The sequence below is a fragment of the Nocardioides soli genome, from assembly GCF_014191495.1.
Classification (GTDB): Bacteria; Actinomycetota; Actinomycetes; order Propionibacteriales; family Nocardioidaceae; genus Nocardioides; species Nocardioides soli.
This window is the reverse complement of the sequence record NZ_JACHWR010000004.1, coordinates 113,890-170,269: the sequence shown is the minus strand read 5'-3', so window position 1 is coordinate 170,269 and position 56,380 is coordinate 113,890. Positions and strand designations below refer to the sequence as shown.

Below are 56,380 nucleotides of genomic sequence, written 5' to 3'. Positions count from 1 at the left end.
CTCACCGACGAGCTGCTCGACGGCGACGCGGCGCGGGTCGGCGGCTTCGGGGTGAAGTTCGCCGGGGTGGTCTTCCCGGGCGAGACGATCCGAGTCCGGGGCTGGCACGAGGACGGCCGGATCGTCGGCTCCGCGAGCGTCGCGGGCGGCGAGCGCGACGGCGCGCCGGTGCTGGGCGACGTCGTGCTGACGACCGCCTGACCGGCACCGTCGACTCGACCGGTCAGACCGGGCGGCGCGCCACGACGTACAGGCGGTCGGTCGTCTCGCCGCGGTGCTCGAGCGCGCCGCGGCGGTACCACTCGACCTCGACGAGCCCGGCCGCCTGCACCAGCGCCACGACGTCCTCGGGCTCGTGCAGGACGAAGTCGAGGTCGACGGGCACGTCGAACCAGCTGTCGTGGTGGCGCACCTCGGCACCGGCGTGCAGGCCGAGCACCAGCCAGCCGCCCGGAGCCAGCGGCCGCGTCAGCGCCTCGATCGCGCCGGGCAGCTCGGAGGCGGCGAGATGGATCAGCGAGTACCACGCGAGCACCGTCGCCCACCCCGGCGCGGTCGTGGGACGCATCAACCGGCGCAGGTCGCCGACCTCGTAGGTGCCGTCGGGGAACCGGCGGCGCGCCTGCTCGACCATGCCCGGCGAGAGGTCGATGCCGGTCGCGTCGGCGCCCGCCTCGGCGAGGTAGGCCGTCACGTGGCCGGGGCCGCAGCCGACCTCGACGACCGGCCCGCCGGCGGCGTACGCGGCGACCCGGTCGAGGAGCCAGGTCTCGAAGGGCAGGCCGGCCAGCTCGCTGAGCAGGCTGTCGGCGTACGCCTCCGCGACCGCGTCGTACGACGCGCGAACCCGCTCGTCCCGGGTCTCGGCTCCGGCCGCGAGCACGCTGTCGCGATCGACGGCGGGCGCGCCGGCCGGGGCCTCCTCGGCCGGTGGGCCGCCCAGCAGGTGCAACCAGCGGCTGTCGCGGTCGCCGCCGCGGCGCGGCAGCTGGCGGACCAGGCCGCGCTCGGCCATCCCCTGCAGCGTCCGCTCCACCTCGTCGCGGTCGGCGAAGGCGTGCAGCCGCTCGGTGCGGGTCCGCAGCTCGCCGGGTGCCTGGGGCCCGCGGAGCAGCAGCACGGTGACCAGGGCGCGCTCGTCGTCGGCGAGCCCGAGGGCCTCGTCGAGCGTCTGGTGGTACTTCAGCGTCCGCCGCCCGGTGTCGGACCAGACGATCCGCAGCAGCCCCTTCTCCTTGAGCCGGCGGCCGGTCTGCTCGACGGTCTGCTCGTCGTACTCGGTCACGGGCTCGCGGCTGTTGGACTGGTTGCAGGCGGTGCGCAGCGAGTTCAGCGTCAGCGGGTAGGACGCGGGCACGGTCACCTGCTTCTCCAGCAGGCTGCCGAGGACGCGCTGCTCCTCGGGGTCGAGCTCGGGGAGGTCGGTCACGACCCCGACCCTAGTGGTCGTCGCTATGGTGGCTCATGAGCAAGCCGAGGAAGCGTCTCGACGCGGACACCTACGAGGCCGAGCTGTTCCGGCTGCAGGCCGAGCTGGTCAAGGTGCAGGAGTGGGTGCGGGCCACCGGCGCACGCGTGGCGGTGATCTTCGAAGGCCGCGACGCCGCCGGCAAGGGCGGCGCGATCAAGCGGATCACGCACTACCTCAACCCGCGCGTCGCCCGCATCGTCGCGCTGCCGATGCCCAGTGAGCGGCAGAAGGGACAGTGGTACTTCCAGCGGTACGTCGAGCACCTGCCCAGCCGCGGCGAGATGGTGCTCTTCGACCGGTCCTGGTACAACCGCGCCGGCGTCGAGCGGGTGCTGGGCTTCTGCACCCCGGATGAGCACGTCCGATTCCTGCACCAGTGCCCGATCTTCGAGCGGCTGCTGGTGGAGGACGGGATCCTGCTGCGGAAGTACTGGTTCTCGGTGAGCGACGACGAGCAGCAGCGTCGCTTCAAGGACCGGATCGACGACCCGATGCGCCGCTGGAAGCTGTCCACGACCGACCTGCAGTCGATCACGCACTGGGAGGACTACTCCCGCGCGAAGGACGAGATGATGATGCACACCGACATCCCCGAGGCGCCCTGGTACGTCGTGGAGGGGGACGTCAAGAAGGAGGCGCGGCTGAACATGATGGCGCACCTCCTCTCCACGATCTCCTACCTCGAGATCGACCAGCCGCCGATCACGGTGCCCGACCGGCCGCCGTCCACCGGCTACGAACGGCCGCCCCGCGAGCTCACCCACTACGTGCCCGACCACGTCGCGACGCTCCTCGACTGACGACTGGTCTCGTCTGCCTCGGTTTCATCAAGGGATGAGGTCGAGGTCGCGCCTCCCCTGCCGAGCTCGCCCGGGGAGGCGCGGGTCGACCTTCATCCCTTGATGAAGCCACCGCCCCGCAGCACCGACGAGCTCTAGCCGAGATCGAACCCCTCGAAGGCGCCGCTGTCGAGCAGCGCCTTCCAGATCTCGTCGCGGTGCAGGTCCAGCGCCCGGGGGGTGTAGTGCTTGCGGTCCTTCCACACGGGGATGTCGCCGTCCATCGGGTCGCAGACCGGCGCCGCGGGGCACATGATCGGGTTGATGTTGACCGTGTGGACGCCGGGCATCGTGGCGGCCGCGGCGCGGTAGAACGCGTCGCTCGGCGGCGACTCGATCGGCACGGGCACCCGGCACTGCGCGAGCTCGGTCGCGCCGGCCAGGCAGTCCAGCGGCGCGGCGCTGTCGCGCGGCACGGTCAGCATGCTGTCGATGACCAGGGCGCGCGCACCGGCGTCGTGCACCCGGGTGAGGGTGTCGTCGATGGTGCGCACCAGCCGCTGCTCGAGGGTCTCGCCCGGCTTCGGGTCGGTGCTGAGCAGCTTGGTGCGCCAGGCTTCGGTGTCCCGCGGGATCTGCGACAGGATCACCAGGTCGACATCAGTGTTGGGGATGACGTCGTTGAACGTCTCGTCGCGGATGTCGGTGCACCGCTGCTGGGTCGCCCGGTCCTCGAAGGCGTTGTAGACACCGAGCTGCCACGGGCAGCTCTCCTGGAGGCTGACCGAGAGCTTGAACCCGTGCTCCCGCGCGAGCTTCGCGAGCGCCGGCGCGATCATCCGGGCGTGGGAGTCGCCGACCAGCATCACGTGCGGCCCGTCGCCGTCGACGATGACGCAGTTGTCGGCGTTCCTGAGCGTGCAGGTCGTGTCGTCGGTGCCGCGGTCCTCGACGTACCGCTCCCAGTCGACGCTCGGCACCGGGCCGTCCCGGTTGGCCTCCGAGCCGGTGACCGCCGACCCGGCCGCGGGCAGGGCCGGACGGCGGTCGGAGTGCAACAGGCCGGGCACCACCGTGAGCGCGACCAGCACGCTCAGCGCCACGCCGGCCACCGCGGTCGGCCATGCGAGCGGTTGGAGCACGCGCGACCGGCGGATCGGCATCTCGAGCACGGCGTACGACAGCGCCGCCAGCGCGGTCGCGAGCACGCCGGCCACCGCGACCATGGCGAGCGGGTCGAGGTCCATCAGCTCGCCGAAGAGGATGATCACCGGCCAGTGCCACAGGTAGGTGCCGTACGAGATCCGGCCGAGGTACGCCGGCGTCGGCCGGGCCAGCACCCGCGCGACCAGGCCCTGGTCGGCCCCCATCAGGCCCAGGATCAGCGAGACCGAGGCGGCGGTCGCCAGGATGCCCCGCCACGACGGCGTGACGTCGACCAGGCCGGACGCGACCAGCAGCAGGCAGGCGAGCGAGACCGCCGCCACCAGGCCGATGCCGCGCCCGCGGGGCCGGAACCGGGACCGGAAGAGCAGCGCGGCGAGCACGCCCGCGAGCAGCTGGTAGAGCCGGGCGCCGGTGCCGTAGTAGGCCTGGTTGGCGTCGATCGCCGCCCACACCAGCTGCGCGGTGAGCGACGCGACGAAGAGCACCGCGACGCCGACGAGCGTGGCGCGGCGCCACGACCGGTCGAGGCGCGCCAGCAGGAGCAGCACCAGCGGGAAGACGACGTAGAACTGCTCCTCGATCGCGAGCGACCAGAAGTGCAGGAACGGGCTCTGCCCGACCACGTCACCGGCGAAGTAGTCGTTGCTCTGCGAGATGAACCGCCAGTTCGCGACGTACAGGAGCGCGCTCTGGGCGTCGCCGACCAGCGGCAGCCGCCGCACGCTCGACAGCACGAGCACCGACGTCGCGCAGGTCGCCACCACGACGACGACCGCGGCCGGCAGCAGCCGCCGCACCCGGCGGGAGTAGAACCGGCCCAGCCGGATCGTGCCCGTCGTGCGGAGCTCCCGGAGGAGGATGCTCGAGACCAGGAAGCCCGAGAGCACGAAGAAGAGGTCGACGCCCACGAAGCCGCCCGCGAAGGCGCCGACCCCGCAGTGGAAGACCAGCACCAGGTAGACCGCGACGGTCCGCAGCCCGTCGAGGGAGGCGTAGTGACCCCAGCCGGTGGCGCTGTCCGCCGGCGCCGCGGGGGCAGGGGCAGGCGCGGGCGCGGCGGTCACAGACATCACCCAGCACCCTAGATGTGCGGCCTTCCGCGTCGGAACGCGACACGTGGGTGAGCCGCACTACACCGGCATGGACCGCCCTGCGCCCGCCCTACGCCGACAGCACGAGGCCGCTGGTCGGCACGCCGGTGCCGGCGGTGACGAGCACGTGCTGGACGTCGTCGACGGGGTTCACCGAGGTGCCGCGCACCTGGCGGACGCCCTCGGCGATGCCGTTCATGCCGTGGATGTAGGCCTCGCCCAGCTGGCCGCCGTGGGTGTTGACGGGCAGCTTGCCGTCGATCTCGATCGCGCCGTCGGCGATGAACCCCGGCGCCTCGCCGCGCCCGCAGAAGCCGAGCTCCTCGAGCTGCATCAGCACGTACGGCGTGAAGTGGTCGTAGAGGATCGCCATCTGCATGTCGTCGGGGCCGAGGCCCGACTGCCGCCAGAGCTCGCGACCGACCACGCCCATCTCGGGGATGCCGATGTCGTCGCGGTAGTAGGACGTCATCACGAACTGGTCGACGCCGCTCCCCTGCGCGGCCGCCGAGATGTACGCCGGGCGCTGCGCCAGGTCGCGGGCCCGCTCGGCCGAGACGATGACGAGGGCCACCGCGCCGTCGCTCTCCTGGCAGCAGTCGAGCAGGTGCAGCGGGTCGACGATCATCCGGGAGGCCTGGTGGTCCTCAAGGGTGATCGGCTTGCCGTAGAAGAACGCCGCCGGGTTGGTGGCCGCGTGCCGACGGTCGGCGACCGCGACCCGGCCGAAGTCCTCGGAGGTCGCGCCGTACTCGTGCATATAGCGCCGGGCCTGCATCGCGACGGTGGCGGCCGGCGTACCGAGCCCCATCGGGTAGGTCCAGGCGTTGTCGAGGCCGTTGGTGTTCACCTGGGTCGCGGCCGCGACGGAGAACTGCCCGAAGCGCGAGCCCGAGCGCTCGTTGAAGCCGCGGTAGGCGACCACGCAGTCGGCCACGCCGGTGGCGACCGCCATCGCGGCCTGCTGCACGGTCGCGCAGGCACCGCCGCCGCCGAAGTTGATCCGGCTGAAGAAGCGCAACTCCTGGCAGCCGAGCTCGCGGGCGACCGCGATCTCGGACGAGGTGTCCATCGTGAACGTCGTGAAGCCGTCGACGTCGGCGGGGGTCAGGCCGCAGTCGGCCAGGGCGTGCTGCACCGCCTCGACGGAGAGCTGGAGCTCGGAGCGGCCGGAGGCCTTCGAGAACTCGGTCGCGCCGATGCCGGCGATCGCGGCCTTGCGGTAGAGGCTGCTCACACCGCCACCTTGACGGTGCCGGTCACGTGGTCGCCGAGCGAGACGCGGCCCACCACGGAGATCGTGGCGATGCCGTCGTCGACCGACTCGACGGTGCCGGTGAAGGTCAGCGTGTCGTAGGGGTGGGCCGGCGCGCCGAGCCGGATGGCGATGCCCTTGAGCTCGGTGTCGGGGCCGGCCCAGTCGACGACGTACCGCTCCACGAGGCCGTTGCTGGTCAGGATGTTCATGAAGATGTCCTGCGAGCCCGCGGCCTGGGCGACGTCGCGGTCGTGGTGGACGTCCTGCCAGTCGCGGGTCGCGATCGCGGTGCTCACGATCGTGGTCGGCGTCAGCGGCAGGCTCCACTCCGGGAGCTGCTGCCCGGCGGTCAGGGTCGTCACTGCTTCCTCCAGATCGGCAGGGTGAGCTCGTCGTCGATGCGGTTGAAGTCCACCCGCAGTCGCATCCCGATCTCGATCTCGTCATCGGCGACGTCGACGACCTCGCCGACCATCCGGACGCCCTCGTCGAGGTCGATCAGCGCGATCACGATCGGCAGCTCCTTGCCGGGCACGGGCGGGTGCCGGTGCACGACGTAGGAGAAGACGGTGCCGGTGCCGGCGGCCACGACGTACCCCCGGTCGAGCGCGCCGCAGTCGGGGCAGGCGGGGCCGGGCGGGAAGCGCAGCGCCGCGCAGGCGTTACACCGCTGGATGCGCAGCTCGCCGGCCGCCGTACCGGCCCAGAAGAACTGCGAGTCCTGCCCGATCATCGGGCGGATCACGGCGGTGGTCACGGGCGCTCCTTCGGGATGAACTTCAGGACCCGGAAGAGCATCGTGGCCACCTTCTCGCTGCGCCCGTCGGGATGGACGACGTACCAGGTGTTGCGCGAGGTCACGAAGTAGCCCTCACCCATCGCGGTGCTCTTGGGACCGACGACCGAGTCGAGCGCGGTCGTCACCCGCAGCTGCTCGCCGACCCGCAGGTAGCGCTCGTAGGTCTGCTCGCAGTTGGTGCCGAGCACGGCGGTGTAGCCCTCGGCCGTGAGCAGCTCCATCATCCGGCTCAGCGGGTCGTCGTCGGGCCGCCGACGGCCGAGCCCGGGCATCGTCCACACCTGTGCCATCGACGGCGGCGCCTCGCCCTGCCGGAAGCGCTGGTTGTCGTAGCCCATCGCGTCGAGCCAGGCGCCGATGGTGGGCTGGTTGACGGGGTACGGCGCGCGCGACTCGGACGCCTCGCCGAGCGCCTTGATGCGCTCGGCCTCGGCCATGATCCTCTCGTGGGTCATCGCGGCACCCGGGGCAGTCCGAGCCCGAACATCGCGATCAGCTCGCGCTGCACCTCCTGCACCCCGCCGCCGAAGGTGAGCACGAGGTTCCGCTTGGCCTGTCCGTCGAGGTAGGTCATCAGCTGGTCGGTCTCCTGGTCCGCGGGGTCGCCGTAACGATGCACGATGTCGACCAGGTCGGCCGCGAGGTGCTGCACCTGGTCGGCGGCGAAGACCTTCGACGACGAGGCGTCGCCGACCGAGATCTCCCCCTCGGCCGCGGCCCGCGCGACCTCCCAGTTGAGCAGCTCGTTGACCCGGAACACCGTGGTGACCTGGCCCAGCACGCGGCGTACGTCGGGGCGGTCGACCACCCCCGCCTTCGTGGCCCATGCGGCGACCCGGTCGCGCAGGCCCTCCAGCCGCCCGGCGGGGCCGAGCATCACGCGCTCGTGGTTGAGCTGGGTGGTGATCAGCTTCCAGCCCTGGTTCTCCTCGCCGACCAGCATGTCCACGGGCACCCGGACGTCGTTGTAGTACGTCGCGTTGACGTGGTGCGCCCGGTCGGCGGTGATGATCGGCGTGAAGGAGTAGCCGGGGTCGGTGGTGTCGACGATCAGGATCGAGATGCCCTTGTGCTTGGGCGCGTCCGGATCGGTGCGGCAGGCCAGCCAGACGTAGTCGGCCTGGTGTCCGCCGGTGGTCCAGAGCTTCTGGCCGTTCACGACGTAGTGGTCGCCGTCGCGGCGCGCGGTGGTGCGCAGCGAGGCCAGGTCGGTGCCGGCGTCCGGCTCGCTGTAGCCGATGGCGAAGTGCACGTCGCCGGCGAGGATCCGCTTCAGGAACAGGTCCTTCTGGTGCTCGGTGCCGTAGCGGATCAGCGTCGGGCCCACGGTCTGCAGCGTGACGGCCGGCAGGTGCACGTCGGCGCGCTGGGCCTCGTTGGCGAAGATCGTCTGCTCGATCTCACCCAGCCCGCGCCCGCCGTACTCGCGCGGCCACCCGACGCCCATCCAGCCGTCGGCACCCATCCGGCGCACCACGCGCTGGTAGGTCTCGCCGTGCCGGTCGAGCGCCATGTCGCGGTGCTCGTTGTCGTCGGCGAGGCCCGTGAAGTAGTCGCGCAGCTCGACCTTGAGCGCCCGCTGCTCGGCGGTGAGCTCGAGGTTCTTGGCCGTCGGGTCCTCGATGCGCACGTCGTCGGCCTGTGCCCCGAGGGCGTGCGCGATGTCGGTGACCCACGAGAAGTAGCGATGCATCGGGTAGGTGATGTCCACGCCCATGCCGCCGTGCAGGTGGTGGCAGGTGCGCATCGCCTGCGGCGCCTCGCTGCAGGTCCAGTGCGCCGCGACCGCGAGGTCGTCGGCGGCGTCCAGGCCCGCGCCGATCCGCCAGGCGGCGTTGTCGGCGGCGAGGTCCAGGGTGCGCGAGGCGATGTAGACGTCGGCGATCTGCATCGCCACGGCCTGGAACTCCGCCAGCGCCCGCCCGAACTGGGTCCGGCCCTTGATGTACTCCGCGGTCAGATCACGGGCGCCCGCGACCACGCCGGACGCGGTGAGACAGAGGCCGGCGATCGCGACCTCGCGCAGCAGACGGGCCGCGTGCTCGCCGGGCAGCAGCTGCGCGGGGGCGCCGTCGAGCACCACGGTGTGCTGGGTGCTGCCGAACGACGAGTGCGACTCGAGCAGCCGGACGCCGGGGCCGTGCGGGTCGACGAGCGCGACCACCGCTCGATCGCCGTCGGACGCCGAGACCAGCAGGCGGGTCGCGCGGTCGGCGTACGTGACGCCGATCTTGCGACCGCTGACCGCGCCGTCGGCGTACGTCGTGGCCGGCCGGTCGGGGATGCCGGCGCCGACCTCGCGGAGCGCCGGCGTGAGGAGGGTGTCGCCGGTGGTCACGCCCTGCAGCAGCCCCTGCTGCTCCGGGGCGCCCGCCGCCGCGATCGTCAGGACGCCGCAGCACAGCGTCTCCCAGACCGGCAGCTGGACGGCGCGGTGTCCGGTCTCGCGGAGCAGCACCGCCACCTCGGCGAGTCCGAGGCCCTCACCGCCCTGCGCCTCGGGCACGGGCAGTGCCAGCAGTCCGGCCCCGGCCAGCGCGGCCCAGGTCTCGTGGGCGTCCTCGCCGGCCCGGTCGAGGGCGTCCCGCGCGACCGATCGGACCGCCTCGATCGCCTCCAGCTCTTGCGTCACGTGCATCTCCTGCCACCGTCTCGGCTACCTACCGACGCGGAAACTGTAACTTGTTCTACCCTAGCCGGACGCGGTCGTCGAGGGCGAGGATGCCCCGGCGCGGTGAGCGGGAGGTTCTACATTTGGCCGCCATGGGGTTCCTTCGTCGCCAGGTCGTCACCGCAGCCCTCACCGCCAACGCGCTGCGTCCCCTGCCCGGGCCGCGCGCCGCGATCCCGGCCTTCGCCGCCGGCTGGCTGACCAGCGAGCTCGCACCGCACCTGATGGCGGTGACCGCGGTCGACACCGCCGCGCACGTCGTACGCCGGGGACGGCGTCTCGGGCTGCTGCTCGCCGGCCTCAACCTCGCCGGCCAGGCGGTGCTCGTCGACCAGGCGCGGCGGGCGCGCACGAACGTCGAGGACGCGCTCGTCGAGGGCCTTGGCGTCGACTACGTCGAGCAGCTCGACGCGAAGCCGACCCCGGCCGAGCTCGCGACGCCGTGGCGCGCGCTGGTGAACCCGTTCAGGATGCGCAACGCCGGTGTCGTCGTCGACAGGGACGTCGCCTACGCGCCCGAGCACGGCAGGCGCGGACTGCTCGACGTCTACCGTCCCGCAGCGGGCACCGACGGGCGCGCGCCGGTGCTGCTCCAGGTGCACGGCGGCGCCTGGACGATCGGCACGAAGGACCAGCAGGGCATCCCGCTGATGCAGCACCTGGCCGCCAAGGGCTGGGTCTGCGTCGCGATCAACTACCGGCTCGCGCCGCGCGACCCCTTCCCCGCCCAGATCGTCGACGTGAAGCGCGCGATCGCGTGGATCCGCGAGCACATCGCGGAGTACGGCGGCGACCCCGCCTACCTCGCGATCACCGGCGGCTCGGCCGGTGGTCACCTCGCGGCGCTCGCCGCGGTCACCGCCGACGACCCCGGCTACCAGCCCGGATTCGAGGGCTCCGACACCAGCGTCGCCGTCGCGATCCCGCACTACGGCGTCTACGACTTCGCCGGCTCCACCGGCCTGCGCAGCGCGGAGCGGATGCGCGACGAATTCCTGGCGCCGCGGGTGGTCCGTCGTACCTGGGCCGAGGCCCCCGACGTCTTCGAGGCCGGCACTCCCCTGCTCCGCGTCGGCACGGACGCCCCCGACTTCTTCGTGATCCACGGTGCCCACGACTCGCTGGTCTCGGTCGACCAGGCGCGGCTGTTCGTGCAGCGGCTGCGCGAGACCTCCGGCGCCACGGTCGTGTACGCCGAGCTCCCCGGTACCCAGCACGCCTTCGACGTGTTCCCGTCGATCCGGTCCGCCCACGTCGTACGCGCGATCGACCGGTACCTGCACTGGCACTGGAACCGCTGGCGTCGCGAGCGCGCCCTCGCCTCCTGACCATGCCCCGCGTTCCCTTGCGCCGACCCCTGCGCCGTCCACAGCCGCGGTCGCGGCCGTTTCGCATCGTCGCCGGTCGGGGAATGATCGGCGACGTGAGCCGTACTCGGGCGGTCCTCGTCGCCCTCCTCCTGTCGACGGTCGGGCTGGCCGGGTGTACCGACGACGACCCCGAGCCCGCCCCACCGCTGCCGACCACCGAGGCGCCGACGTCGCCGAGTGCGACGACGGCTGCCCCTGAGGACCCGGAGGAGACCGTTCGGGCGTGGGTGGAGGCACGGAACGCCGCTCTCCAGGACGGAGACATGGCGGCAGTGCGCTCGCTAACGTCGCCGACCTGTCGGTCCTGTGCCGGGATCCTCGACCCAATCGAGACGGTCTACAAGAACGGCGGCCACTTCGAAACGGCGGGTTGGACAGTCCAGGCAGCAAATCTCAAGTCACAGACGGACAAGAGCGCGACGGTGTCGACCGGACTCGAGTTCGCTGAAGGACGCACGGTGCCAGAAGCAGGTGCGAAACCGGTGACTTACGAAGCCGAGAAGCACATCGTCGTCTTCAAGCTCCGGCTGACCAACGATGGCTGGCAAGTCAGGTTCATTGGGTTCGTCTCATGATCTGCCGATCTCTCCTCGCCACCGCCTGCGTCGTCCTGACAGTCCCCGTCGCAGCTGCGCCGGCGCACGCTGAGTGTCGCTACGTCCAGGAGGAGACGATGATCGACGGCGCGGTGCAGATCAGGACCGTGATGCACTGCTCAGGCTCCGAGGAGCCAGTCGCGGATCCAGCGGCCGTGCCACCTCGGGATTCCGACTGGGACGCAGTCTGCGTCCGAACCGCGCTTGATCTCGATCTCGACCCGCGCGAGTTCTGTGACATCCCCACCGACGCAGCTCAGCCCGAGGTGACGCCTGGGCTCGTGCTACGCGCATTTCAACGCATCCCGTTGCCCGAGGCGCAACTGATGATCCAGCCACCCAGGGGCCGGACCTTGGTGAACTTCGAGACGAACTTCTACACCGAACAGGGCGAGTTCACCCGCACCGTGCCGTTGCTGGGGCGTCAGGTCGAGCTGCGGATCTGGCCGGCGAGCTTCCGTTGGCGCTTCGGCGACGGCGACGTGCGCGAGACCTCGTCCCCGGGATCGGCGTACCCGGACCTGGAGATCACGCACTCCTACCGTCGGAGGGGCCGGGTCGCGCCGAGCGTGGACACGACATACGCCGCGGAGTTCCGCGTCGACGGCGGCCCGTGGCGGGAGGTCGCCGGCACCGTGACGATCCCCGGCAGCCCGCAGTCGCTGCGCGTCGTCACCGCTCGACCGGTCCTGGTCGGCGGCTGATCGCGACGGCGCCTGAGCCTCGAAACCACCGCCGCCGGGACACGATGGTTGAGGTGTGAGGGCCGCCAGGCCCGAGCCTCGAAACCACCGTCCACAAGCACCCCGCCGGGGTGTGGATCAGGTCGCTGGATCGTGATCTGTTCGTGACCCAGACCCCTGTGGAATAAGGGGATTCAAGGCCTTGAGTGTCGGTGGTGGGTGCTTGAGTAGTGGGCATGACAGCACAGGCCACGCCGCGACACCGGGTGTCGACGACGACCGCGCGGATGCGCGACCTCGTCGACGCGGTGGCCGATGCGTCGGTGTGGTCCATGGACCCCACCGAGACCGGCGCGACACTGGTCGAGCTGACCCGGCTGGCGGCGCAGGTCAGCGAACTGCAGGCCCGGGTCGCCGCGCACGCCGACACGATGCATGTGGGCCAGGACGTGGGGGCGTCGTCGGCGGCGAACTGGCTGGCCCACCAGACGAAGACCACGCGGGCGGCCGCGTACGGCGCGGTGCGGCTCGGCCACAACCTCGAGACCCACGCGTCGACGCGGGAGGCGCTCGCGGCCGGGGAGATCGACGTCGAGCGGGCGCGGGTCGTCATCCGGTGGGTCGACCGACTCCCCGCCGACCTCGGCCCCGAGACCCGGGAGAAGGCCGAGGCGCATCTGCTCGCCGAGGCGCGGCACCACGACGCGAAGGCACTGGGCCGGCTCGGGCGGCGGCTGTGGGAGGTCATCGCCCCCGAGGAGGCCGACGCCCACGAAGCCCAGATCCTGCAACGGCAGGAGGCGGCCGCGCTGCGGGCCTGCTCGGTCACGATGGTCGACGACGGGGACGGGAAGACCCGGGGCCGGTTCACCCTGCCGACCTACCACGCCGCCGCACTCAAGAAGATGCTGATGGCGCTGGCCGCCCCCAAGCACCTGGCCGCCACCCAGGGCCCCGGCGTCGAGCGCAGGCCCGGACCCGAGGCGCTCGGCCGGGCGCTGTGCGAGCTGATCGAGCGCTACCCCACCGACCGACTGCCCCAGACCGGCGGCGTCAACGCCACCGTCGTGGTCGTCATCGACGAAGACACCCTCACCGGGCGGCTGGAGAAGGCCGGCGTCCTCGACACCGGCCTTCCAGGTCAGCCCCGCCATGGCCCGCCGGCTCGCCTGCGAGGCCGGCATCATCCCCGCCGTCCTCGGCAGCGCCTCCGTCCCGCTGGACCTTGGCCGGCGGAGCCGCTACCACAGCGAGCACCAGCGCATCGCCATGTTCCTGCGCGACCGCGGCTGCCGCGCCGAGGGCTGCGACCGCACGATCGGACTCCACGCCCACCACCAACAGCACTGGGTCGATGGAGGCCACACCAACCTCGACGACGGCGCCTCCCTGTGCGCCTGGCACCACACCCTCATCCACGACCCCACCTACCAGACCACGTACCTCCCCACCGGCAAGATCCGATTCCACCGGAGAACGTGACGGCTCCGTCACCGCCCGGGTGCGCGCGGCGCCTACTCCGCTCGCGAGGGCGCCGGCAAGGAGACGCACCTAGCCGCGGGTGTGGGTTCATCAAGGGATGCAGGCCGACCCGCGCTGACCCGGGCGAGCTCAGCCAGGGAGGCGCGACCTCGCCTTCATCCCTTGGTGAAACAGCGCCCGGCGGGACCACCGGAGAGCGACCAACGCCGCAGCCCACAACCGGCAGACCGAGCCTCCACACCACCGGCGATGTAACGCAACGGGCACCGACCGCGCTGTGCATGAGTGACCGATGAAACGAGTTCGGGAGGAACCCATGCGCCATATCGCGCTTAGCGCGGCTGCCATCACGGCACTCTCACTGTCCGTCGTACCGATCAGCGCGGCCACCGCCGCCGACCCGTTGATGTGCCAGGGGCAGGAGGTCACGATCGCGGCCGCGGCCAATGACCAGGTCGTCGAGGGCACCGCCGGTGCCGACGTGATCTCGACCGCCGGGTTCGACCGGGTGACGATCAACGGCCTCGGCGGCGACGACGTCATCTGCCTAGGCGACAGCCAGAGCCCCGTCGTCAACGCCGGCGACGGCAACGACAAGATCCACGCCGAGACCAGCGCCACGCCGAAGATCGACGGCGGCGCGGGCGACGACGTCATCGAGGACCGGACCGCCGGCAGCGACCCGCTGCTCGGCGGCGAGCTCACCGGCGGCGACGGCAACGACACGATCAGCGTCACCTCCCGCACGACGGTCGCGCGGGGCGGCGCGGGCAACGACAAGATCACCGTCGCCGCGGGCGTGGCCACCGATCCGGCGGCCGAGAACGGCGCGTATCCGACCGTCCTGCCCGGCGCGGGCGACGACACCGTGGACGGCGGTGGCACCGCGCTGCTGAGCTACGCGGACGCCACCGGCCCGGTCACGGTCGACCTCACCGCGGGCACGGCGACCGGCAACGGCACCGACACGCTGACCAACGTGGTCAACGTCGTGGGCTCGCCGGCCGCGGACACGATCGTCGGCACCGACACGGCCAACTACATCGAGGCGGGCACCGGCGACACGGTCGACGCCAAGGGCGGCGACGACGTGATCAAGGCCGACGGCGCGAAGAGCGTGCTCGGCGGCGCCGGCAACGACACCATCACCGCGACCTCGTCGACGGTCGACGCCGGTGACGGCGACGACACCGTGACGGCGACCTCATCGACGGTCAAGGGCGGCAACGGCAACGACACCATCACCGCCACCTCCTCGACGGTCGACGCCGGGGCCGGGGACGACGTGCTCCACCTGACGTCGTCCAAGGCCAAGGGCGGCACGGGCAACGACAAGATCACCGCCATCAAGTCGACCGTCAACGCCGGCTCGGGCAACGACGACATCGTGCAGAACGGCGGGACGGTCAAGGGCGGCTGGGGCGCCGACACGATCGAGGTCGTCAACTACGGCACCGCGCGCGGCGGACCGGGCAAGGACGTGCTCCGCACCAGCCAGGACCCCGCGCCCGAGAAGGCGGGCCAGGGCATCCGGCTCTTCGGTGACGCGGGCCGGGACCGCATCGTCGTGTGGACCACCGCCAAGAAGAAGAACGGCGACCGGATCAACGGTGGCCCGGGCCGAGACACGATCGACCTGCGCACCCTCGACGGCGGCACCGTCGTCGACCTCGAGGCCGGCCGGGTCGTCCTCCGGCCGACGTCGCAGAGCCCGCGCTGGACGCGCGTGCCCGCACGTGACTTCGAGGCGGTCCAGGGCTCGCCGTTCAACGACCGGCTCTACGGCAGCAGCCGCGCCGACCACCTGCGCGGCAACGGCGGCCGCGACGTGCTGTACGGCCGTGGCGGCGCCGACACGCTGCACGGTGGCAAGGGCCGCGACGTCGCCTACGGCGGGGCCGGCAACGACACCTGCATCGCGGTGGAGGTCCGGCACTCCTGCTGAGTGCACCCCGGACCGCGTGCGCCCCGATGTGGGGGACGACCGGGCGGTGGCGCGTCGCGCCACCGCCCGGTTCGCACGTCGTAGGGTCCTGACATGGACCTGGAGTTCTCCGGCGACGTGTGGTTCTGGCGCGGGCCCGCGCCCCATCACTTCGTCTGGGTGCCCGAGGACGACGCCGCCCAGCTCGACGACGTCGCGGCGGCGGTCACCTACGGCTGGGGCATGATCCCGGTGACCGTCCGGCTCGGCGGCTCGACCTGGACGACGTCGCTCTGGCCCAAGGACGGCGGCTACATCGTGCCGCTCAAGGCGGCCGTACGCCGCAAGGAGAACGTCGGCATCGGCGATCGGGTGGCCATCGGGCTGGTCATCGACGTGTGACCCGCTTGCGGATCATCGGGTACGTCGCACCACGCGTTCGACCCGGTCGCGGCCCACGACGACGGCACCCAGGTCGGCGCCCACCTCCGTCGGTGCGCCCGCGCCGGTGACCGTGTAGCCCTCGGTCTCGACGTCGGCACCCACCAGCCGACGGGCGCGGTCCGGAAGCCGGCGCTGGTCTAGCGCGGCAGCCCCAGGATCCGTTCGCCCGCGACGTTGCGCAGGATCTGCGTCGTACCGCCGGCGATCGACAGACAGCGGGTGTTGAGCAGCTCCCAGACGTCGGCCCGCACCTCGTCGGAGTCGTCGACCAGCACGGCGTCGCCGTGCAGGGAGACGACGAGCTCGGCGCCGTCCTGCCGGTTGCGGACGCCGAGCAGCTTGGCGACGCTCGACTCCGCGCCGGGGCCCTGTCCGGCGAGCGAGCGCAGCGTGGCTCGCACCCCCAGCAGCGAGCAGACGGTTGCGAGCGCGACCGAGTGCCCGACCGCGACCCGCTGGGCGGCGGTGACGCCGGTCGCCGCCAGCTCGATCGCGCGCTCGGTGCTCTTCGAGAGCCGGGCGCTCGCCATCGCCACCCGCTCGTTGGCGAGCGTGGTGCGGGCCAGTCGCCAGCCGTCGTCCACGGCGCCGACCACCATCGAGTCGGGCACGAACACGTCGTCGAGGAACACCTCGTTGAACAGGGCCTCCCCCGTGATCTCCCGCAGCGGCCGGACGTCGACGCCCTCGCTGTTGCGCATGTCGACGAGGAAGTAGGTGATGCCCTTGTGCTTGGGGGCGTCGGGGTTCGTGCGCGCCAGGCAGATGCCCCAGTCGGCGCGCTCGGCCACGGAGTTCCAGACCTTCTGCCCCGACAGCCGCCAGCCGCCCTCGACCCTCGTCGCCCGGGTCCGCAGCGACGCCAGGTCCGACCCGGCGCCCGGCTCGGAGAAGAGCTGGCACCAGGTCAGCTCGCCGAGCAGCGACGGGCGCACGAACCGTTCGCGCTGCTCCTCGGTGCCGTGCTCCAGGATCGTCGGCACCGCCCACCCGGCGATCACGATGTCCGGCCGGGTCAGCCCGGCGGCGGCGAGCTCCTGGTCGATGACGATCTGGGTGACCGCGTCGGCGCCCAGGCCGTACGGCGCGGGCCAGTGGGGTGTCAGGAAGCCGGTCTCGACCAGCGCCGCGCGCCGTTCGCTCTCGGGCCGCTCCGCGATCTGCGCGACCGTCGCGCGGATGTCCGCGCGGATCGGCTCGTCGCGGCCGTCGAGGTCGAGCCGCACCCGGCGGCGTACGCCGTCGACGGCCGCCGCTGTCAGCCGCTCGGCGGCCGCGTCGCCCTCTCCCACCAGGGCGCGCAGGGTCAGCGCGCGGCGCAGGTAGAGGTGCGCGTCGTGCTCGAAGGTGAAGCCGATCCCGCCGAGCACCTGGATGCACGACTTGGCGACCTCGACCGCCCCGTCGAACGCGATCACGGCGGCCACCTCGGCGGCGAACGCCCACTGCTCGTCGTCTCCGGACGCGACCGCCGCGACGTCCCATGCCGCCGCGGTCACCGCCTCCGCGGTCTCGAGCATCTCGGCGCAGAGGTGCTTGATCGCCTGGAAGGACCCGATCTTCTGGCCGAACTGCTCGCGCACCTGCGCGTACTCCACCGCCGTCGCCAGGCACCAGCGCGCGATGCCCGCGGCCTCGGCCGCGGCGAGCGTGACGGCCGTCCGGCGTACCCGATCGGTCGTGACATCGACCGCGGCGCCGGCGGCGGCGTCGAGGACGCGCAGCCGCCCGAAGCGCCGGGTCAGGTCGAGGCCGGTCTCCGGCGCGATCTCCACGGCCGAGCGCGGCAGCAGCCGCCAGCCGCCGACGTCGGCGAGCACGTGGGTCGCCGAGGGTGCGTCCCAGACCAGGTCGCCGAGCGCAAGACCGACCACGGAGTTCTCGGGCAGCTCGCCCAGCACCGCGGCGGCGACGCTCGGGCCGAGCAGCGGCCCGGGGACCAGCTCGTGGGCGCACGCCTCCAGCGCCACCGCGACGTCGAGCGGCGAGCCCCCGCCCCCGCCGACGTCCTCGGGCAGCCCGATGGTCGCCACGCCCATCTCCTGGAGCGCCGCCCACGCCGGCGCGAAGGTGGCCTCGGCATCGCCCTCGGCTGCGCGCGCGAGGTCGCGGCCCCGCAGGTCGGCCGCCCACTTGCGCAGGCTGGACGCGAGCTCGACGTGCTCGTCGGAGATCCCGATCGACATCTACCCCTCCGGGATCGGTGGTTTCGAGGCTCGCTTCGCTCGCACCTCAACCACCGAGGAACTAGAACGTGTTCCAATCCTACTAGAGTCGGCGCCGTGAGCACCGACTGGATCGACCACGCGCTCGACGCGAAGGGCTTCATGCCCGAGGACGAGGGGCTGCTGCTGCACCGGTACGCCCGGGAGCGGCTACCCCACGGGCCGGCGCTCGAGGTGGGCACGTACTGCGGCAAGTCGGCGATCTACCTCGGGGCGGCGGCACGCGAGATCGGTGGGACGGTCTTCACGGTCGACCATCACCGCGGGTCGGAGGAGAACCAGGCCGGCTGGGAGCACCACGACGCGACGCTGGTCGACGACGAGTTCGGGCTGATGGACACGCTGCCGGTCTTCCGCAGAACGATCGCCCGCGCCGGCCTGGAGGACCAGGTCGTGGCGGTGATCGGCCGGAGCACGACCGTGAGCGCGCACTGGCGCACGCCCCTGTCGCTGCTGTTCATCGACGGCGGGCATGCCGAGGTGCACGCGCAGAACGACTACTCCGGCTGGGCGCCCTGGATCATGCGGGACGGACTGCTGGTCATCCACGACGTGTTCCCCGACCCCGCGGACGGCGGGCAGCCGCCGTACCACGTCTACCTGCGCGCGCTCGAGAGCGGCGCCTTCGCCGACGTGGAGACGCTCGGCTCGATGCGGGTGCTACGACGTGTGTCGGGGGACGCTGGAGACCGCGTCGGCTGAGGGGCAGCCGCACTCGAGCGCCAGCTCGGCGAAGTGCGCCAGCGAGGTGCCCCGCATGATCCCCGAGCCGGGCGTGCTGTGCCCGCTGGACTCGCCGAGCGCGTCGACCGCGAGGATCATCGCCGCCGCGGTGTACGTCGTGTGCTCGACCGGCCAGTGCACGTTACGCGGCTCCCCCGCCGCGGCCTCGTCGGCGGCGTCGCCGTAGACCCAGCCGGTCCAGTAGCGGCCGTCGTCCTCGCGCAGGTGCTGCATGTCGCGCAGCAGGGTCAGGGCGCGGCGGTGGTCGCCGAGGAGGTCCAGCGCCATCGCGAGCTCGCAGGTCTCCGCGCCGGTCACCCACGGGTTGGTGTCGACGCAGCGGATCCCGAGGCCGGGCACGACGAAGTCGTCCCAGCGGCTGTCGAGCAGCTCGAAGGCGGCCCGGCCGCGGACCGCGCCGCCGAGCACCGGGTAGTACCAGTCCATGGAGTAGGTCGACTTGTCCTCGAACAGGTCGCGGTGCGCGCGCACGGCGTGGCCGAGCCGGCCGCCGGCCAGCTCCCACTCGGGCTGGGGGTCGTCGAGCAGGTCGGCGAGGGCGACCCCGGCGCGCAGCGAGTGGTAGATGCTCGAGTTGCCGGTGAGCAGGCAGAAGTCCTCGGTCGGCGTCCAGTTGATGCCGCCCCACGCGACCTGCTGCGAGACCACCCAGTCGAGCGCGGCCCGCACGATCGGCCAGTAGCGGCGCACGAACCCGCTGTCCCGGCGTACCAGCCAGTGGTGCCAGACGCCGACCGCGAGGTACGCCGTCATGTTCACGTCGCCGCGCTCGTCCTCGGGCACGCCGTTCACGATCTTCATCGGGAACGACCCGTCCGGGCGCTGGAGCGCCGGCATCCAGGCGTAGGCGCGCTCCGCGGCCTCGACCTCGCCCCCGACGAGCATCGCCATCGCGGCCTCGACGTGGTTCCACATGTCGACGTGCTCGCCGACCGTCCACGGCACCGCGCCCCAGGGCTCCTGCATCGCCACGATCGACGCCGCGGTCGCCGCGACCTGCTCGGCCGAGACGACGCCCTCGACGTACGGGAGCCGGGCGAGGGGCTCGCTCATGCGGGCTCCGGCTTGCGGAAGTACAGCACCATGCTCTTGCCGATGAGCGGGTCGAGCACCTTGCCGGCCACCCGGAGGGTCCTGGGCTGCTTCATGATCTCCCAGACCAGCAGCTTGTGGTACGCCTTCGCGAGCGGGTGGTCGTCGTTCTCGACGCCGACGGCGCACTTGATCCACCAGTACGGCGCGTGCAGGCCGTGGGCGTAGTCCTTGCCCTCGAAGATCATCGCGTCGCCGGGCGTGCCGTCGTTGAAACGCCCGGCCTTGGTGACCTTGTCGATCAGCTCGTGGTCGGTGTAGATCCGGATGTGGCCGCCCTGGGCGTTGTGGTAGTCGTCGGAGAGCTTCCAGTTGATGACCTCGGGCAGCCAGCGCGGCACCGAGATGGCCAGGGTGCCGCCGGGGCGCAGGACCCGCACCAGCTCCTTGATCGCGTCGACGTCGGCGTGGATGTGCTCGAGCACCTCGGCGGCGACGATCCGGTCGAACTCGCCGTCGGCGAAGGGCAGCTCGAGGGCGTCGCCCTGCTTGATGTCCGCGCTCGCCCCCTCCGGGACCTCGCCCTGCTCCTTCATCGCCCCGAAGATGTCCAGCACGCCGGCCAGCTCGTCGGCGTCCATGTCGAAGGCGACCACGTCGGCGCCGCGCCGGTACATCTCGAAGGCGTGCCGGCCGCCGCCGGCGCCCATGTCGAGCACCCGCTCGCCCGGGCGCAGCCCGAGCCGGTCGAAGTCAACGGTGAGCACTGGTGTCCTTCCGGTAGTCCTCGATCACGTCCTCGTACGCCGCGGCGACCTGCTGGGCGACCGCGCGCCAGCTGAACATCTCCTCGACGCGGCGGCGGCCGGCGGCGCCGTACCGCTCCCGGCGCTCGGGGTCGTCGAGCAGCGCGCCGATGGCCTTCTCGAGCTCGCCCACGTCGCCCGGGGTGACCAGGTCGGCGCAGACCCCGTCGGGGCCGACCACCTCGGGGATCGCGCCCGCGTCGGAGACCACCAGCGGGGTGCCGCACGCCATCAGCTCCGCGGTCGGCAGCGAGAAGCCCTCGTAGAGCGACGGCACGCAGGCCACCTCGGCCGAGCCCATCAGCTCGACGAGCTCGGCGTCGCTGACGCCGTGGACGAAGCGCACCGAGTCGCCGATCGAGAGCTTCTCGATCAGGCGCTCGGTGCGGCCGCCCGCCTTGGGCTTGGTGACCAGGAACAGCTCGACGTCGCGCTCGGTGCGCAGCTTCGCGAACGCCTCCAGCAGCGTGGCGATCCCCTTCATCGGCGCGTCGGCGCTGGCCATCGCCATCAGCCGGCCGGGCACGCGGGGCTTGGTCGGCGGCACGAAGACGTCGTCGACGCCGAGCAGGATCACCTGCATCCGGGCCGGGTCGACGCCGAAGTCGCGGGCGATGTCGCGCCGCGACGTCTCCGACGGGGTCAGGATCCTGCGGGCCCGCCGGGCCACCCGGGACTGCATCTTCACGAAGCCGTACCAGCGGGTGAGCGTGAGCTTGCGCCAGGGGTTGCGGGTCGCCCGGATATCGATGCGCCGGTCGTAGCTGATCGGGTGGTGCAGCGTGGTGATCAGCGGCAGTCCGAGCTTCTCGATCTCGAGCATGCCGTAGCCGAGCACCTGGTTGTCGTGGACGATGTCGAAGTCGTCGACCCGGTCCTTCAGGGCGCGTACGGCGCGGAGGCTGAACGTCTTCGGCTCGGGGAAGCCGGCCGCACACATGGTGAGGAACTCCTCGACGTCGATCCGGTCGCGGAACTCCTGGCGCTTCGGCACCCGGAACGGGTCGGGCTCGCGGTAGAGGTCGAGGCTCGGCAGCTTCGTGAGCTTCACGCCGGGGTCGAGCTCGGGGTAGGGCTGCCCGGAGAACACCTCGACGGTGTGGCCGAGGTTGGTCAGCTCGCGGCTGAGGTGCCGGATGTAGATGCCCTGGCCACCGCAGTGCGGCTTGCTCCGATAGGACAGCAATGCGACTCGCATCCGCACCCTCTCTCCCTGGGACTCCGTGGGTCTTCCGTGGGTATTCCGTGGGCTCCGCGTGGGCCGGATGCGATGACACCGGGCCAACCAAAGTGGAACGTGTTCCTATTTTAGACCATGGATTGTTAGCCTAGTCGCGACATCACGGAGTCGGTCCCGGCGGGACGCTGCCGGAGAACGGCCGGGAGCGTCACTAGACTCGGTGGATCACGTAGTTCCGTCACCGACGAGTGGTGGCGACCATGACAACACCTACGGGGGTCCCGTGTGAGCACCGCCAACTCGCTGGCTGTGGAAGATCTCGGCTCGGCCGCGCAGCGTGACCGGCGCAAGCGCATCCTCGACGCCACGATCCAGCTCGCGTCCCAGGGCGGCTTCGACGCCGTCCAGATGCGCGCGGTCGCCGAACGGGCTGACGTGGCCCTGGGCACGCTCTACCGCTACTTCCCCTCCAAGATCCACCTGTTGGTCTCGGCCCTGCAACGCGAGTTCGAGCGCACCGAGACCGCGATGCGCGAGCGGCCGGTCGAGGGCGACACCGCCGCCGAGCGGGTGATCACCGCGCTCAAGCGCACCACCCGCGGCATGCAGAGCGACCCGCAGCTCACCGAGGCGCTGACCCGCGCGTTCATGTTCGCCGACGCCTCGGTGGCCACCGAGATCCACCAGGTCGGCATGCTGCTGACCTCGATGCTGACCCGGGCGATGTACCCCGAGGGCCACGACGAGCTCACCGAGGAGGACGTCGCGATCGCGAGGGTGATCGGCGACGTGTGGCTCTCCGCGCTCGTCGGCTGGGTCACCGGCCGCACGTCGGCCGCCGAGACCGGTCAGCAGATCGAGGTCGCGGTCAGGCTGCTGCTGCGCGACTGACCTCCCCGGCCCCAGGGCCTCGTGGGCTCAGGGCGAAGGTGACGCCGAGGCCGATCCGGAGGGCGACGGCGACGCGGAGGGTGACGGCGACGGCGTCGTGCCCGGGGTCACCGCGAGCCTGGTCTGCGCGAACGCGTGGGTCGGCGTCGCCGGCAGGCGTACGACGTACCTGGTCAGTCGCGCCGGCGTCGGCACGTCGAATCGGGCGGTGCCGGCCGCGTCGAGCACGCCGCGCGCCTGCTGCACGAGCAGTCCGTCGCGTCGGACCAGGAGCACGACGGAGTCGCCGGCGCGGCCACCGGTCGCGCTGACGCTCAGGCTGGTGACGGCGCCCTGGGTCTGGGCCGAGGCGACCAGCGTCGGCTGCAGGACGAGGCGCCAGGCCGGGCTGGCCACGCCGCCCGCGCGCAGTCGCACCGACGTCGACTGCTGCAGCGGGCCGGTGGCCATCGAGACCGACCCGTCGGCCGCGGTGCGCGCGACCGAGATCCGGTGCCAGCCGCTGCTCCCACGCGCCTGGAGCACCACCGAGACGCTGGCCACGGGGGTGCCGTCGGCGGCCCGCACCTGACCGGCGACCACCGCCGTGCCGCCGGGGGCGACCCGCTGGCCCGCGCCCGCGGAGACGATGCTGACCGAGGCGGGCGGCGCGACGGGCGGGACCGTCGGCGTAGGCTGACTGGGCTGGGCGGTCGGGGTCGTCGTCGGGCTCGGCGACGTCGTCGGCGCCCCGGTCGGGCTGGTGGGGACCGGGTCGGTCGGGTCGGTCGTGGGCGACGCCGGGTCCGTCGCCGAGGGCGACGCCGAGTCGGTCGGGGTCGCGGACCCGCTGGGGTCGGCCGACGGCGACGCGCTGTCGGCCGCGGTCGTGGGCGACGCCGACTCGGACGACGACGGCGACGGCCCGGTCGACGGATCAGCGGAGGCCGACGTCGTGGGCGACGCCGGCGACGGTGCCGCCGAGGCGTCCGGCGGGGTCGGCTCCGGCGTGGTGCGGGCCTCCTGGGCGGTCGCCTGACGCTGCGAGTCGGACGGCGGGACGCCGATCGGCGCCAGCACCGAGTGGAAGGCCCGCTGCACGGGATCCGGCAGGCTGCTGGAGTACGCCGCGGCAACCCCCGCACTGGCCACCGCGAAGACGACGGCCAACGTCGAGCCGGCGCCGAGGCGCCGGATCGCGGCCCGACGCGCCCCACCCGGCGCCGGCGTCGGCGCCGCGTCGGTGGCCCGGGCGGCGCGGAACATCGCGACGTACCGCTCCTCCTCGGACAGCTCGGACGGCGTACCGGGGGCGCGGAGTGCACGCTCCAGCGACGCCTCGTCGTGCTCGTCGCCGTTCATGACTCCTCGCCTCCTTCCGGTCGGGGCCCGGCGGTCCGGGACAGTGTCTTCAGTGCTCGGTGGACGCCCACGCGTACGGCGCCCGGTCTCTTGTCCAGCAGGCTCGCGACATGGGCGACGTCGAGTCCGGCCACCACCCGGAGCATCACCATCTCGGCCTGCGCGGGTGGCAGCGTGGCGACCAGGCGGAGCGCGGCGGCCGTGGCCTGGTTCTCCGCGGCGTCGTCCTCGGCGCTGGGGGCCGTCGTCTCCCGGGCGGCGGCCTCGGCCGGGTCGGCCACCGGCACCACGCTCAGGCCCCGGGAACGGGCCCGGCCCTGGTCGATGGCCCGGTGCCGGGCGATCGTGAACAGCCAGGCGCGGAAGTCGGCCAGTCCGCCCTCGAACGCCGCCAGCCCCTTGACCACGTGCATCCAGGTCTCCGCGGCGAGGTCCTCGGCGCCCTCGTCGCCGCGCACCCGCAGGTAGCGGAGGAGCCGCGGATGCAGGTCGCGCCACAGGGTCGCGAACCCGGCCTCGTCCCCCGCTCGGGCCGCGACCAGCGCGAGCTCCAGCTCGGTCATCGGCTCGTCGTGGTCACGGAAGTCGTCGAGCTCGACCACCGGCGCACGCACGTCGGCCCGGGACGGTGACGTCCCGGGTCGACGTGGCAGGCGCCGATCGTTGGTCGCGTCCAGCTCAGCTCCTAAGGGTGTCACCGGGAGGCCTCATCGGATCGGCCCCGCTCTCATGGGAGCCGCGCTGACTCCGCTGCGCGAGGCAGGGCCCGTCCCGGCGTACGACCGACGGTAGTCGGTGCCCGGTGCCCGGACGTGGACCTCGACGGCGCGGCTGCGCCCGCCGGGGAGGCCGGCCACCGGGGCGACCCGCAACCGGTAGCGGGTCGTGCTCTCCGGGGTGACCGTGAAGGTGACCGTGCCGTCGGCGGTGCTGGTGCCGGTGCTCACGACCGTCCACGGCGTCTTGGGCTGGAGGGTCCGCGCGGCCAGCGCGACGGTGGCACCCGCGACCGGGCTCTCGCCGTGGACGACGGTCCCCGCGACCAGCGTGCTCTCCCCCCGCTCGATCTCCGGAGGCTCGACGACGATCGTCACCGTCGGCCGGACGTCGACCTCGACGATCGCGCTGGTCGTGGGGCGGAAGGTCGCGGAGCCGGCGTACGCGAGCCGGTAGGTCGTACGCACCTTCGGCCACACCCGGAAGGCGACCCGGCCCTGGCGTCCGGTGCGGTGGCCGGTGCGGAACTGCCAGCTCCGCTGCGTCGCGGTGCGCGACAGCAGCACCACGGACTTGCCCGCGAGCACGGTCTCGCCCGCGCGGAGCGTGCCGCGGAGCACGCTGCGACCGCCGGCCGGCACCACCCCGCGGACCGCACGGGCCGAGAGCGTGGTCGGCAGCCGCCGCGCCGGCTTCTGCGCGGTGTGCACCCGCAGGGTCGCGACGCCGCTGACCCGCGGCTGGGCGTCGTCCGCCCCGGCGTAGCTCCACCGGTAGCGGGTGGTCACCTCGGGACGCACGTCCAGGCGCAGGTTGCCCCGGACGCCCGCGACCGCGGCACCGATCGGGGTGAAGACCTGCTCCCCCTTCGCCCGCGCCTCGAGCGCGACCTCGCGCCCCTCGGCGGGCAGGCCCGCGACCCGGAGGTTGCCCACGACGGTGCCGGTCCTGCCCACCGTGATCGAGGGCAGCACCGTGCGGATCGAGATCGAGGTGGCGGCCGGCGCCGCGACCGATGCGGTTGTCGACGCCCCCGCCGACGCACCGGACGCGACACCGACAGCCCCGAGCCCGACGAGCGAGGTCGCGACCAGCGCCATGGCGACGAGCGCATGCCTCAGCCCGCGGGAGACGGTGGCGGCGGACGAGGACGACGAGGCACGGGTGCGGGCCATGGGTGCCATGGTGCTGCCTCCTCGGGTGGTCTCGTCCAGCGCGTCTCACCACCCAAAGCGTCGGCGACCCCGATTCCGTTACACCCGCAGCACCGCCGCGGTGGTTGAGGTGCGAAGGCGCGCTGGCGCCTGAGACGCTTCGAAACCATCGAGCCGGGTCATCTGGGGTGGGCTGGTGTTCGTTGGGGCCGGGAGGGGAGGTACGTCGTCCCGGTGGAACACCACCGCCCGGTGAGCGTCCGTGGATAGTCCGTCACGAATGGCTGGCCGATCACGCGGAAACGACAGCCGAAACGTGACGGACTATCCAAACCACGAGCCCGACCGCGAGCCGGCAGCCGCGCTGCGCCCGAAATGAGAACCGGCGGGGAGCCGAAGCCCTCCCGCCACTACCAAGGTATAGCCGACCGGGGGTCTTGCGGCAAGGCCCCCGGTGTGCCGCACAATCTCCGCTCCGGCCGCTCGCACCCCACGGGAGCTGACACCACGTGACCCCTCTGACGAGCAGCGCGTTCGCGCTGCCCGAACATCTCGCAGTCAAGGCCGACCCGGCCCTGATCGCCGACGACGAGCGGCACTTCGCCGCCATCGCGGAGAGCCTCGAGCACTCCATCGCGGACCTCGACGAACGGCTCGACACCACCCGGAAGGCACCCGGACGCGCCTACCAGGAGGCGCTCGACCGCGACCAGGAGGTGCACCGCCTGACCGCCCGGCTGCGTACCCTGCGTCGCTTCAGCCTGGACCTCTGCCTGGGCCGCCTCGTCACCTCCGGCAAGCCCGACGGCACCGGCGGCGAGGCGGTCTACGTCGGACGCCTGGGCCTCACCGACCGCTCCGGTCGGCGGCTCCTCGTCGACTGGCGCTCCCCCGCGGCGGAGCCGTTCTTCGCGGCCACCCACGCCGAGCCGATGGGCCTGGCCAGCCGGCGCCGCTACCGCTGGACCGGCGGACGGGTCACCGACTACTGGGACGAGGTCTTCACCGCCGAGGCGCTGGAGGACGCGCGGCGCGGCAAGGTCGCGCTCGACGACGACTCCGCGTTCATCGCGAGCCTCGGCAGCAGCCGGTCGCCGCGGATGCGCGACGTGCTGAGCACGATCCAGGCCGACCAGGACGCGATCATCCGCGCCAGCTCGCACGGCGCGCTGGTCGTCGACGGTGGACCGGGCACCGGCAAGACGGTCGTCGCGCTGCACCGCGCGGCGTACCTGCTGTACGCCGACCCGCGCCTGGGCGGGCGCCGCGGCGGTGTGCTCTTCGTCGGTCCGCACCGGCCCTACCTGGCGTACGTCGCCGACGTGCTGCCGAGCCTCGGCGAGGAGGGTGTGCAGACCTGCACGGTGCGCGACCTTGTGCCCGAGGGCGGGTCCGCACCCGACGAGGCCGATCCGGAGGTCGCCCGGCTGAAGTCGACGGCCGACATCGTGCACGCGATCGAGCCCGCGGTCCGGCTCTACGAGGAGGCGCCAACCGAAGGCATGGAGGTCGAGACGCCCTGGGTGGACCTGTGGCTCAGCGCCGACGACTGGGCCGAGGCGTTCGCCGCGGTCGACCCCGGCACCCCGCACAACGAGGCCCGCGACGACATCTGGGAGGCGCTCGTCGCCATCCTGCTCGACAAGGTCGACTCCGATGCCGACATCCCGGAGGACCAGCTCCGGCGCGCGCTGCTGCGCAACGGGGCGCTGGTCGACGCCTTCGATCGGGCCTGGACCCTGGTCGACCCCTACGACCTGGTCGGCGACCTGTGGTCGGTGCCGGCGTACCTGCGTCGCTGCGCGCCGTGGCTGAGCGCCGAGGAGGTCCGGCTCCTGCAGCGCACCGACCCCCATGCCTGGACCCGGTCGGACCTGCCGCTGCTCGACGCCGCCCGGCTGCGCCTCGGCGACCCCGAGGCGTCACGGCGCCGCCGCCGGCGCGAGGCCGCGCTCGCCGCCCAGGCCGAGGAGATGTCGCACGTCGTCGACCACCTGATCGCCGACGACGACTCCGAGATGAAGGTGATGTCGATGCTGCGCGTCGAGGACCTCCAGGGCGCTCTCGTCGACGAGAGCGTCGCGCCGGTCGCCGACCCGGACCTGCTGGCGGGTCCGTTCGCGCACGTCGTGGTGGACGAGGCGCAGGAGTTGACCGACGCCGAGTGGCAGATGCTGCTGCTTCGCTGCCCGTCGCGCAGCCTCACCATCGTCGGCGACCGCGCCCAGGCGCGGCACGGGTTCGCGGAGTCGTGGCAGCAGCGGCTCGAGCGCATCGGCGTCGGTCAGGTCCGGCACGCATCGCTGACGATCAACTACCGCACGCCCGAGGAGGTGATGGCCGAGGCGGAGCCGGTCATCCGGGTCGCCATCCCCGACGCGAACGTGCCGACGTCGATCCGCAGCAACGGCCGACCCGTCGTCCACGGGTCGGCCGCCGACCTGGACTCGATCGTCGCGTCCTGGGCGGCGGAGCACCCCGACGGCACCGGCTGCGTGATCGGCGCCCCGTCGTTCCAGGCGGCTTACGCCGGCACCGACCGGGTGCGCTCGTTGACCCCCGAGCTGGCGAAGGGCCTGGAGTTCGACCTCGTCGTGCTCGTCGACCCCGACTCCTTCGGCACGGGCATCGAGGGCGCCGTCGACCGCTACGTCGCGATGACCCGGGCGACCCAGCAGCTGGTGGTGCTGACCAGCGACTGACGGCGGGTCGGCGGGTCGGCGGTGAGCAGGCAACCAGCTGCGACGTGGGAGAGGTTGCTGGCTCACCGCCAGCGGAGCTCACCCGCACCCGGCGGTGAGCAGGCAACCGACTGTCGCGGCGAAAGGGTTGCTGGCTCACCGCCCCACGGTCCCGACGGCTCCGGACCCCGGCCGGCTACCCAACGTACGCCCCCGTGGTGCCACCCAGGTCCATGGCGGGGAGGCCGAGCTTGCGGTGGTCCCACGACCGCACCCGGTCGGGGTCGAGGCGGATCGCGGCGCGGTTGTGGGCCATGAACTCCACGAACGGCCGCATCTCCTCGGAGTAGGGGCCGTGGTAGCGCTCGAAGATGTTGACGCAGACCTCCCAGACGACGGCCTCGTCCTCGATCACCACGCCGCGCCCCTCGATCGCGACGCCGCGGAGCTGGTCGTAGGTGTGCCCGGCCTCGACGAGGAACGAGCAGCGCGGGTCGCGGCGCAGGTTGAGCGTCTTCTGCGCCTTCCGCTTGGTCTCGAACCAGATGTGGTCGTCCATCACGGCGTACCACATGCCGACCAGGTGGATCTGCCCCTGCGGGCCGAAGGTGCCCAGGGTCGAGGACCGCTGCTGGTGCAGGAACTCGACCTGCTCGTCGTGGCTCATCACGACCTGGGCGCGCTGGTTGGCCATGTGGTCAGCCACCGAAGGCGTGGGTCGCCGTGACGCCGCCGTCGATGGAGATCTCGGCACCGTTGACGTACGCCGACTCGTCGCTCGCGAGGTAGACGTAGAGCGGTGCGATGTCCTCGGGGTACCCGACCCGGCGCAGCGGCACCTTCGAGGCACCGAACTCCATCGCGACGTCGCCCCCGTGCACGCGGGTCATCGGCGTGTCGATCATGCCGGGGTGCACGGAGTTGACCCGGACCCCCTTCGGGCCGAGCTCCATCGCGGCGCACTTGGTCATGCCCCGGATCGCCCACTTGGTCGCGGCGTACGCCGTGCAGCCGGCCATGCCGGCCAGGCCCTCGACCGAGGAGGCGTTGATGATCGAGCCGCGGCCCTCGCGGCACATCACCCGGCTGACCGTCTGCATGCCGAGGAAGCAGCCCAGCTGGTTGACCCGCCAGAGCAGCTCGACCTCCTCGGCGGGCATCCGCTCGATGTCGCCGAAGCGCAGGATGCCGGCGTTGTTGGCGAGCACGCTGACCGGGCCGAAGCGCACGCCGATGTCGTCGACGACCCGCTCCCACGACGCCTGGTCGCTGACGTCGTGTTCGGCGAAGTGGGCCAGCTCGCCCAGCTCGTCGGCCAGCGCCTGCCCGGCCTCCTTGGCGACGTCGGCGATGACGACCTCGGCGCCCTCGGCCACGAACGCCCGCGCGATCGCGGCGCCCTGGCCCTGCGCGCCGCCGGTGACGATCGCGACCTTGCCCTCCAAGCGCGCCATCAGACGGTCAGCTTCATGATCGAGTCGGCCGCGAAGCCGACGGAGGGGTCCCGGTCGCTGAAGTAGCCGCCCAGCTGCTTGTCGAGGTCGTCGGCGGTCCAGAGCGAGCCGGACTTGTCGAAGCGCTCCTCGACCACCGGCGCACCGACCAGCGCGACCATGCCGCCGTACACGACGAAGACCTGCCCGGTGATCCGGGCGGCCGCGTCGGAGGCGAGGTAGGCGACCAGCGGGGCGACGTGCTCGGGCGAGTAGGGGTCGACCTCCTCGCCCGAGGTGTCCGCACCGAAGACGTCGGCGGTCATCGCGGTGCGGGCCCGGGGGCAGATCGCGTTCGCGCGTACGCCGGAGCTCGCCATCGCCCGCGCCGTGGAGACCGTCAGCGCGGCGATGCCGGCCTTCGCCGCGCCGTAGTTGGCCTGGCCGGGAGGCCCCGAGAGGAACGCCTCGGACGCGGTGTTCACGATGCTGGCGCCGACCGGACCACCGGTCTGCTTCGCCAGCGCCCGCCAGTGGGCGGCCGCGTTGCGCGAGAGCAGGAAGTGGCCGCGCAGGTGGATGTGGATCACCTGGTCCCACTCCTCGTCGCTCATGTTGAAGAGCATCCGGTCGCGGGTGACGCCGGCGTTGTTGACCACCACGTCGAGCCGTCCGAAGCCCTCGACGGCCGCCGCGAGCAGCGCGTCGGCGGTGGCCCGCTCCCCCACGTCGCCGGCGACAATGCTGGCCGCGCCGCCGCGGGAGCGGATCTCCTCCGCCGTACCGTCCGCGCCGCCGGGTAGGTCGTTGAGCACGACCCGGGCCCCGGCGTCGGCGAGGGCGAGCGCCTCCGCGCGACCGAGACCGGCCCCGGCGCCGGTGACGATCGCGACCCGACCGTCGAGAGATGCTTCGGACACGTGCTCACTCCTCCAGCGAGATCGCCGCGCGCGGGCAGGCTGCCGCGGCGCGCTTGACCGCTTCGATGTTCTCGGGTGTGGTCTCCTCGGTCTTGAGCTGGAGATAGTCGTCGTCGTCCAGCTCGAAGACATCGGGCGCCATCGCCTCGCACAGCCCGTTGGACTCGCAGAGGTCGAAGTCGACCTTGATCTTCATGGGTTCAGCCCCCTTCACTCGAATGGCCCGGGAACACGTGCGCGCTCGGGTCGAGCACGACGGCCGCGTTGTTGATCGCCGTCGCCGCCTCGCCGAAGCCGACGGCGATCAGGCGCACCTTGCCGGGGTACTCGGTGATGTCTCCGGCGGCGAAGACCCGCGACAGGTTGGTGCGCATCGAGGAGTCGACGACCACGTGCCGCTTCTTGACCTCGATGCCCCACTGCTGGATCGGCCCGAGGTCGGCGACGAAGCCGAGCGCGGCGACGATCGCCTGCGCCGGGCGGGTGGTGGTCTCGCCCTCGACGAGGATGTCGACGGACTCGACGGTGCCGTTGCCGCGGATCGCGGACACCTCGGCCTTGGTGACGATCTCGACCCGGGATGCCCGCACCGCCTCGACCGTGCGCGCGTGGGCCCGGAACGCGTCGCGCCGGTGCACGAGCGTCACGGACTGCGCGACCGGCTCCAGGTGCAGCGCCCAGTCGAACGCGCTGTCGCCGCCGCCGACGATGACCACGTCCTTCCCGGCGTACGGCTGGAAGCTCGGCACGAAGAACTCCAGGCCCCGGCCCAGCCACCCCTCACCGGCCGGCAGCGGCCGGGGGCTGAACTTGCCGATGCCGGCGGTGATCAGCACCGCCTTGGCCCGCACCTGGGTGCCGTCGTCGAGGCCGACGGTGACGCCGTCCTCGTCCTCGACGAGCGTCGAGGCGGTGCGCTCGAGCAGGTAGCGCGGCTCCGCGGTGCCGGCCTGCTCGACCAGGCCCTCGACCAGCTCGCGGCCCTTCACGGACGGGAAGCCCGCGACGTCGAGGATCTGCTTCTCGGGGTACATGGCGGTGATCTGACCGCCGAGCTCGGGCAGGGAGTCGACCACGGCGACACTCATGCCGCGGAAGCCTGCGTAGTAGGTGGCGAACAGGCCGGTCGGACCGGCACCGATCACGACGAGGTCGGACTCGACCGTGTTCACCGCTGACGAAGGATTGACTGATGACGAAGGCACGCCGCGATCCTTCTCCACTCGGGTGAACGACTCAACTATAACACGTTCTAATTTTTCCCGACTCTACTTGGTTTCGATGTCCGACACCAGCCAGCCGTGGCCGGTGCGCACCACGGTGACCAGCGCGCGGTACTGCGCGTACGCCGTGGCCGGCGCGCCGTCCTGGACCTTCTCGACGTACTGGTTGAGGAAGAGCAGCGCCTGCACCTGCCGCGGCGAGGCCTGCACGACGCCCTGGGCGACCGCCTTGACCTGCAGCTTGGTCCGCTGCTCGACGAACTGCTCCTTGATGCCGTCGGCGGTCGTGCGGTACTCCTCCGCGAAGGTGTCGGTCATCTGCTCGGTGGCCTTCTCGACCTGCGCGTCGTAGTCCTGGTAGGAGGTCGAGAGGATCTGCTCGGTCGCGCGCGCCGCGGCCTCGACCGCGGAGCGGTGGGTGAGCTCGCCGGTCACGACCGGCCGCGCGGCCGACACGGTCGGCTCGGGATCGCGGTTGAGATAGACGATCTCCCCGACGCCGATCGCCGCCAGCACCACCACGACGGCCACCAGGATCCACGTCGTACGCCGGCGGCCACCGCCCTCCGCGTCAGGGGTGGTTTCGAGGCTCGGCGCTGGCGCGCCTCGCACCTCAACCACCGGCTCCTCCGCCGGCGCGCCTCGCACCTCAACCACCGGGCCCTCGGTGGTTGAGGAAGGCGCGCTAGCGCCTGTCTCGAAACCACCCCCCGCGCCGCCGTCACCGCCGGAGGTTTCGAGGCTCGGCGCTGGCGCGCCTCGCACCTCAACCACCGGCTCTTCCGCCGGCGCGCCTCGCACCTCGTCCACCGGCTCCTCGGAGCGGCGGCCGGCGAGCTTGCGGGGACGCCCCACGGACGGGCGGGAGCCTCCTCGGCGGGGCGTGCTCATTGGACGAACTCGACGTTGTTGGTGAGCCAGTCGCCGTCCTCGAGCACCAGGTCGACCTTGAGCCGGAACTGCCGGGCCACCGGCTTGTTGTCGGTCGAGGCGTTGGCGACCGTGCCGGTGGTGGCCACGATGACCGAGGCGCTGTCGTGGTCGGTGTCGACGACGCCGGCCCAGAGCACCTTCCCGTCCATCACCGACTTCGCACGGGTCAGGATCTTGAGCACCTCCTGGGCGCTGGAGTCGTACTGCTCGGCGAACTCGCCGGTCGCACCCGCGGCCACGGCGTCGACGCTCTCCTGGGCCTTGCGGTAGTCGATGTTGACGAACGCCTCGACCTCCTGGCGCGCGGCGGCGAGCACGTCGCCGTACCGCTCCTGCTCCGCCTCGGCGTGCCGCCGGTCCGAGCGCTCCTGGGTCACCAGCACCGCACCGAAGACGCACGCGGCCGCGAGCACCACCGCGAGCGCGCCGAGCGCGACGTTGAGGCCGCGCCGCCCCGGCCGCCTCATCTGCTCACCACCGGTCCCACCAGGAGCCACTTCCATGCGTCCTCTCCCAGGATCGACAGGTTGCCCTGATCGAGGAATCGTACGGGCCGACCTCGCTTGTCGACGGCACCCTCGACGATGCCCGTGCCCGGGTCGTACGCCGTGCGGTAGAGCCGCCCTGGCGACGGGTTGCCGGGCGACCCGGGCGCGTAGTTGGAGCCGCGCATGGCGAACGGCGGACCGTCGGCGCACCGGGCCGGGAAGATCGGGCCGTCGGACAGGTCCGTGGGTGGCCGCCAGTCGCCACGCGGCCGGTAGCCGTTGGTGCACGGCGGCTGGCTGTAGTCGAGCTGCAGGTTGACGTGGCCGTAGCCGTCGCCGGGGGTGCCGGTGAAGCCGGTGGCGATCGTCCGCGGGTAGGTCACCAGCAGCTGCTCGAGCCCGTCGAGGTGGGAGACGACGACCTGGTTGACGCTGACCGCGCTGCCGAGCAGCACCGGGAGGGTCGGCCCGAGGTCGTCGAGCATGGCGTCGAGCTCGCGTGCCGTACCCGGCGTGCCGTCGAGCACGGTGCGCAGGTCGCCGTCGCTCGCGGCGAGGGTGTCGGTCAGGGAGCGCAGGTCGCGCGCGAGCGAGCGGATGTTCTCCCGCTGGCCCTGCTGGGTGTCGAGCACGCGCTCGCCCCGGTCGAGCAGCCGGATCGTCTCGTCGGTGTGCGCGGCCGCCTCGCGCACGAACTCGCTGCCGCTGTCGAGCAGCCGCTGCAGCGGCCGGCCGGTGTCGTCGAACATGGTGCCGAGCTCGCGGACCACCGTGCGCAGGCCCTCCTTGTCGACCGAGCCCACGAACTGGTCGAGCTCGACGAGCAGGTCGGCCTCGTCGACCGGCAGCGACTCGGCGGTGCCGGTGAGGGTGTCGCCGGACGCGGCGTACGGTCCGCGGTCGTCGGCCGGTTCGAAGTCGAGGTACTGCTCGCCGACCGCCGAGAGGTTGTGGACGTACATCGGGGCGTCCTTCGGCAGCTTCGTGTCGTCCTGGAGCGCGAGGTCGAGCGTGACACCCTCGGCGGTGGCGTCCATCCGGGTGACCTTGCCGATCTTCACCCCGCGGTAGGTGACCTCGCTGCCCTCGAAGAGGCCGCCCGAGGCGGGCAGCGTGGCGTGCACGGTCAGGCCGCGGCCCAGGAGCCGGTCGACCAGCCCGAGGTAGGAGCCGGCGATGTAGACGATGCCGACGGCGCTGAGCACCAGGAACGCGCCGATCCGGATCCGCAGACCGGTCATGACGGACCGCCGTAGAGGGCAGACGGGCTCGGCGGTGCCTGGCGCGGGGTGGCACCGCCGACCAGGCCGCCGACGAGGCCGTCGAGGAGGCCACCGAGCCCGTCGCCCGGGTCGGTGGGTGCCGGTGCGTCGCCGGAGCCGGTGCCTCCGGGCGGGCTCAGCAGGTCGAGGAGATCCTCCAGCAGCCCCGGTACGTCGGGTCCGGCGCCGCTCCCACTGGGCAGCGCGTTGACGACGGCGCAGACCGGGTTGGCGTCGTACTGCTTCTTCGTGCACTCCGCGAGGAGGTTCTTGAAGAGCCGCAGCTGGTCGAGAACGGCGAGGCAGGCGTCGCCGCGCAGGTCGCCGCTCTCGAGGCACTGCTGCACCTTCGGCAGCACCTCGCCGACGTCGGGCAGGACCGGCGGAAGACCTCCGCCCGGTCTGCCGTTGGGGATGACGTTCTCGAGGTTGATGTCGGCGCGGATCGAGGTGTTCGCGTAGTCGCCCCTGACGATGTCGCCGGCCTCCTTGGGGAAGGGGAAGCTCACCAGCAGGTTCAGGCCGGGGGCGAGCGAGTCGCCCGCCTCGTGCAGCCGCGCGAGCACCGGCTGCAGGTGGTCGAGCGAGGCGAGCAGGTCGTCCTTGCTGGCGCCGATCACGCGGGTGCCGACCCGGCCCAGCTCGTCGAGCGAGGAGAGCATCGAGATCAGCTCGTCGTGCTGGGCGGCGAGCACCTCGACCGCCGGTCCGGTGGCGTCGAGTGCGTCGGTGATCGTCTTCTTCTCCCGGTTCAAGGTGGCCGTCAGGTGCGCGATCGACTCCATCGCCCGGATGATGTCCTCCTTCTGGTCGTCGATCGCGCCGACCACGCTCTCGAGCGATCCGAGCAGGTGCCGCAGCCGGCCGGTGCGGCCGTCCATCACCTCGTTGAGCTCGTGGGTGATGGTGCCCAGCTGGGCGACGCCACCGCCGCTGAGCAGGAACGACAGCGCGCCGAGCACCTCCTCGACCTCCGGGTTGCGGCCGGTGGCGGCCAGCGGGATGGCGTCGCCGTCGGAGAGCCGCCCGGTCGGCCGCTGCCCGGCCGGGGCCTCGAGCGCGACGTACTTCTCTCCGAGCAGGCTGACCTGGCGGATGTCTGCGATCGCGTTGTCGGGCAGCTCGACGTCGTCCTTGACGCGCATCGTGATCCGGGCGTGCCAGCCGACCCGCTCGACATCGGTCACCTCGCCGACCGTGACGTCGTCGACCATCACCGGCGAGCGCGGCACGACGTTGAGGATGTCGGCGAACTCGGCCGTGACCTCGAAGGAGTGGTCCGCGTCGACCGGCGAGCCCGGCAGCGGCAGGTCGTAGGCACCGTCGAACCTGCAGCCGCCCGCGACCACGGCGAGGCCCACCAGGGCCATGAGGAGCGTGATGGTGCGCGGGGCCCGGGTCACGAGCGGCCTCCCATCAGAGCCCCGAGCCCGCCGGGCGCCGACGGCGAGCGCTGGGCTCCCTGCGGCCTGGCCGGCGGGATCGTCGGCACCTGGTCCTCGACCGGCTCCAGCAGGCTCTTGAACAGTCCGCAGGCGAGGTCGGCGAGGTTGCGCTGGATGCTGGCGTTCTGGACGAGCGCGCAGAGGAACCCGTCGGCGTCCCAGACGTTGCCGCTGATGCCGATGCGCGAGCCGATCGTGCCGGTCTGGTCGTTGAACGCCAGGCCCAGGTTACCGATCGCGGTCGGCGCGATCCGCAGCGCGGTGTCGAGGCTGGACTTCTCGGAGTTGATCGTCTGCATCACGCGGGTGAGCTTCTCGATGTCGGTCACCAGCGCCTCGCGGTTGTCCTTCACGAAGCCCTTCACGGTGCCGACCGCGTCGGCGACCGCCGCCAGCGCCTGGCCGATCTCGGTGCGCTCCCCCGCGAGCTGCGCGGAGACGCCCGCCAGGTCCTTGACGAAGGCCCGGACGAACCGGTCGTTCTCGGCGAGCGTCGCGGTCACCTCGGCGAGCTGCGAGACGGTCTCGAAGAGCGGGCCGCTCCCGTCGCCGAACGTCTCGGCGGCCGCCGAGAGCTCCCGGAGCATCTCGTTGCCGAGTTCGCCCTTGCCGTCGAGTGCCTTCGCCCCGGCCCGCAGGACGTGGTCGAGCGTGCCGTCGCGGTTGACGCCGTTGGGGCCGAGTGCCTCGGAGAGGTCGCGCAGGCTCGCGTAGATCCGGTCGAGCTCGACGGGCACGGCGGTCTCGGGCAGCGGGATGTCGGCCCCGTCGGCCATCGGCTCGTCGCCCTGCTGGTACGCCGGGGTGAGCTGCACGAAACGGTCGGCGACCAGCGTGGGGGTGACGATGGCGGCCTTGGCGTCGGCGGGCACGTCGTACGCCGCGTCGTACTCCAGGTCGACCCGCACCGAGTTGCCCTCCGGCACGACCGCGGTCACCCGGCCGACGTTGACGCCCAGGATCCGCACGTCGCTGCCGCGGTAGATGCTGACCGCGCGCGGGAAGTGGGCGGTGACGGTCTTGGTCTCGGTGTCGTCGTCGACCGCGAAGAAGTAGATGCCGGAGACGAGCACGAGGGTCAGCACCCCGGCGAGCACGCGGCCGGCGAAGGTGTTGAGCCGGTCGGGCAGCACGGCCATGTCAGTCCTCCAGCCTGGTCGGGACGAACTCGCCGGTCGGGATCGCGAGCAGGTTGGACGCGTAGGCGTCGAACCACGGGCCGGTGCCGATGATGTTGCTGAGGATGTCGACGTACGGGCCGAGGGCGTTGAGCGTCGCCTTGAGCTCCTTCTCCTTGGCGTTGAGCAGCGAGAGCAGGTCGTCGACCTCCTGGAGTGCGGGCCCGATCTGGGCGCGGTTGTCGGCGGCGACGCCCTTCAGCTGGCGGGCCAGGTCGCGGGCGTTGACCAGCAGCAGGTGCACGGCCTCCTTGCGCTGCTGCACCTCCTGGAAGACCAGGTCGCTGTTGCGCATCAGCGACACCAGGTCGTCGCTGCGCTTCGCGAGCACTCTGCTGACGCCCTGCGCGCCCTCGAGCAGCGCCTGGATCTGCTGGTCGCGGCCGGCGACCGAGCGCGACAGGCGGGCGATGCCGCGCAGGCTCGACTCGATCTCGGGCGCCGCCTGGTTGGTCGTGTCGGCCACGACGTCGAGCGCCTTCGCGAGCCGCTCGGTGTCGATCCGCTCCGTCGTCGTGGTCAGGTCGCCGAACACGCCGACGATGTCGTACGCCGACTCCGTGCGGTCGGCCGGGATCACGTCGTCCTCGCCGAGCTGTCCCGGTCCGGCCGGCTGCAGGTCGAGGTACTTCTCGCCGAGCAGGTTGAGCACCTCGACCGACGCGCGGCTCTCGGTGCCGAACGCCACGCCGTCGTCGACGTCGAAGGTGACCACGACCGTGTTGCTGTCCTCGAGCGCGACGTCCTGGACCCGGCCGACCCGGATGCCGCCGACCTGCACCATGTTGCCCCGGTGCAGGCCGCTGGCGTCGGTGAACTCCGCGCGGTAGGTGCCGCCGCTGAAGCCCGGGAACCGGCCCAGGTTGAACGCCGCGACCAGGATCAGCGCCATCGCGAGCAGCGTCACGGCGCCCAGCCGCAGTACCCGGGCCTCGCTGTACTTGCGCGAGGTGCTCACTCCGTCGCCTCCGCCCCGTTGCAGCGGGGTGCGGTGGACCGGAAGTCGAGGTGGTTGAGCTCCTTGATCAGCAGCTTGAGGCCCGGGAGGTCGCCGAGGCCGGCCGGCAGCGTGATGCGCCCGCTGAAGCCGCAGACGTAGTAGTTGTACCAACTGCCGTAGGTGCCGGTGCGGGTCTGGTCGCTCATCGACTCGGGGAGCCGGTCGAGCATCTCGACGACCTGGGCCCGGGACTCCTTCCGGTTCAGCAGATGGGCCAGCCGGCGCAGCTTGGCGACGTCCGACTTGATCAGCGGGCGGCCCTGCCGGAGCAGGTCGGCCACGACCACCGTCAGGTCGGAGATGCTCTCCAGCGACGACCCGATCGTCGAGCGGTCGCGGGCCAGGTCGGTCATCCAGCCCTTGAGGCCGATGACGAGGTCGTTGAGCTGGCGGTGCCGGCCGTCGATGGTCGTCAGGGTCTGGCCGAGGTTGTCGACGACCCGGCCGATCAGCCGGTCGCGGTCGGCGAGCGTGTTGGTGAGCGAGGCGGTCTTCCGAAGCAGGCCCTGCACGGTGCCGCCCTCGCCCTGCAGCACCTGCACGAGGTTGAGGCTCAGGTCGTTGACCTGCTGCGGGTTCAGCGCCTGGAAGAGCGGCTGAAAGCCGTTGAAGAGCGTGGTCAGGTCGAGCGCCGGCCGGGTCTGCGCGATCGGGAGCGTGCCGCCGGGCTCGAGCGGACGCGCAGTCCGGTCGCTGCCCTCCTCGAGCGCGAGGTAGCGGTCGCCGACCAGGTTCAGGAACCGGATCTCCGCCCGTGACGACGTGGTCAGCGGCACGTCGGCCTTGACCCGGAAGGTCACCAGCGCCTGGCTGCGGTCGTGATGCTCGACCTTCTTGACCTCCCCGACGCTCACGCCGGCGACGCGCACGTCGTCGCCCTTCTCGAGCATCGACGCCGTGCTGAAGACCGCGCGGTACGTCGTACCGGCACCGAAGCCGACGTTGCCCATGATCGCGGCCAGCAGGCCGGTCACCAGGAGCGAGACGACGGTGAAGATGCCGAGCTTGATGCCGGCGGCGATGGTGGTCGAGTTGCGCGACATCAGCGCTCACCACCGTCGGCCTGGCGGACCACCGGTCCGTACAGCAGCGACCCCAACGAGCCGAACTCGTCGGCCGGGCGCCCGGTGCGCTGGGCGAGCAGCCCGTTGACGATCTGCTGCTCCCCCGCACTGCCGGAGTAGTCGGCGCCGACCCGGTTGAGCGCGGCCCCGTTCAGGTTCAGCAGGTCGGGCAGCAGGGCCGTGGGCGGGTGCTCGTCCATGTCGCTGCCCTGGTCGAGGGCGATCGGGGGCGCCGGCACCTCCGGGTTCGGCAGGCCGAGGCACCAGGGCCCGTGGCCGACCTCGCCGTACGTCGGGCGGTCGCGCTCGTCGTAGGCGCGGTACTGCGGGGTGCCGATCTCGAGGTACTGCTTGACCTGGTTGCCCTCGAAGGTCCGGGCCAGCCGGGGTGCGTACTTCGCGGCGCCCTTGATCAGGCACGGGAACTCCGGGGAGTAGGCCGCGAGCAGCCGCAGCATCGGCTCGGTGACCTGGCCGATCCGGATCAGGTTGGCCCCGTTGTCGCGGAGGACCCCGGTGGTGGTGTCGGCGACGCCGCCCAGGTCCGCGAAGAAGGTGCCGAGCTGCTTCCGGCTCTCGACGATCGTCCGGCTCGTGGTCGTGACGTTGCCGAGCGCGGCGAGCAGGTCGGGCGCGGCGAGGTCGTAGGTGTCGGCGACGGCGGCGAGCTTGACCAGGTCGCGGCGCAGCGTCGGTAGGTGGTCGCCGATCTCGCCGAGGTAGCCGTCGAGCTCGTCCATGGTCTCGCCGAGCTGCTCGCCGCGGCCGCCGAGCGCCGTCGCCAGCGCGTTCAGGGTGGCGTTGAGGTCGGCGGGGCGCACCGACCGCAGCAGCGGGAAGAGATCGGCGAGGATCCGGCTCAGCTCGACGTTCGTCTCGACCCGGTCGGCGGGGATCACGGCGCCGTCGGCGAGCGGCACCTCCGAGGGCCGGTCGGGCAGCACCAGCGAGACGAACTTCTGGCCGAAGAGCGTCGTCGGCAGGATCTCGACGCCGACGTTCTCGGGGATCTGCTCGGCCTCGTCGGGCTCCAGGGCAACCGTGATCACCGCCTGCCTGCCGTCCTGGTCGATCGCGCGGACCTGGCCGACCAGTGCGCCGTGGAGCCGGACGTCGCCGAACCTGGCGAGCTGGAGTCCGGCCCGGTCGGCCTGGATCGTGACCGTGGTGACCTTGTCGAAGGCCTTGTTGTAGATGGCGATCGAGAGCCCGATCAGCAGCGCGATCGCGGTCAGGAAGGCGACCCCGGCGACCAGCAGCCGGACGTGCTCGCGCCGGCTGTCGTGGTGGATGTTCACGAGCATCGGTGGCCGCCTATCCCGTGATCCGCACGGTGGTGGTCGAGCCCCAGATCGCGAAGCTGAGGAAGAAGTCGGCGACGACGATCGTCACGATGCTGGTGCGGATCGCCCGGCCCACGGCGGTGCCGACGCCCGCCGGGCCACCCGAGGCGGTGTACCCGTAGTAGCAGTGGATCAGGATGACCGCGGTCGCCAGGAAGAGCAGCTTCACGAACGACCAGACCATGTCGATCGGCGGCAGGAACTGCAGGAAGTAGTGGTCGTAGGTGCCCGGCGACTGGCCGTAGATGATCGTGGTGATCAGTCGTGGCGAGAGGTACGACGCGCAGAGCGCCACGATGTAGAGCGGGATCACCGCGACGAACGCCGCCACCATGCGGGTGGTGACCAGGAACGGCAGCGACGGGATGCCCATCACCTCGAGCGCGTCGATCTCCTCCGAGATCCGCATCGCGCCGAGCCTGGCGGTGTAGCCGCAGCCGACGGTCGCGGCCAGCGCGATCGCCGAGACCAGCGGCGCGACCTCGCGGGTGTTGAAGTACGCCGAGATGAAGGCGCTGAACTTCGCGACGCCGATCTGGCTCAGTGACGCGTACCCCTGGATGCCGACCTCGGTGCCGGCGAAGAACGCCAGGAACGCGATCACGCCGACGGTGCCGGCGATCAGCGTGAGCCCGCCGGCGCCGAAGGTCACCTCGGCGAGCGTGTTCACGATCTCGCGGGGATAGCGCCGCACCGCCCGCGGCACCCAGGCGAGCGCCTTGACGTAGAACAGCAGCTGGTCGCCGTACTGCTCGAGGGAGTCGCGGCCTCCCTTGACGAAGGAGCCGCCCAGCGCACCGATGCTCGCCATGGCCTACAACCCCGGGGGTGGGACGACTTGGAAGTAGATCGCGGTGATCACGGCGTTGAGGAAGAACAGCAGCATGAACGCGACGATCACCGACTCGTTGACCGCGCGGCCGACGCCGCTGGGGCCGCCGCCGGCGTTGAGCCCCTTGTAGGCGCCGACGATCGCGGCCAGCCAGCCGAAGACCAGCGCCTTGACCATCGAGATGTAGAGGTCGTTGATGCTGGCCAGTGCCGTGAACGACGACAGGAAGGCGCCCGCGGAGCCGCCCTGCACGATCACCGTGAAGAAGTAGCCGCCGCCGATGCCGGCGCCGATCACGATGCCGTTGATCATCACCGCGACGAACATGGTGGCGACGACACGGGGCGCGATCAGCCGCTCCAGCGGGTCGACGCCGAGCACCTCCATGGCGTCGATCTCCTCGCGGATCTTGCGGGCGCCCATGTCGGAGCAGATCGCCGAGCCGGCCGCGCCGGCGATGATCAGCGCGGCCGCGATCGGCGCCGCCTCGCGGACCACGGCCAGCACGGCCGTGGCGCCGGCGAACGACTGTGCGCCCAGCTGCCCCGTCAGGTTGCCGACCTGCAGCGAGATCACAGCGCCGAACGGGATCGAGACCAGGATCGTCGGCACCAGCGTGACGCTCGTGATGAACCACGCCTGCTCCACGAACTCGCGGAGCTGGAACGGCCGGGTGAGGATCCGCCTGGTCACCTCGATGACCATCACCGCGATCTCACCGGGGCCACGGACCACCGACGCAGCGGAGAACGCCACGCTTCACCTCCCCAACTGGTCTAGACCGCCTGCAGATTAGAACGTGTTCTCATTTCGCGCAACGGGTCGAGCGCTCCCAGCTAGAACCCGTTCTCCCCGTCAACGACGCTCCTCCCCGGAGGTGACGCACCCCGGTGGCGGTCGGTGGTTGAGGTGCGAAGGCGTTCTACGCCTGAGCCTCGAAACCCGCCGCGCCCACACGGTGGTTGAGGTGCGAAGGCGTCCTACGCCTGAGCCTCGAAACCACCGTCACGCTCGGCGGCCCGCCGCTGCACGGCCGCCCGCCGCGACAGATCCGGCAGGGCGTCGTACTCGCCCCGGATCAGCGCCTCTCGCTTCCTCCGGCTCCACCCCTGGACCCGCTTCTCGTACGCGAAGGCCTGCTCGATCGAGTCGAACCAGCACGACCAGACGAGGGTCACGGGCCGCCGGCTCCGGGTGTACGTCGCCCCCAGGTCGGGGCTGTTGTGCTGCCACACGCGCGCCTCGACGTCCCAGGTGCTGCCGACGTAGTAGGTGTCGTCGGCGCAGCGGACGATGTAGGTGTACGGCACCCCGCCAGCCTCGGCCGGAGCCGTGCCCCGGGCAACCGGCGATCGCTCGCCTGTGGACGACGGTGGCCAGTCGGGTGGTTTCGAGGCTCGGCGCTGGCGCGCCTCGCACCTCAACCACCGGGACTACGGCGGTTGAGGTGCGAAGGCCGCCAGGCCTGAGCCTCGAAACCACCTCACCCGACGAGCCCGGTTCCACGGTGGTTGAGGTGCGAAGGCCGCCAGGCCTGAGCCTCGAAACCACCACTCTCCTACGATGGCCGCGTGGACAGGGAGGTGTGGTCGTCGTTCACCCGCGACCCGCGCGATCGGCAGTACCAGGCACTGCGCGCCTCCGATCAGGACCGGTCGATCCTGCTGCAGGTCCTCTCCGAGGCCTACGCCGACGGCCGGCTCGACCGTGACGAGTTCGACGAGCGCAGCGACGCCGCGCGGACGGTGCGGACCCTGGGCGACATCGACCCGCTGCTCCGCGACCTGGTGCCGGCGAAGCCGGTGCCCGGCGGCAGCCTGGTCGGCACCTCGCGGAGCGACCTGGAGCAGCTGGCCCACCAGCACTGGCGCTCGAAGCGGCGCGAGGCGGTGTTCTCGTTCGTCGGGGCGAGCACCCTCACCACCGGCATCTGGCTCGCGACCAGCTTCCGCGACGGCGGCTTCAACCCGTACTTCTTCTGGCCGGTCTTCGTGATCGTCTTCAGCCTGCTGCACCTGATCCGCACCGCGACCACCCGCCAGGAGATCGTCGACGGCGAGATCCGCCGACTGGAGCGCAAGCGCGACAAGGACCTGCGCCGGAAGAGCTGGGGCCGGTGATCCTGCGCTGGGAGACGGTGCGCACCCATCCGTCGGCCGTCCTGCTCGCGGCCCAGCTCGTCGCCGTGCTCGCCTACCCGTTCCTGGACTCCACCGCCGGGGGCCGCGCCGTGGTCGGCGTGGTGCAGCTCGGCATCGTGCTGGCCGCACTGGCCGCCGTCCGTCCGACCCCCGCGCTCACCTGGATCGCGGTGCTCTTCGGCGCCCCGGCGATGCTGATGACGATCGCGGAGGCCGTGCAGCCCGACCACGACGTGGTCGTGCTGGTCTCGGCGATCTTCCACGTGCCGTTCTACTTCTACATCTCCTACGCGATGCTCCGGTACCTCTTCCACGACGACCGGGTCACCCGCGACGAGCTGTTCGCGACGGGCGCGGCGTTCACCGTCGTGGCCTGGGGATTCGCCTACCTGTACGCCGCGTGCCAGGCTATCTGGCCGGGCTCGTTCATCGGTGCCGGCAGCGGTGACACGCGCAGCTGGTTCGAGCTGCTCTTCCTCTCCTTCAGCTCCCTCACCAGCGTCGGTCTCTCCGACGTGGTGCCGGTCCAGGCGCATGCCCGGTCCTTCGTGATGGTCGAGATGGTCGCCGGCGTCTTCTACGTCGCGCTCGTGGTCGCCCGGTTGGTCAGCCTCGCCGTGCTCCGCCAGCGATCGGACACCTAGCCTGAGCCTCGAGGCTGGGGGCGAGTCGAGGTCCAGGGGGCCCAGTCTCGCTCCGAAAGGACCGACCTCGGACGATTCGACCCGAGCTCACCGGGTTCGCGCATGCGATGTGACGATCCAAGTCTGCCCCGCGCATTCCTCGTCGTAGGTGTCGAGGACCTCACCATCGACCGTCGTGGCGCTGAGCGGCATCGACGAGCACACTTCAACCGACCCCAACCGCAACTCCTTCCCCGGCTCAAGGCTGGCCCTGTTGCCATTCGCGAAGTTGATCCAGATCGGGCCTGGCGTGGAGTTCCGAACCACCAGCAGACTCGGGAGCGGAGATGAGGGAACGTCAGGCTCCTCGGACACTCTCGTGATGACCTCGTCGAGGGTGGGTCCGGCGTCGAAGTCGCCGACGGCAGTCGCGGCTACGCGTCCATCGCGGTCCAGGAACATCAGCGTCGGCGCGACCCGATCCCGACCCTCCGTCAATGCCGTCAGCATGTCGTCGCTCGGGTTGACGATCGAGTCGAACCCGACGCCTAGCGACACCTCTTCAGCCCGGAATCCCTCCCGCGAGGGCTCATCGAACGCGACTCCGACCACCTGGATGTCGGTGCGCTGAGCGAGGGTGTTGATCATCGGCAGCATCTCGCGGCATGGCGTGCACCAGGAACCCCAGATCCAGACCACGACGACGTGCCCACGTAGGTCGGCGAGGTCAAGCGTGGTTCCGGATGTCGTGGTCCCAGCAAGATCGATCGGTGCACCACGCTGACCGAGCGGGACGGTCTCGACAGCCTCGTGAGAACCGCGATCGGGTCGCGGTGTTTCCAGTGCGGACGGACTGTCGCTCGGCCGCACGGCAGGGGGAGCCCCCCGATCGGCGGACGGAGCCGCAACGATGCTGGTCAGAACGGCGATGATCAGCACCGCTCCGACAGCGCTCACCAGGCCGGAGATCGTTCGAATCCGGCGACGACGACGTCGCCCCTCGAGAATGACCGTTCCGACATCACGCGGCCGGACGTCGATGCTCTCGACGGCGGCCTGGACCCGTTCCTCCACGTTCATGACCGATGTCCTCTCCCGGAGTCGCGTTCGGCATCGTGAGTCCCGAGCCGATCGCGGAGTGTCCTCAACGCTGCGGAGGCCTGAGACTTCACGGTCCCGGGCCGACATCCCAGAACGTCTGCGATCTCCCGTTCGGACAGACCCTCGAAGTAGCGCAGCACCACGATCGCCCGTCGCCTGGGCGGCAACTGTCCCAGCAGGTCCCACACCTCCCCTGGGCCGGTTCCCATGACGTCCGGCTGGGCCGCCGGCCGGTCAGGGACCTCTGCACGAGAGTGCTCGAAGCGCCGCGCGGGCTTGCGCAGGTGCGCCAGCGCGGTGTTGACGACGATGCGCCTCGTGTAGGCGACCGGGTCGTCAGCTCGGCGCACCCTCCACCATGCGGCGAATGCCTTCACGAACGCCGCCTGGACCACGTCTTCAGCGGCGTGCTTGTCGCGGACGATCGAGTACGCGACCTTCACCATCCGGGACGCGTGAGCCGCATAGAACTCCTCGAATCCCGGGTCTCGACTACTCACACCCAGAAGGATGCTTCCTCACCGCCGAAGGTTCGTCGATGTCCCTCGAATGCGAGCATTTCGTCGCCTGAGCCTCTGTTGGGGTGCCGGTGCTCCAACGTGGCGCCGGCACGCCTCACCGGCGCCGTTCTGACGCGCCGGACACGCGGGAGCGGGCGCTGGGCTGGGCCCAGGGGGCACCATGTACCCATGGGCAGCGTCGGTTCGCCCTCGATCGCGCAGCCTGACTACTGGTGGTACCGGGCCCGCGCGGACCTGCTGCGCGCCGCTGTGGGCCGCTACGTCGGCAGACCCGCCGCCGTCCTGGACGTCGGCAGCGCCGACGGGCCGAGCGTCGGGTGGCTCGCACCGGGAGCCCGTCGGGTGGCGGTCGACCTCGACCGGCGCGGCCTCGCGCCGGGTGACGTGTGTGCCTCCGCGATGCGGCTGCCGTTCGCCGACGCGACGTTCGACGTGGTCGCCGCCTTCGACGTCGTCGAGCACTGCGAGCCGGAGGCGGCCGCCCTGGCCGAGCTGACCCGAGTCCTGACGCCCGGGGGCCGCCTGCTGGTGAGCGTGCCGGCCTACCAGTGGGCCTGGTCGGACTTCGACGTGCAGAACCGGCACCATCGCCGCTACACCCGGCGGCGCCTCGTCGCCGCGGTCGAGGCCCAGGGGCTGGACGTCCTGCGCGCGACGTACCTGTTCGCGGGCACCTTCCCGTTCTTCGCCGCCGATCGGCTGCGCTCCCGCGTGCTGCGCGACGGGTCTCGAGAGGCCTCGGCCGACGGCGTCCCGCGACTACCGCAGACCGGGCCGACGGTCGAGAAGGTCCTGCTGGCGGCCGCCGGCCTGGACCGCCGGCTGCTCCCCCGCTGGGACCTGCCGTTCGGCTCGTCGGTGGTCGTGGCCGCGCGCAAGGAGGCGGCGTCGTGATCGGGTCGCGGGAGCACGCGCTGTCGGTCGTCGTCCCCGTGTACCGCGGCGCCGACACCCTCGACGCCCTGGTCGCCGAGCTCGCGCCGTTGACGACGGCCTTCCGCACGCCCGCGGGTCGTACGGCACGGGTCGCGGAGGTGCTGCTCGTCCACGACTGCGGGCCCGACGACTCCGACGTCGTGATCCGCCGGCTGGCCGCCGCCCACGACTGGGTCCGCCCGGTCTGGCTGAGCCGCAACTTCGGTCAGCACGCCGCGACCCTCGCCGGCATGGCGTCCTCCGGCGGCGACTGGGTGGCGACCCTGGACGAGGACGGCCAGCACGATCCGGCGTACCTCGGCCCGATGCTCGACCGCGCGATGGCGGACCGGGCCGACGTGGTCTACGCGGCACCGGTGAACCCCGCCCCGCACGGGGCGTTCCGCAACGTGTCGTCCCGGTGGGCCAAGCGGACGCTGCGCTGGCTGACCGGCAACCGGGACGCGGGCAGCTTCCACAGCTACCGCCTGGTGCTCGGCGAGGTCGCCCGCAGCGTCGCGGCGTACGCCGGGCCCGGCGCCTACCTCGACGTCGCGCTCGGCTGGGTGGCCCGGCGGATCACCACCTGCCCCGTGCGGCTGCGCTCCGAGGGCGAGCGCGCCTCCGGATACCGGCTCCGCACCCTGCTCTCGCACTACTGGCACTCGGTGCTCACCGGCGGCACCCGGCTGCTGCGGGCGGTGAGCGTGCTCGGGCTGCTGTTCGCGACCATCGGCTTCGCGCTGGCCGTGGTGCTGATGTGGATGCGGCTGCGGCACTCCATCCACCCGGCGGGCTGGACCTCGCTCGCGGTCGTCGGCCTGATCAGCTCCGGCACGATCCTGCTCGCGCTGGGCGTGATCGCGGAGTACGTCGGGGTCGCGGTGCACATGGCGATGGGCCGGCCGCTGTACCTGATCGTCGGCGACAGCCAGGAGGGACCGCTGGGCGCCGACGAGGAGGAGCCGCTGCCGGTCGAGGAGCCGGAGCCCTCGTGACGACGCTGCTGGTGGGACGCGGACTCCTCGGCGGCCACGTCGAGGAGCGACTGCGAGCGACCGGGGACGACGTGCACACCGTCGCCGTCCCGTGGGCCGACCACGCCGCCGCGCTGGGCGCGCTCCGCCACGCGGCCGAGATCGTCGGCGCGCGCAGCGGCTGGCGGCTCGCCTGGTGCGCCGGGGCCGGCGTCGTCGCGACCCCTGCGGCGGAGCTGGCCGCGGAGGTGCGGCTCTTCGGCGCCTTCGTGGGCACGCTGACGCACCCGCCCGCGAGCATGTTCCTGGCCTCCTCGGCCGGTGGCCTGTACGCCGGCTCGCCCGACCCGCCGCCGTTCGACGAGGGATCGACGGTGGCCGCGCTCGCGCCGTACGGCGTCGCGAAGCTCGACATGGAGGAGCTCGCGGGCCTGCTGACGGCCCGCGGCACCCGGCTGCTGGTGGGCCGGATCTCGAACCTCTACGGACCGGGGCAGGACCTGTCCAAGCCCCAGGGCCTGATCGCCCAGCTCTGCCTGGCCCACGAGACCCGCCGCACGCTCAACGTGCACGTCTCGCTCGACACGCTCCGCGACTACCTGTTCGTCGACGACGCGGCGGCGATGATCGTCGCCGGGCTCGACCTGCTCGACGCCGAGCCGCCGGGGACCACCGTGACGAAGGTGCTCGCGTCGGGGCGAGCTGCCTCGATCGCCGCGGTGGTGGCCGAGGCGACCCGGGTGCTGCGCCGCCACCCCCGGCTCTCGACCCGGCAGGCCGCCGGAGGTCAGGTGCGCGACCTGCGACTCCGGTCGGTGGTGTGGCCCGAGGTCGACGCCATGGCACGGACCCCCTTCGCCGCCGGTCTGCGCGCGACCGCCGACGACGTCGCGGCGCGCACCCGCTCGGCCGCGGGCCGGTCGACCCGGGCCGGCGGATGATCCGCCGCCACCGCACCGACCTGGGCTGGCTGGCGGTCGCGCTCGGCGCCGTCTGCCTGGTCTGGCTGTACCCGCTGCTGCTCGACCCGCGCCACTACTTCCAGGGCGACACCCAGAACGCCTACTACGGGTGGTTCCACCACCTCGGCGAGGCGCTCCTGCACGGCCGGTGGCCGATGCTCGACGTGCAGACGGCGAGCGCCGGCAACCCCCTCGCCGAGGGTCAGGAGGGCCTCTACAGCCCGCTCTCCTGGCTGATCGGCGTCGGCGCCGCTGTGGCGCCGCAGCTGGTCGTCTACGTGACCCTCGTCAAGCTCGCCATCGCCGCGCTCGCGGTGACCGGCTGCTACCTGCTCGCCCGCGGGTACGGCGTACGCCCCGGGCTCGCCGCCGTCGCGGCTGTGGCCGTGCAGCTCGGTGGCTTCACCCTGTCGGCCGACGCCCCGCGCTGGATCGCGGGGCAGCTGGTGGCCGCCCTGGTGCCGTGGGCGTGGTGGGCAGCACGGCGTACCGTCGCAGGCGCCAACCCGTGGCCGCTGCTGGTGTCGACGTTCGTGCTCGTCACGACCGGCTACGTCTTCGGCACCATGTACCTCGGCCTCGTGCTGGTGGGCCTGCTGCTCGAGGCGCTGCTGCTCCGCGACTGGCCGGGCGTGCGCCGGCTGCTGGTGACCGGCGGCTACGTCGGGCTGCTCTGCATCACCGTCTACCTGCCGGGCATCCTGACCGCGTCGGTCACCTGGCGCCGGGGGTGGGAGGTCGAGGGCCCCGGATTCCTGGAGATGGAGCCGGTGACCACGCTCCTGGCCGGGCACCCGACAACCGTCTCCCCCACCGTCAGCCTCCTCGACGACCCCGGGCTCGGAGCCGACCAGGTCACCTTCACCTACGTCGCGTGGTTCCTCCCGCTCGCGTGCTGGGTGGTCTACGCCAGGCTGCGGCACGACTGGCGGTCGCTGGTCTCCCTGGTCGTGCCGCTCGCCCTGGCGGTCGTCTGGACGCTGCTGCCCTATTACATGGGACCGATCCGGATGCCGGGCCGGGTGATGGCGATGGTCACCCTGACCGGGGTGCTGCTGCTCGTCGTGCTCCTCGACCGGGCGCTGGACCGGGCGGTGGCCGGTCGGCCGAGCCGGCTGCGGCTCGGGCTCAGCCTGCTGTGGGTCGCGGCCGCAACGGTCGGCGCGGCGCTGCTGTGGCCGAGCTCGGCGTGGCTGCAGGCGGGCGCCGGCGCGGCGGTGGTGGTCGCCGTGGTGGCGACCTTCGTCGCGACGCCGCGTCGACGGCTGGTGCCCGCGGTGATGATCGCCGCGTCGGTGGGGCTCGCCGTGCTGCAGCTGACCGCCCAGCCCGCCGGGCTCGGGGGGCAGCGCGGGTCGCCGGGCGAGCTCTCGGCGTACGCCGACCTGCTGCCGGGCGCCGCGGGCGACGTGTTCGTCATCGGGCTGAGCCCCGAGGTGCTCGAGGAGCATCCCGAGATCAGCCGGTCGGTGCTGCCCGGCAGCCTCTGGGACCTCACCGGCAAGCCGGTGCACAACGGCTACACCCCGATGGGCTTCCGGGCGTACAACAACCGCTTCTGCGTGCGGTTCAACGGAGACGCCTGTCCCGAGGCGCTCGACCGGATCTTCGAGGTCGAGCCGACCACGGGGCAGCCCTGGGTCGACCTGCACTCGATCAGCACGCTGGTCCTGGTCGACCTTCCGGTCGCACGCACGGCGAGCCCGCCGGCCGGGTGGCACGTCGTCGGCGACGAGGGCGAGGACACCGTGGTGACCTGGGTGCGTGACCGCCCGCTGCCGACCGCCGGTGGCATCGTCTGGTCGTCCCCGGGCACCCGGGTCCACGAGGTCGCCCGCACCGAGACCGCCACGACCTTCGTCGTCGACGAGGTCGGCCCCGACGCGAGCGTGGTGCTGAGCCGGATCGCCTGGCCGGGCTATGAGGTGGACGGCGCGACCCTCGGCGACCCGCTGGGCGGGCACCTGGTCCGGGTCGCGCTGTCGCCCGACGACGACGGCAGCACCGTGACCGTGCTGTTCCGGCCGCCCGGGTGGCGCCTGGAGCTGGCCGCGCTCGGTGCGGCGGTCCTGCTCGGCCTGGCCTGGGCGCTGGTCCACGCGGTGCGACGCCGCCGCGACCGATCCGGGCTCCCGGGCCGGCCGCCCCGCCCGCCGGGTCGGCGCGACTCGGGCTTCGCGGTCAGGTCGTCCGGGTAGCCGGGCTCAGTCGTCGTCGCGGCCCTCGTACTCGTCCAGCAGGCCGTCCTTGCGGGCCGCGGAGACGATCCGGCGCACGTTGGCCAGCGCGCCGCAGTCGTTGTCGATCTGCCGGTTGCGCTCGGCGCAGAACCGCTCGCCCAGGTCCGCGCGCACCCGCGGTCCGACCTCGTCACGCGCGGGGTTGAGGATCGTCAGCTCCTCCTCGGTGAGGTGGTGGTTGACCACCCGGGCGAGCTCCTCGACGGCGTCCTCGAACGCGTCGGTGTCGGTGCCCTTCAGCTCGAGCACGGCGAGCAGGGCGGCGTTGCCCTCGGCGTGCTCCTCCTCACCGTGCTCGGCCTCGTGCTCGCCGACCGCACGCTTGCGCCGCAGCTGCGGGTAGACGTGCCTCTCCTCGGCCTCGGCGTGGGCGACATGCAGCGTGGCGAAGGCGCGGCGTACGGCGTCGCGGTCCTGGCTGCTGTCGCGCAGGTCGCGCAGCAGCTCCTCGAAGCGACGGTGGTCGTCGAGGATCACGTCGACGACGTCGCCCTGCACGGGCCGGCCCAGGTCGATGTTGGTCATGACGGCTACGTAGCCCGCCCGCGCCGGGGTCAAACCTGCGCCGGTCGACGCCGGATCAGGCTCAGATCGCGCAGAGCAGCTCGGGACCGGCCATCGTCGCGATCGCCCCGGCCCGCGGCTCGAGGACGCCGGCCTTGGTCGAGGACCACGCGAACGCCAGCCGGAAGACGTCGCTGACGTCGAACGTGCGGCTCTCCGACTGGGTGAGCATGAACTGCCCCGAGAAGAGCTGCTCGCTGTCGCCGGTCAGGGTCACGTGGGCGGTGGCGTCGGCGTCGCCGTCGTCGCCGGCCCCGAAGCGCGTGCGCAGCGTCGTGCAGGACGGGTCGAGGTTCCAGTCGATGGTGCCCTTGGCGGCCCCGGCGTTGGACACGACCGAGTTGGCGTACTGCTTGCCGCCGATGCTCACCGTGGTGCCCGCCCGGGTGCCGTCGATGGCGCGGACCGCCAACTGGGTCAGCGGGACCCAGCGCAGCACGGTGACCTTGACCGGCTTGCTCGTGCCCGCCTTGACCTTGCCGGCCTTCGGCACCATCACGCGGTAGGACCGGAGACCCGGCGTCGACGGCTTGTCGACGTAGCGGAACTTGCCCGCCTTGGTCATCGTCAGTCTCTTCTCGACGGCCCACTTGCGGCCCTCGATCCGCTTCTGGAGCACGACCGTGCCGCCCTTGGCGGCGGGCTTGACCCTGCCGGACAGCACCAGCTTCTGGCCCGCGACCACCGTGGTCTTGCTCGCCTTCAGCGTCGGCTGGTACGCCGCGCGCCGCTCGGTCGGGGCCTGTGCGGCCGTCGCGGCCGCTGCCGTGAGCCCGGCGGCGAGGACGATGCCCAGCCCGGCGAGTGCGAACCTGGTGATCATGGGCGTGCTCCCTCTGGTCGATGCTGCCCCGGTGGGCACGGCGACCCTAGCCCAGCGGCACCTGCGGATCAGGGCACCGCGCGGACGATGCCCTCCAGCTCGTCGCGGTCGACGAACCGGCGGGTGCGCACCCGGTACCGGTAGATCTGGACCAGGCCGAGCGACCAGAGCAGGTACTGGGTGCACATCGCCCAGCGGAAGGCCGACGGCGTGTAGTCGCTGCCGCCCGGCGTACGCCAGTCGAGCACGACCCCGATCGCGATCACCAGCACCAGGCTGGCGACGAACCCGCCCTGGTTGATGATGCCGCTGGCGCTGGCCAGCCGCTCGTGCGGGTTGGAGGTGCGGCCGACGTCGAAGCCGATCATCGAGGCCGGGCCGCCGATGCCCACCACGATCACGAGGACGATCAGCAGCCAGAGCGGTGCGGTGCCCGGCCAGGCGAGCACCACGGTCCAGACGACGACGATGGCCGTCACGATCGTGAGCACCATGGTGGACCGTTGCCAGGGATACGCGCCGACCAGCCAGCCCAGGGTCGGACCGGCGGCCATTACCGCCAGCACCATCAGGGTCAGCAGCAGGCCCGCCGACGCGGCGGACTGGTGCTCGCCCCGGACGAAGAACGGGTAGCCCCACAGCAGGGTCAGCGCGGTCGCGCTGAACTGCGTCGAGAAGTGCATCCAGAAGCCCAGCCGGGTGCCGGGGTGGGCCCACGACGCGGCCAGGCTGGCCCGGATCGACCGCAGGGACATCGCCGGGCCCCGCAGGTTGCGGTGGGCCGGTGAGTCCCGCAGCACGGCCAGCACCGCGACGGCCAGCACCAGCCCGAGGGAGGCCGCGATCAGGTACGCCGTGCGCCAGCCCAGGTGGCCGAGCGCCCAGGTCATCGGCGCCGCGGCCAGCACCGCGCCCAGCTGCCCGAGGGTGCCGGTGAGCTGGGTGACCAGCGGAATCCGGCGAGCCGGGAACCAGGTCGCCACCAGTCGGAGCACGCAGATGAAGGTCATCGCGTCGCCCAGGCCGACGAAGAACCGGGCCACCAGCGCGGCCGGGTAGGTCTCCGCGAGCGCGAATCCCGCCTGGGCGAGCGTCAGCAGCGCCGTGCCGCAGAGCAGCACGCTGCGTGACCCGAACCGGTCGACGAGCAGCCCCACCGGGATCTGCATGCCAGCGTAGACCACCAGCTGGAGCATCGTGAACGTCGCCAGCTGGGACGCCGAGATGTCGAAGCGGTCGGTCGCGGCCAGACCGGCGACGGCGAGGGACGAGCGGTGGAAGACCGCGACGAGGTAGACCAGCAGCCCGACGATCCACACCACCCAGGCACGCGCCGTGGTGGTGGTCGGCTGCATCACTCCCCCGATTCTAGGCCCGGCGGCTTGCGAGACCGGCGCCAGGGCGGCCGCCCGCAGGTCCAGTGGTTTCGAGGCTCGGCGCTGGGGCGCCTCGCACCTCAACCACCGGCCCACGGTGGTTGAGGAGGTTGCGCTAGCAACCGTCTCGAAACCGCCGACGACCGGCGCACGCCCGGTGGTTGAGGAGGTTGCGCTAGCAACCGTCTCGAAACCACCCGCGCGGGCCCGCTAGTCGAGGCAGAACTCGTTGCCCTCGGGGTCCTGCATGACGATGTGTCCTCCGGACATGGGCGGGGCGGGCTCGTGGCGCTCCACGCGGGTCGCGCCGAGGCCGACCAGGCGGGCGCACTCGGCCTCGAGCGCGGCCATCCGCTCCTCGCCCGCCAGCCCGGGGGCGGCGCGGACGTCGAGGTGCACGCGGTTCTTGGCCGCCTTGCCCTCCGGCACCTGCTGGAAGAACAGCCGCGGGCCGACCCCGCCGGGGTCGACGCACGCGGACGCGCTGTTGCGCTGGTCGGGCGGCAGCGACTCCGAGAAGGCGTCCCAGGAGTCGAAGCCCGGCGGGGGCGGTGGGAACTCGTAGCCCAGCGCGTCGTTCCAGAACAGCGACAACGCCCGTGGGTCGGCGCAGTCGAAGGTCACCTGGACTTCTCGGACATCGCTCACTTGGCACCCGCCTCCATCATCTGCCGCAGCTCCTTCTTCAGGTCGCCGATCTCGTCGCGCAGGCGGGCGGCCACCTCGAAGTGCAGCTCGGCCGCGGCGCCCTTCATCTGGTCGGTGAGCTCCTGGATCAGCTGGGCGAGCTCGGCGCTCGGCAGCCCCGCCAGGTCCTTGCTGTGCTGGCCCGACTCTCCACCGGCCATCCGGGACAGCGCGGGGACCGGGGCCTTCCGGTTCTTCGGGTCCATGTGCTGCCAGGTCTCCAGCAGCGCCTGGGTCGACTCGTCCTCGCGCGCCAGCATGTCGGTGATGTCGGCGATCTTCTTGCGCAGCGGCTGCGGGTCGATGCCGTTGGCCTCGTTGAAGGCCACCTGCCGCGCCCGGCGCCGGTTGGTCTCGTCGATCGCCGCCTCCATCGACGGCGTGATCTTGTCGGCGTACATGTGCACCTGGCCGGAGACGTTGCGGGCGGCACGGCCGATCGTCTGGATCAGCGACTTGTCGGAGCGCAGGAAGCCCTCCTTGTCGGCGTCGAGGATCGCGACCAGCGACACCTCCGGCAGGTCGAGGCCCTCGCGGAGCAGGTTGATGCCGACGAGCACGTCGTACTGCCCCAGCCGCAGGTCGCGCAGCAGCTCGATGCGCTTGAGCGTGTCGACCTCGGAGTGCAGGTAGCGGGTGCGGACGCCGGCGTCGAGGAGGTAGTCGGTGAGGTCCTCCGACATCTTCTTGGTCAGCGTGGTGACCAGGACCCGCTCGTTCCTCTCGACGCGGGTGTTGATCTCGTGGATGAGGTCGTCGATCTGGCCCTTGGTCGGCTTGACGATCACCTCGGGGTCGACCAGCCCGGTCGGCCGGATGATCTGCTCGACGGTGTCGCCCTGGACCTTGTCGAGCTCGTAGTCGCCCGGGGTCGCGGAGAGGTAGATGGTCTGCCCGATCCGGTCGAGGAACTCCTCCCAGCGCAGCGGCCGGTTGTCCATGGCGCTGGGCAGCCGGAAGCCGTGGTCGACCAGGTTGCGCTTGCGCGACATGTCGCCTTCGTACATGCCGCCGATCTGCGGCACCGCCACATGCGACTCGTCGACGACGAGCAGGAAGTCCTCGGGGAAGTAGTCGAGCAGGCAGTTGGGCGCCGAGCCGCGGGTGCGGCCGTCGATGTGCATCGAGTAGTTCTCGATGCCCGCGCACGAGCCGACCTGCCGCATCATCTCGACGTCGTACGTCGTGCGCATCCGCAGCCGCTGCGCCTCGAGCAGCTTGCCCTGCCGCTCGAAGGTCGCGAGCTGGTCCTCCAGCTCGAGCTCGATGCCCTGGATCGCGCGCTCCATGCGCTCCGGACCGGCGACGTAGTGGGTGGCCGGGAAGACGTAGAGCTCGGTGTCGTCGGTGACCACCTCGCCGGTGATCGGGTGCAGCGTCATCAGCCGCTCGATCTCGTCGCCGAAGAACTCGACCCGCACCGCCAGCTCCTCGTAGACCGGGAAGATCTCGAGGGTGTCGCCGCGGACCCGGAAGGTGCCGCGGGTGAACGTCATGTCGTTGCGGGTGTACTGGATCTCCACGAGGCGGCGCAGGATCGAGTCGCGGTCGTGCTCCTCCCCCACCTTGAGCCGGACCATCCGGTCGACGTACTCCTGCGGGGTACCGAGGCCGTAGATGCAGGAGACGGTGCTGACCACGATCACGTCGCGCCGGGTCAGCAGGCTGTTGGTCGCGGAGTGCCGCAGCCGCTCGACCTCCTCGTTGATCGAGGAGTCCTTCTCGATGTAGGTGTCGGTCTGCGGGACGTAGGCCTCGGGCTGGTAGTAGTCGTAATAGGAGACGAAGTACTCGATCGCGTTGTCGGGGAAGAGTTGGCGCAG

The 56,380-nt window shown here is 71.9% G+C and carries 55 protein-coding genes and 1 pseudogene (2 of these 56 running past the window's edge); 18 read left to right on the top strand and 38 right to left on the bottom strand.

Annotation, left to right across the window (positions count from 1 at the left end):
* Positions 1-201, top strand: partial view of a MaoC family dehydratase gene (locus FHU40_RS23700; protein ID WP_183594965.1) — the end only. Its footprint begins 678 nt before the window's first position; 201 of the gene's 879 nt are visible here — the last part of the coding sequence; its start codon lies off the left edge, out of view; it ends in the stop codon at positions 199-201.
* 22 nt (positions 202-223) lie between these two features.
* Here the strand turns inward: FHU40_RS23700 and FHU40_RS29755 are convergent, their stop codons facing one another.
* The gene (locus FHU40_RS29755; protein ID WP_183594964.1) at positions 224-1,429 is read right to left on the bottom strand and encodes a DUF480 domain-containing protein; all 1,206 of its coding nucleotides are present in this window, start codon (positions 1,427-1,429) and stop codon (positions 224-226) included.
* Positions 1,430-1,464: 35 nt separating this feature from the next.
* Here FHU40_RS29755 and ppk2 point away from each other — a divergent pair, with 35 nt between their 5' ends.
* Complete coding sequence (gene ppk2 / locus FHU40_RS23690; RefSeq protein WP_183594963.1) at positions 1,465-2,271, top strand: polyphosphate kinase 2; 807 nt, start codon at positions 1,465-1,467, stop codon at positions 2,269-2,271.
* A gap of 134 nt (positions 2,272-2,405) precedes the next feature.
* On the opposite strand, the gene FHU40_RS23685 is transcribed toward ppk2, so the two are convergent.
* The 6 genes from FHU40_RS23685 to FHU40_RS23665 all read right to left on the bottom strand — a co-directional run bounded on the left by FHU40_RS23685 (position 2,406) and on the right by FHU40_RS23665 (position 9,197).
* Positions 2,406-4,487 carry an acyltransferase family protein gene (locus FHU40_RS23685; RefSeq protein ID WP_183594962.1) on the bottom strand — a complete coding sequence of 694 codons (2,082 nt, stop codon included), beginning with the start codon at positions 4,485-4,487 and terminating at the stop codon, positions 2,406-2,408.
* A 91-nt stretch (positions 4,488-4,578) separates the two neighbouring features.
* Entirely contained in the window at positions 4,579-5,745 is a 1,167-nt protein-coding gene (locus FHU40_RS23680; protein WP_183594961.1) for a lipid-transfer protein, read from the bottom strand.
* The gene (locus FHU40_RS23675) at positions 5,742-6,128 is read right to left on the bottom strand and encodes a MaoC family dehydratase (RefSeq protein ID WP_343058019.1); all 387 of its coding nucleotides are present in this window, start codon (positions 6,126-6,128) and stop codon (positions 5,742-5,744) included. Before FHU40_RS23675 ends, FHU40_RS23680 begins: the two co-directional genes overlap by 4 nt.
* Positions 6,125-6,523 (bottom strand): Zn-ribbon domain-containing OB-fold protein, encoded by a 399-nt coding sequence (locus FHU40_RS27835; protein ID WP_343058018.1) that lies wholly within the window; start codon positions 6,521-6,523, stop codon positions 6,125-6,127. The genes FHU40_RS23675 and FHU40_RS27835 overlap by 4 nt, the downstream gene beginning before the upstream one ends.
* Positions 6,520-7,020 carry an FAS1-like dehydratase domain-containing protein gene (locus tag FHU40_RS27830; RefSeq protein ID WP_215527379.1) on the bottom strand — a complete coding sequence of 167 codons (501 nt, stop codon included), beginning with the start codon at positions 7,018-7,020 and terminating at the stop codon, positions 6,520-6,522. Before FHU40_RS27830 ends, FHU40_RS27835 begins: the two co-directional genes overlap by 4 nt.
* Positions 7,017-9,197 (bottom strand): acyl-CoA dehydrogenase family protein, encoded by a 2,181-nt coding sequence (locus tag FHU40_RS23665; protein ID WP_343058017.1) that lies wholly within the window; start codon positions 9,195-9,197, stop codon positions 7,017-7,019. The genes FHU40_RS27830 and FHU40_RS23665 overlap by 4 nt, the downstream gene beginning before the upstream one ends.
* A gap of 131 nt (positions 9,198-9,328) precedes the next feature.
* On the opposite strand from FHU40_RS23665, the gene FHU40_RS23660 reads away from it, so the two are divergent.
* The 7 genes and pseudogenes from FHU40_RS23660 (at position 9,329) to FHU40_RS23635 (ending at position 15,693) form a co-directional block, all read left to right on the top strand.
* Positions 9,329-10,564 (top strand): alpha/beta hydrolase, encoded by a 1,236-nt coding sequence (locus FHU40_RS23660; RefSeq protein WP_183594959.1) that lies wholly within the window; start codon positions 9,329-9,331, stop codon positions 10,562-10,564.
* An 83-nt stretch (positions 10,565-10,647) separates the two neighbouring features.
* A complete protein-coding gene (locus FHU40_RS23655; protein WP_183594958.1) occupies positions 10,648-11,181 on the top strand; it encodes a DUF6318 family protein in 534 nt (177 codons plus the stop codon).
* A 98-nt stretch (positions 11,182-11,279) separates the two neighbouring features.
* Positions 11,280-11,906: a hypothetical protein gene (locus FHU40_RS23650; RefSeq protein ID WP_183594957.1), complete on the top strand. Its 627-nt coding sequence runs from the start codon at positions 11,280-11,282 to the stop codon at positions 11,904-11,906.
* A gap of 215 nt (positions 11,907-12,121) precedes the next feature.
* A pseudogene (locus FHU40_RS28605) lies at positions 12,122-12,946 on the top strand (DUF222 domain-containing protein); the annotation flags it as partial.
* Between the two features lie 91 nt (positions 12,947-13,037).
* Positions 13,038-13,367: an HNH endonuclease signature motif containing protein gene (locus FHU40_RS28600; protein WP_246391523.1), complete on the top strand. Its 330-nt coding sequence runs from the start codon at positions 13,038-13,040 to the stop codon at positions 13,365-13,367.
* Between the two features lie 316 nt (positions 13,368-13,683).
* On the top strand, positions 13,684-15,312 hold the full coding sequence (locus FHU40_RS23640) for a calcium-binding protein (RefSeq protein ID WP_183594956.1): 1,629 nt from the start codon (positions 13,684-13,686) through the stop codon (positions 15,310-15,312).
* 93 nt (positions 15,313-15,405) lie between these two features.
* Entirely contained in the window at positions 15,406-15,693 is a 288-nt protein-coding gene (locus tag FHU40_RS23635; protein ID WP_183594955.1) for a DUF1905 domain-containing protein, read from the top strand.
* A 12-nt stretch (positions 15,694-15,705) separates the two neighbouring features.
* Here the strand turns inward: FHU40_RS23635 and FHU40_RS29155 are convergent, their stop codons facing one another.
* Together FHU40_RS29155 and FHU40_RS23630 are read right to left on the bottom strand one after the other, a co-directional pair.
* Positions 15,706-15,837 (bottom strand): hypothetical protein, encoded by a 132-nt coding sequence (locus FHU40_RS29155; RefSeq protein WP_281374841.1) that lies wholly within the window; start codon positions 15,835-15,837, stop codon positions 15,706-15,708.
* 35 nt (positions 15,838-15,872) lie between these two features.
* Complete coding sequence (locus FHU40_RS23630; protein ID WP_183594954.1) at positions 15,873-17,921, bottom strand: acyl-CoA dehydrogenase family protein; 2,049 nt, start codon at positions 17,919-17,921, stop codon at positions 15,873-15,875.
* Positions 17,922-18,017: 96 nt separating this feature from the next.
* Here FHU40_RS23630 and FHU40_RS23625 point away from each other — a divergent pair, with 96 nt between their 5' ends.
* Entirely contained in the window at positions 18,018-18,662 is a 645-nt protein-coding gene (locus FHU40_RS23625) for a class I SAM-dependent methyltransferase (RefSeq protein ID WP_343058015.1), read from the top strand.
* On the opposite strand, the gene FHU40_RS23620 is transcribed toward FHU40_RS23625, so the two are convergent.
* Genes FHU40_RS23620 through FHU40_RS23610 form a run of 3 tightly spaced genes read right to left on the bottom strand, consistent with a single transcriptional unit; the run spans position 18,621 to position 21,740 of the window.
* Positions 18,621-19,757, bottom strand: coding sequence for a glycoside hydrolase family 15 protein (locus FHU40_RS23620; protein ID WP_183594953.1), 1,137 nt, complete (start codon positions 19,755-19,757; stop codon positions 18,621-18,623). The genes FHU40_RS23625 and FHU40_RS23620 overlap by 42 nt on opposite strands.
* A complete protein-coding gene (locus FHU40_RS23615; protein ID WP_183594952.1) occupies positions 19,754-20,503 on the bottom strand; it encodes a methyltransferase domain-containing protein in 750 nt (249 codons plus the stop codon). The genes FHU40_RS23620 and FHU40_RS23615 overlap by 4 nt, the downstream gene beginning before the upstream one ends.
* Positions 20,490-21,740, bottom strand: a complete 1,251-nt coding sequence (locus FHU40_RS23610; RefSeq protein WP_183594951.1) for a glycosyltransferase family 4 protein — start codon at positions 21,738-21,740, stop codon at positions 20,490-20,492. The genes FHU40_RS23615 and FHU40_RS23610 overlap by 14 nt, the downstream gene beginning before the upstream one ends.
* A 267-nt stretch (positions 21,741-22,007) precedes the next feature.
* Here FHU40_RS23610 and FHU40_RS23605 point away from each other — a divergent pair, with 267 nt between their 5' ends.
* Complete coding sequence (locus FHU40_RS23605) at positions 22,008-22,613, top strand: TetR family transcriptional regulator (protein WP_183594950.1); 606 nt, start codon at positions 22,008-22,010, stop codon at positions 22,611-22,613.
* Between the two features lie 27 nt (positions 22,614-22,640).
* On the opposite strand, the gene FHU40_RS23600 is transcribed toward FHU40_RS23605, so the two are convergent.
* The 3 genes from FHU40_RS23600 to FHU40_RS23590 form a co-directional block, all read right to left on the bottom strand.
* The gene (locus FHU40_RS23600; protein WP_183594949.1) at positions 22,641-23,954 is read right to left on the bottom strand and encodes a hypothetical protein; all 1,314 of its coding nucleotides are present in this window, start codon (positions 23,952-23,954) and stop codon (positions 22,641-22,643) included.
* Positions 23,951-24,568: a sigma-70 family RNA polymerase sigma factor gene (locus FHU40_RS23595; RefSeq protein WP_221200223.1), complete on the bottom strand. Its 618-nt coding sequence runs from the start codon at positions 24,566-24,568 to the stop codon at positions 23,951-23,953. Before FHU40_RS23595 ends, FHU40_RS23600 begins: the two co-directional genes overlap by 4 nt.
* A 93-nt stretch (positions 24,569-24,661) precedes the next feature.
* Positions 24,662-25,846 (bottom strand): hypothetical protein, encoded by a 1,185-nt coding sequence (locus tag FHU40_RS23590; RefSeq protein WP_183594948.1) that lies wholly within the window; start codon positions 25,844-25,846, stop codon positions 24,662-24,664.
* 488 nt (positions 25,847-26,334) lie between these two features.
* On the opposite strand from FHU40_RS23590, the gene helR reads away from it, so the two are divergent.
* Positions 26,335-28,527 (top strand): RNA polymerase recycling motor ATPase HelR, encoded by a 2,193-nt coding sequence (helR, locus tag FHU40_RS23585; protein ID WP_183594947.1) that lies wholly within the window; start codon positions 26,335-26,337, stop codon positions 28,525-28,527.
* Positions 28,528-28,702: 175 nt separating this feature from the next.
* Here the strand turns inward: helR and FHU40_RS23580 are convergent, their stop codons facing one another.
* The 16 genes from FHU40_RS23580 to FHU40_RS23505 all read right to left on the bottom strand — a co-directional run bounded on the left by FHU40_RS23580 (position 28,703) and on the right by FHU40_RS23505 (position 42,937).
* Entirely contained in the window at positions 28,703-29,200 is a 498-nt protein-coding gene (locus FHU40_RS23580; RefSeq protein ID WP_183594946.1) for a pyridoxamine 5'-phosphate oxidase family protein, read from the bottom strand.
* 4 nt (positions 29,201-29,204) lie between these two features.
* Positions 29,205-29,960: a glucose 1-dehydrogenase gene (locus tag FHU40_RS23575; protein WP_183594945.1), complete on the bottom strand. Its 756-nt coding sequence runs from the start codon at positions 29,958-29,960 to the stop codon at positions 29,205-29,207.
* Positions 29,960-30,859: a 3-oxoacyl-ACP reductase gene (locus FHU40_RS23570; RefSeq protein WP_183594944.1), complete on the bottom strand. Its 900-nt coding sequence runs from the start codon at positions 30,857-30,859 to the stop codon at positions 29,960-29,962. Before FHU40_RS23570 ends, FHU40_RS23575 begins: the two co-directional genes overlap by 1 nt.
* A gap of 4 nt (positions 30,860-30,863) precedes the next feature.
* A complete protein-coding gene (locus FHU40_RS23565) occupies positions 30,864-31,055 on the bottom strand; it encodes a ferredoxin (protein WP_183594943.1) in 192 nt (63 codons plus the stop codon).
* 4 nt (positions 31,056-31,059) lie between these two features.
* Positions 31,060-32,031: an NAD(P)/FAD-dependent oxidoreductase gene (locus FHU40_RS23560; RefSeq protein ID WP_183594942.1), complete on the bottom strand. Its 972-nt coding sequence runs from the start codon at positions 32,029-32,031 to the stop codon at positions 31,060-31,062.
* A 96-nt stretch (positions 32,032-32,127) separates the two neighbouring features.
* A complete protein-coding gene (locus tag FHU40_RS23555) occupies positions 32,128-32,703 on the bottom strand; it encodes a hypothetical protein (RefSeq protein ID WP_183594941.1) in 576 nt (191 codons plus the stop codon).
* 266 nt (positions 32,704-32,969) lie between these two features.
* Complete coding sequence (locus FHU40_RS23550; RefSeq protein WP_183594940.1) at positions 32,970-33,482, bottom strand: hypothetical protein; 513 nt, start codon at positions 33,480-33,482, stop codon at positions 32,970-32,972.
* A complete protein-coding gene (locus FHU40_RS23545; RefSeq protein WP_183594939.1) occupies positions 33,479-34,744 on the bottom strand; it encodes an MlaD family protein in 1,266 nt (421 codons plus the stop codon). Before FHU40_RS23545 ends, FHU40_RS23550 begins: the two co-directional genes overlap by 4 nt.
* Complete coding sequence (locus FHU40_RS23540; protein WP_343058012.1) at positions 34,741-36,168, bottom strand: MCE family protein; 1,428 nt, start codon at positions 36,166-36,168, stop codon at positions 34,741-34,743. The genes FHU40_RS23545 and FHU40_RS23540 overlap by 4 nt, the downstream gene beginning before the upstream one ends.
* Positions 36,165-37,349, bottom strand: coding sequence for an MCE family protein (locus FHU40_RS23535; protein ID WP_183594938.1), 1,185 nt, complete (start codon positions 37,347-37,349; stop codon positions 36,165-36,167). The genes FHU40_RS23540 and FHU40_RS23535 overlap by 4 nt, the downstream gene beginning before the upstream one ends.
* A gap of 1 nt (position 37,350) precedes the next feature.
* A complete protein-coding gene (locus tag FHU40_RS23530; RefSeq protein ID WP_252275324.1) occupies positions 37,351-38,346 on the bottom strand; it encodes an MCE family protein in 996 nt (331 codons plus the stop codon).
* Complete coding sequence (locus tag FHU40_RS23525) at positions 38,343-39,431, bottom strand: MCE family protein (RefSeq protein WP_183594937.1); 1,089 nt, start codon at positions 39,429-39,431, stop codon at positions 38,343-38,345. Before FHU40_RS23525 ends, FHU40_RS23530 begins: the two co-directional genes overlap by 4 nt.
* Positions 39,431-40,756 carry an MCE family protein gene (locus FHU40_RS23520; protein WP_183594936.1) on the bottom strand — a complete coding sequence of 442 codons (1,326 nt, stop codon included), beginning with the start codon at positions 40,754-40,756 and terminating at the stop codon, positions 39,431-39,433. Before FHU40_RS23520 ends, FHU40_RS23525 begins: the two co-directional genes overlap by 1 nt.
* Positions 40,757-40,766: 10 nt before the next feature.
* Positions 40,767-41,606, bottom strand: coding sequence for an MlaE family ABC transporter permease (locus FHU40_RS23515; protein ID WP_183594935.1), 840 nt, complete (start codon positions 41,604-41,606; stop codon positions 40,767-40,769).
* A 3-nt stretch (positions 41,607-41,609) separates the two neighbouring features.
* On the bottom strand, positions 41,610-42,383 hold the full coding sequence (locus FHU40_RS23510; protein ID WP_425490218.1) for an MlaE family ABC transporter permease: 774 nt from the start codon (positions 42,381-42,383) through the stop codon (positions 41,610-41,612).
* A 224-nt stretch (positions 42,384-42,607) separates the two neighbouring features.
* Positions 42,608-42,937 carry a GIY-YIG nuclease family protein gene (locus FHU40_RS23505; RefSeq protein ID WP_183594934.1) on the bottom strand — a complete coding sequence of 110 codons (330 nt, stop codon included), beginning with the start codon at positions 42,935-42,937 and terminating at the stop codon, positions 42,608-42,610.
* A 261-nt stretch (positions 42,938-43,198) separates the two neighbouring features.
* Here FHU40_RS23505 and FHU40_RS23500 point away from each other — a divergent pair, with 261 nt between their 5' ends.
* Positions 43,199-43,747 (top strand): DUF1707 SHOCT-like domain-containing protein, encoded by a 549-nt coding sequence (locus FHU40_RS23500; protein WP_183594933.1) that lies wholly within the window; start codon positions 43,199-43,201, stop codon positions 43,745-43,747.
* Positions 43,744-44,412: an ion channel gene (locus FHU40_RS23495; RefSeq protein WP_343058011.1), complete on the top strand. Its 669-nt coding sequence runs from the start codon at positions 43,744-43,746 to the stop codon at positions 44,410-44,412. The genes FHU40_RS23500 and FHU40_RS23495 overlap by 4 nt, the downstream gene beginning before the upstream one ends.
* An 87-nt stretch (positions 44,413-44,499) precedes the next feature.
* On the opposite strand, the gene FHU40_RS23490 is transcribed toward FHU40_RS23495, so the two are convergent.
* Positions 44,500-45,471 (bottom strand): TlpA family protein disulfide reductase, encoded by a 972-nt coding sequence (locus FHU40_RS23490; protein ID WP_183594932.1) that lies wholly within the window; start codon positions 45,469-45,471, stop codon positions 44,500-44,502.
* Complete coding sequence (locus FHU40_RS23485; RefSeq protein WP_221200221.1) at positions 45,468-45,992, bottom strand: SigE family RNA polymerase sigma factor; 525 nt, start codon at positions 45,990-45,992, stop codon at positions 45,468-45,470. The genes FHU40_RS23490 and FHU40_RS23485 overlap by 4 nt, the downstream gene beginning before the upstream one ends.
* Positions 45,993-46,181: 189 nt before the next feature.
* Between FHU40_RS23485 and FHU40_RS23480 the strand changes: the two genes are divergently transcribed.
* Genes FHU40_RS23480 through FHU40_RS23465 form a run of 4 tightly spaced genes read left to right on the top strand, consistent with a single transcriptional unit; the run spans position 46,182 to position 51,065 of the window.
* Complete coding sequence (locus FHU40_RS23480) at positions 46,182-46,907, top strand: class I SAM-dependent methyltransferase (RefSeq protein ID WP_183594931.1); 726 nt, start codon at positions 46,182-46,184, stop codon at positions 46,905-46,907.
* Positions 46,904-47,926, top strand: coding sequence for a glycosyltransferase (locus tag FHU40_RS23475; protein ID WP_343058010.1), 1,023 nt, complete (start codon positions 46,904-46,906; stop codon positions 47,924-47,926). The genes FHU40_RS23480 and FHU40_RS23475 overlap by 4 nt, the downstream gene beginning before the upstream one ends.
* A complete protein-coding gene (locus FHU40_RS23470; protein WP_183594930.1) occupies positions 47,923-48,846 on the top strand; it encodes an NAD-dependent epimerase/dehydratase family protein in 924 nt (307 codons plus the stop codon). The genes FHU40_RS23475 and FHU40_RS23470 overlap by 4 nt, the downstream gene beginning before the upstream one ends.
* Positions 48,843-51,065 carry a hypothetical protein gene (locus tag FHU40_RS23465; RefSeq protein WP_183594929.1) on the top strand — a complete coding sequence of 741 codons (2,223 nt, stop codon included), beginning with the start codon at positions 48,843-48,845 and terminating at the stop codon, positions 51,063-51,065. The genes FHU40_RS23470 and FHU40_RS23465 overlap by 4 nt, the downstream gene beginning before the upstream one ends.
* A 6-nt stretch (positions 51,066-51,071) precedes the next feature.
* On the opposite strand, the gene FHU40_RS23460 is transcribed toward FHU40_RS23465, so the two are convergent.
* From FHU40_RS23460 to uvrB, 5 genes are all read right to left on the bottom strand, one after another.
* Complete coding sequence (locus tag FHU40_RS23460; RefSeq protein WP_183594928.1) at positions 51,072-51,632, bottom strand: hemerythrin domain-containing protein; 561 nt, start codon at positions 51,630-51,632, stop codon at positions 51,072-51,074.
* A 61-nt stretch (positions 51,633-51,693) separates the two neighbouring features.
* Positions 51,694-52,494 carry an NPCBM/NEW2 domain-containing protein gene (locus FHU40_RS23455; protein WP_183594927.1) on the bottom strand — a complete coding sequence of 267 codons (801 nt, stop codon included), beginning with the start codon at positions 52,492-52,494 and terminating at the stop codon, positions 51,694-51,696.
* A 68-nt stretch (positions 52,495-52,562) separates the two neighbouring features.
* Positions 52,563-53,849 (bottom strand): MFS transporter, encoded by a 1,287-nt coding sequence (locus FHU40_RS23450; protein ID WP_183595076.1) that lies wholly within the window; start codon positions 53,847-53,849, stop codon positions 52,563-52,565.
* A 231-nt stretch (positions 53,850-54,080) separates the two neighbouring features.
* Complete coding sequence (locus FHU40_RS23445) at positions 54,081-54,494, bottom strand: VOC family protein (RefSeq protein WP_425490216.1); 414 nt, start codon at positions 54,492-54,494, stop codon at positions 54,081-54,083.
* 20 nt (positions 54,495-54,514) lie between these two features.
* Positions 54,515-56,380, bottom strand: partial view of an excinuclease ABC subunit UvrB gene (gene uvrB, locus FHU40_RS23440; protein ID WP_183594925.1) — the 3' portion only. It continues 255 nt past the right edge of the window; only the last 1,866 of its 2,121 coding nucleotides appear in the window; its start codon lies beyond the right edge, outside the window; the stop codon is at positions 54,515-54,517.

What these genes read in the sequence shown, in the direction of transcription:
- FHU40_RS23550 (WP_183594940.1), bottom strand. Translation starts at nt 33,482, where the DNA reads ATGAGGCGGCCGGGGCGGCGCGGCCTCAACGTCGCGCTCGGCGCGCTC.
- FHU40_RS23685 (WP_183594962.1), bottom strand. Translation starts at nt 4,487, where the DNA reads ATGTCTGTGACCGCCGCGCCCGCGCCTGCCCCTGCCCCCGCGGCGCCG.
- FHU40_RS23545 (WP_183594939.1), bottom strand. Translation starts at nt 34,744, where the DNA reads ATGACCGGTCTGCGGATCCGGATCGGCGCGTTCCTGGTGCTCAGCGCC.
- FHU40_RS23630 (WP_183594954.1), bottom strand. Translation starts at nt 17,921, where the DNA reads ATGTCGATCGGGATCTCCGACGAGCACGTCGAGCTCGCGTCCAGCCTG.
- FHU40_RS23465 (WP_183594929.1), top strand. Translation starts at nt 48,843, where the DNA reads ATGATCCGCCGCCACCGCACCGACCTGGGCTGGCTGGCGGTCGCGCTC.
- FHU40_RS23635 (WP_183594955.1), top strand. Translation starts at nt 15,406, where the DNA reads ATGGACCTGGAGTTCTCCGGCGACGTGTGGTTCTGGCGCGGGCCCGCG.
- FHU40_RS23565 (WP_183594943.1), bottom strand. Translation starts at nt 31,055, where the DNA reads ATGAAGATCAAGGTCGACTTCGACCTCTGCGAGTCCAACGGGCTGTGC.
- FHU40_RS23490 (WP_183594932.1), bottom strand. Translation starts at nt 45,471, where the DNA reads ATGAACGTGGAGGAACGGGTCCAGGCCGCCGTCGAGAGCATCGACGTC.
- ppk2 (WP_183594963.1), top strand. Translation starts at nt 1,465, where the DNA reads ATGAGCAAGCCGAGGAAGCGTCTCGACGCGGACACCTACGAGGCCGAG.
- FHU40_RS23660 (WP_183594959.1), top strand. Translation starts at nt 9,329, where the DNA reads ATGGGGTTCCTTCGTCGCCAGGTCGTCACCGCAGCCCTCACCGCCAAC.
- FHU40_RS23640 (WP_183594956.1), top strand. Translation starts at nt 13,684, where the DNA reads ATGCGCCATATCGCGCTTAGCGCGGCTGCCATCACGGCACTCTCACTG.
- FHU40_RS23655 (WP_183594958.1), top strand. Translation starts at nt 10,648, where the DNA reads ATGATCGGCGACGTGAGCCGTACTCGGGCGGTCCTCGTCGCCCTCCTC.
- FHU40_RS23520 (WP_183594936.1), bottom strand. Translation starts at nt 40,756, where the DNA reads ATGCTCGTGAACATCCACCACGACAGCCGGCGCGAGCACGTCCGGCTG.
- FHU40_RS23525 (WP_183594937.1), bottom strand. Translation starts at nt 39,431, where the DNA reads ATGTCGCGCAACTCGACCACCATCGCCGCCGGCATCAAGCTCGGCATC.
- FHU40_RS23650 (WP_183594957.1), top strand. Translation starts at nt 11,280, where the DNA reads ATGATCGACGGCGCGGTGCAGATCAGGACCGTGATGCACTGCTCAGGC.
- FHU40_RS23455 (WP_183594927.1), bottom strand. Translation starts at nt 52,494, where the DNA reads ATGATCACCAGGTTCGCACTCGCCGGGCTGGGCATCGTCCTCGCCGCC.
- FHU40_RS23575 (WP_183594945.1), bottom strand. Translation starts at nt 29,960, where the DNA reads ATGGCGCGCTTGGAGGGCAAGGTCGCGATCGTCACCGGCGGCGCGCAG.
- FHU40_RS23480 (WP_183594931.1), top strand. Translation starts at nt 46,182, where the DNA reads ATGGGCAGCGTCGGTTCGCCCTCGATCGCGCAGCCTGACTACTGGTGG.
- FHU40_RS23600 (WP_183594949.1), bottom strand. Translation starts at nt 23,954, where the DNA reads ATGAACGGCGACGAGCACGACGAGGCGTCGCTGGAGCGTGCACTCCGC.
- FHU40_RS23580 (WP_183594946.1), bottom strand. Translation starts at nt 29,200, where the DNA reads ATGGCCAACCAGCGCGCCCAGGTCGTGATGAGCCACGACGAGCAGGTC.
- FHU40_RS23620 (WP_183594953.1), bottom strand. Translation starts at nt 19,757, where the DNA reads ATGAGCGAGCCCCTCGCCCGGCTCCCGTACGTCGAGGGCGTCGTCTCG.
- FHU40_RS23535 (WP_183594938.1), bottom strand. Translation starts at nt 37,349, where the DNA reads ATGGCCGTGCTGCCCGACCGGCTCAACACCTTCGCCGGCCGCGTGCTC.
- FHU40_RS28600 (WP_246391523.1), top strand. Translation starts at nt 13,038, where the DNA reads ATGGCCCGCCGGCTCGCCTGCGAGGCCGGCATCATCCCCGCCGTCCTC.
- FHU40_RS27830 (WP_215527379.1), bottom strand. Translation starts at nt 7,020, where the DNA reads ATGACCCACGAGAGGATCATGGCCGAGGCCGAGCGCATCAAGGCGCTC.
- FHU40_RS23610 (WP_183594951.1), bottom strand. Translation starts at nt 21,740, where the DNA reads ATGCGAGTCGCATTGCTGTCCTATCGGAGCAAGCCGCACTGCGGTGGC.
- FHU40_RS23590 (WP_183594948.1), bottom strand. Translation starts at nt 25,846, where the DNA reads ATGGCCCGCACCCGTGCCTCGTCGTCCTCGTCCGCCGCCACCGTCTCC.
- FHU40_RS23450 (WP_183595076.1), bottom strand. Translation starts at nt 53,849, where the DNA reads ATGCAGCCGACCACCACCACGGCGCGTGCCTGGGTGGTGTGGATCGTC.
- FHU40_RS23460 (WP_183594928.1), bottom strand. Translation starts at nt 51,632, where the DNA reads ATGACCAACATCGACCTGGGCCGGCCCGTGCAGGGCGACGTCGTCGAC.
- FHU40_RS23515 (WP_183594935.1), bottom strand. Translation starts at nt 41,606, where the DNA reads ATGGCGAGCATCGGTGCGCTGGGCGGCTCCTTCGTCAAGGGAGGCCGC.